The sequence below is a fragment of the Allobosea sp. 47.2.35 genome (genome assembly GCF_024655635.1).
In the GTDB taxonomy this organism is placed as follows: domain Bacteria; phylum Pseudomonadota; class Alphaproteobacteria; order Rhizobiales; family Beijerinckiaceae; genus Allobosea.
The window spans coordinates 55,326-112,847 of the sequence record NZ_JANLGI010000013.1 but is presented as its reverse complement, the minus strand read 5'-3'; the positions used below and the strand labels follow the sequence as shown (position 1 = coordinate 112,847).

Below are 57,522 nucleotides of genomic sequence, written 5' to 3'. Positions count from 1 at the left end.
GGCGAGGCCGTGATTGCCCCCGGATGCGGTGACAACGCCGCGCGCCAGCTCGTCCTTGGACAGGGTCAAAAGGCGGTTCATCGCGCCGCGCGCCTTGAAGGAGCCCGCCGCCTGCAGCAATTCGAGCTTCAGCGTGACGTCGCCGCCGAAATCGCCGCCGCGCGTCCTGGCATAGGGCAGCGTCGGGGTCTTCCGGATGTAAGGCGCGATGCGCTGGCGGGCGGCGCGGATATCGTCAAGCGAGATCATCACAGGGTTCCGCGATAGGGCGCCGCAACGATCAGGCAGCAATTGCCCGGCTTCACGCGACCCGGCTGGCGGCGGCCATAGAGGATGCCGTCGGCGGCGTAGTGCAGCGTCTCGGGCGGCCGCGTCGGGTCCCAGGTGCAATGGATGCGGCCGGCTGGCTCGCCGGCGCTCACCTTGGTGCCATTGGCGTGGAAAGGTTCGAAGATGCCGTCCGCCGTCGCATAGACGTAAGCGGAGATGCCGGGCAATTCGAGAATCTGGCCGTCGCCGCGCCTGGGCTCAGGCTTGTCGCGGACGACGACGCCGAGATGATTCAGCACATTGGCGACGCCGCGCCGGCAGACCGCAAGCGCTTCCAGCGAGACCGTGCCGGCGCCGGCCATCTCGGTGCCGACCGTGACGAGCCCGGCGCGGCAGGCGGCGGCGGTCGCGGTGCGCGGCTCGCCGAGATTGCTGATCACGACCATCATCGGCGCATCGAAGGCCTGCACCGCCGCGACATTGCGCTTGTGCAGGGCGGGATCGTCGGTCGGCTCGACGATGGCGCTCGGGATGATGTCGAGCGAAGAGCCGCCGGAATGCAGGTCGAGGAAGGCGTCGCCCACCGGCAGGATGTGGTCGCTGACGAAGGCCGAGATCTGCTGGGTGATGGTGCCGCGCGGATCGCCAGGGAAGGTGCGGTTGAAGTTGAGCCCGTCGATCGGCGAGGTGCGCTGGCCGGCCATGACGGCATGGACGTTGTTCGCCGGCATCAGGATGAGGCGGCCCTGGACGCGGCCGGGATCGAGATCGCGGATCAGGTCGCAGATCGTGATCGGCCCCTCGTATTCGTCGCCATGGTTGCCGCCCTCCATGATCACGGTCGGGCCGGTGCCGTTCTTGATCACGGCGATCGGCACGCGGGTCGCGCCCCAGGCGTCGTCATGCGGCGAATGCGGGATCATCAGGAAGCCGGTCTGCTTGCCCTCGCGGTCGAGATCGACGGTGAGGAAGGCGCTGGACGGGCGCGGGGTCGGCTTGGGGCGGGTGCTGGTCATGGCGGGCTCGGGCAGTGCGATCGGCATGGAAAGAAGGGCACGGGGAACCCCTCTCCTGTAAGGAGAGGGGTAGGGGGAGGTGTAGGCCCTTGGACCAGTGAGGCACGCCCTCACCGCAGCAGCGGTCAGGTCACGGCTAAAGCGTCCAATGGCCTACCCCTCACCCTGCCCTCTCCCTCCGGGAGAGGGTTCCCCGCGTTTCATGTGAGTAGGATGCCGCCTCACAGCGTCGGCAGCGGGTCCATCGGCATGTCCAGGTACTTGCGGTGCAGGCGCTCGAGCTCGCCGTTCATCGTGTTGAAGAAGATGAAGCCGTCGAGCCAGCGCACGAGATTATGCTGGTCCATCTGCACGCCCATATGGGCCGGGCTGCGACGGATGACGAACTTGCGCTCGAATTCCTTGTTCGGGTTCTGCTTGGCCAGCGCCTGCGCCACGATCGAATTGGTGGCGAGGAGATCGGCCTGACCGGTGATGTAGGCGGCGGCAGCCGTCGCGTCGTCCTCGGTGCGCATCAGACTGGCCTTCGGCGCGGCGGCCGAGATCGCGAGTTCCTGCGTCGTGCCCTTGGCGGCGGCGACGCGGGCCGAGCCGATCGTCTCCGGGCTCGACACGGCTGAGTTCTTCGCGCCGTAGACCGCGAGGAAGGTGTTGGCATAGGGCGCGGTGAACTGGATCTGCTTGGCGCGTTCAGGCGTCAGGCCCATCACCGAGATGACGATGTCGACCTTGTCGGTCATCAGGAAGGGGATGCGGTTGGCGCCGGTGATCTGCTGCATCTCCAGCTTCACGCCGAGGCCCTTGGCGACCATCTCGGCCATCTCGATATCGAAGCCGATCGCCTTGCGGTCCTTGTCCTGCGAACCGAAGGGCGGCGCATCGAGCGGCACGCCGATGCGGACCACGCCCTTGGACAGGATGTCCTGAAGCTTGTCGGCCTTGGCCTCGGCGGCGCCGAAGGCGGCGACGGCCAGGGCGGCTAAACCTGCGAACAGTGAACGCATCGTCTTCTCTCCCCTCGTTGATATCGTTGGCATTCAGCCTCAGTGCAGGACCGCGCTGAGGAAGGTCTGGAGTTCCGGCGTCTTGGGTTCAGCCAGGACGGCTGCGGCCGGGCCCTGCTCGTGAATGCGGCCCTCGTGCATGAAGACGACGCGCGAGCCGAAGCGGCGGGCGAAGCCCATCTCATGGGTCACGAGGATCATGGTCATGCCCTCCTTCGCGACGGATTCGAGCACCTTGAGCACCTCGCCGGTGAGCTCGGGATCGAGTGCCGAGGTGACCTCGTCGAACAGCATCAGCTTCGGCCGCATGGCGAGCGAGCGGGCGATGGCGACGCGCTGCTGCTGGCCGCCGGAGAGCTGCGCGGGATAGGCGTCGAGCTTGTCCTCCAGCCCGACGCGGGCCAGCACCTCGCGGGCGACGTCGCGGGCCGCCTGCGGCGCCTGTTTCTTCACGACGCGCGGGGCGAGCGTGATGTTGTCGCAGACCGAGAGATGCGGGAACAAGTTGAAGCTCTGGAAGACGATGCCGACCTCCTGGCGCAATTTGCGCAAGTTGGTCGCGGGGTCGTTGACCTGCGTACCGTCGACACAGATGACGCCGGCCTGAACCGGCTCCAACCCGTTGATGCAGCGCAACATGGTGCTCTTGCCCGAGCCGGAGCGGCCGATCACGGCGACGACCTCGCCCTTGGCGATATCGAGCGAGACGTCCTTCAGCACCTGGACCGAGCCGTAGCTCTTGTTGATCCCGTGGATTTCAACGAGCGACATCGAGCTTCCGCTCGATCGAGCGGCTCCATTGCGAGAGGGGGAAGCACATCGCGAAATAGATCGCGGCGACGGTGATGTAGACGGCGAAGGGCTTGTAGGTGCCGGCCGCCGTGAGCTGGCCCTCGCGCGTCAGTTCGACGAAGCCGATCACCGCGGCGAGCGAGGTGTTCTTGATGAGCTGAACGAGGAAGCCGACCGTCGGCGGGATCGCCACCCTGACCGATTGCGGCACGATGACGTAACGCAGTTGCTCTCCGAGCGAGAGGCCGAGCGAGGCGCCGGCCTCCCATTGGGTCTTGGCGATAGAGACCAGCGCGCCACGCCAGATCTCGCCGAGGAAGGCGCTGCCATAGACCGAGAAGGCGGTTGCCGCCGCGATCCACGGATTGACCGAGATTCCGACGAGCGGCAGGCCGAAGAAGATCACGAAAAGCCAGACCAGCAGCGGCGTGCCCTGGACGACGTGGATATAGGCCGCCGCGAGCCAGCGCAGCGGCGCGAAGGGCAAGATGCGGGCGATGGCGATGACGATGCCGATCAGCGACGCGCCGATGAAGGCGGTCGCGGTCAGCGCCAGAGTCCAGCGCGCCGCCGCGATCAGGTACATCACATCGATGAGGCCGAATTCGCGGATCATCGCCTGACGAACGCCCAGTAGTAGAGCCCCGCGAACAGGCCGCGGAAGGCGAAGGCGAGCCCGAGATAGAGCACGCCGATGACGGTGTAGACTTCGAAATCGCGGAAGGTGCGCGACTGCACGATCGAGGCCGCGTGGAACAGATCCTCGACCGAGATCTGCGAGACGACGCTGGTCGCCAGCATCAGCAGCACGAACTGGCTGGCGAGCGCCGGGAACATCGCCTTCAGCGCCGGGAACATCACGACATAGCGGAAGACCTGCAGGCCGGAGAGCCCGAGCGAATGGCCGGCCTCGACCTGCGCCTTCGGCACGGCCTCCAGCCCGGCGCGGACGATCTCGGTGGTGTAGGCGCCGAGATTGATGACCAGCGCGATGATCGCGGCGGTGAGCCCGTCGAGCCTGACGCCGAATGTCGGCAGGCCGAAGAAGATCAGGAAGAGCTGCACCAGCAGCGGCGTGTTGCGGATGATTTCGACATAGGTGCCGACGATGCGGCGCAGCCAGGCAGGGCCATAGACGCGGGCGGCGGCGCAGGCGATGCCGATGACGAGGCCGCCGATCATCGCGAGGCCCGAGAGCAGCAGCGTGATCCAGACGCCTTCGAGGATCGATTCCCAGGCGGCGAAGACATCGCGGAACTGCAGGCCGTATTTCATGGCCGGCCGGCGCGCGACAGCGGCGCGACGCTCCCAGAACCTGCGATATGATCCGACGATCGTACCATCAGCCTCCCCTTTGACGGCGAGGCTAGGTTCGTTTCTTATTTGATGTCAAGCTTCATATATGAAACAGTGAGACATGAGCGACCTGTCGGATACCGAGAACGGAGACAAGGGCAGCTACGCGGCGCCGGCGCTGGAGAAGGGGCTCGACATCCTCGAACTCCTCGCTGAGGTCGGCGAGCCGCTCTCGACCCGCGAGATCGCCGAGCGCCTCGCCCGCTCGAAGAGCGAGATTTTCCGCATGGTCTTCGTGCTGCAGCAGCGCGGCTACCTCGCCCGTGAGGCCGGGACGGACCGGCTCGGCCTGTCACGTCGGCTGTTCGACCTGGGCATCCGCACACCGGCCGGGCGCCAGCTCACCTCGATCGTGCTGCCGGTGATGGAGCGCTTCAGCGAGGCGAGCGGACAGGTCGCGCATCTCGTCGTGCTGAGCCGGGCGCAGACCGTGGTGCTGGCGACGACCTCCGGCCATCTCGACGCCAGCGTCATCGTTCGGCCCGGCTATGGCCGGCCCGCGCTCGACGCCAATTCCGGCATGCTCATTCTCGCCTTCCAGAGCGAGACGCGCCGGCGCCAGTTGATGCGGGAGGCGTCGGAGGCCGACAAGCAACGTCTCGAAGCCGCCGAAACAGAGCGCACCTTCGCGGAGATCCGTGCCCTCGGGCACCGCGTCGCCGCCAGCCGCGACATCATGGCCGTGACCGACATCGCCTGCCCTGTCATCGGACCGGGCGGGCATGCGGAAGCGGCGATCCTCGTGCCCTGCCTGCAACGACACGGCATCGCGACGGATGAGGAGGTGATCCTGAAGGCGCTGAAAGCGAGCTGCGCGGAAGCCGGCTCGCAACTGTCGCTATAGGGCTAGATGACGCAAGGGCACGACGATTGGCAATCGAGCCTATAAATGCAACTGAGAATGATTATTATTTGCAATAATATGAATCAAGACCGATGCTGCAGCTGCAAAGCTCTCCACTCGCGCTGCAGCTTGACATGGCCTTCACGGCCAACCGAACATGAGGTTCATTCTTCGGAAAGGTAGCTTATGCGCCTGTTTGCCGCGTCGCTCGCAACCGAAACGAATACGTTCTCTCCAATCCCGACATCCCGGGCCAATTTCGAGGCTTCCGCCTATTTCCCCGCCGGCCAGCATCCCGACCGGGCGACCCATTGCACCGCCCCGCTCTATGTCGCGCGGCAGCGCGCCAAGCGCGACGGGTTCGAATTGATCGAGGGCTCCTGTTTCTGGGCCGAACCGTCGGGCACCTGCGCCCAAGCCGATTATGAGGAGATGCGCGAGGAGATCCTCGTCCAGCTCCGGGCGGCGATGCCGGTCGATGGCGTGCTGCTCGGCCTGCACGGCGCGATGGTCGCGCATGGCTATGACGATTGCGAAGGCGACATCCTCGAACATGTCCGCGCCATCGTCGGCCCCTCCGTGCCGATCGGCGTCGAGCTCGATCCGCATTGCCACCTGACCGAGAAGCGCGTGCGCCTCGCCGACGCGATCATCCTCTACAAGGAATACCCGCATATCGACTTCGTCGAGCGGGCCGAGGAGCTCGTCGACATCATCCTCGGCACGATCCGGGGCAAGCTCAAACCGGTGATGTCGCTCTACGACTGCCGGATGATCGAGCTGGTGCCGACGACGCGCGAGCCGGGCCGCTCCTTCGTCGACCGGATGAGCGCGCTCGAAGGCAAGGACGGCATCCTCTCGGTTTCGCTGGCGCATGGCTTCCAGCAGGGCGACGTGCCGGAGATCGGCACTCGCATCCTCGTCGTCACTGACAACGCCAAGGCGAAGGGCGATGCGCTGGCGGCAAAGCTCGGCGAGGAGTTCCGTTCGCTCAAGGGGCAGTTCGCCCCGCCGGTGACCCCGCTCGACGAGGCGCTCGACCGCGCGCTCGGTGGCGCCGCCAACGGCCCGCGCGTCATCGCGGATTCCACCGACAACGCCGGCGGCGGCGCTGCCTCCGACAACACCAACATCATCCACCGCCTACGCGAGCGCGGCATCTCCGATGCGGCGGTCGGCCCGGTCTGGGACCCGGTCGCGGTCGAGTTCTGCCTGACGGCCGGTGTCGGCGCGACCATTCCGCTGCGCTTCGGCGGCAAGGCGGCCTCGACCTCCGGTACGCCGGTCGATGGCGAGGTGACGGTGCTCGGCGCCATCCGGAACGGCACCCAGAGCTTCGGCACCGCCAAGGTACCGATCGGCAATGCGGTCGGCATCCGCATCGACGGCATCGATGTCGCGCTGTTGTCGCACCGGACGCAGGCGCTGGGGCTGGAGATCTTCACCAGCGTCGGCATCGACCCGACGCAGAAGCGCATCGTCTCGGTCAAGTCGACCAACCATTTCCATGCGGCCTACGGCCCGATCGCCAGCGAGGTGATCTACACCGATGGCGGCGGGCCTTCGCATCTCGACGTGCGCAAATATCCCTATCGCAAGATCAACCGGCCGCTTTGGCCGCATGATCCGCTCCCGCCGGGCCGGCTCGTCGTCTGACGCCCCCGCACCCGGAAGGGAACAGGAGAGAAGAAGCATGACCCGATGAGGGCCAGACGAGGCGAATGCCCGCGGCCCTCCCCATCAACGAGGAGGAGAACGACATGACCACGACACGCAGACGTTTCGTTCAGGGCGGCTTGGCAACCGGTGCGATCATCTCCGCGCCGGCCACCATCCGCGCCCAGACCACGCCTTCCGCAGCCCGCACCATCCGCGCCGTCCTGCACGGCGATCTTCGCGTCTTCGATCCGATCTGGACCACCGCGAACATGACCTCGTACCACTCCGGCATGGTCTACGACATGCTGTTCGGCGTGAACGACAAATACGAGCCGCAGCCGCAGATGGTCTCGAAATGGTCGCTCTCGGACGACCGCAAGACCTATACGTTCGAGCTGCGCGACGGCCTGCGCTTCAGCGACGGCACGCCGGTCACCGCTCGGGACTGCGTCGCCTCGATCCGGCGCTGGGGCGCCCGCGACGGCGGCGGCCAGCACATGATGGCGCGCCTCGCCGACACGCCGGTGAAGGACGACAAGACCTTCCAGATCGTGATGAAGGAGCCCTACGGGCTCGTGGTCGAATGGCTCGCCAAGGCCGCTACCAATGTCTGCTACATCATGCGCGAGAAGGAGGCCGGGACCGACCCGAACCAGCAGATCAGCACGATCATCGGCTCGGGCCCCTTCACCTTCAACGAGAGCGCGGTCGTCCAGGGCCAGCGCTATGTCTATGACCGCAACGCCAATTACGTGCCGCGTTCCGAGCCGGCGGTGATGACCTCCGGCGGCAAGGTCGTGAATGTCGACCGCGTCGTGTTCGAGAACATCGCCGACGAGGCGACCGCGATCGCCGCGATCCGGGCCGGCGAGATCGACATGATCGAATACCCCAACGTCGATCTGCTCGACTCGCTCGCCGGCGAGAAGGCGATCAAGCTGGAAGTGCTGAACAAGCAGGGCCAGCTGGGCTGGGCGCGCGTGAACTGGCTCCATCCGCCGTTCAACAACATCAAGGCCCGCCAGGCCATGCTGCACCTCATCCACCCGACCGAGGTGATGAAGGCGACCTTCGGCGACGAGAAATATTTCCGCGGATGCTCCTCGCTGTTCGGCATGGGCACGCCGATGGAGAACGACGCCAATATCGACTGGTTCAAGGGCGCGCCGAATATCGAGAAGGCGAAGCAGCTCGTGAAGGAGTCCGGCTATGACGGGCGCCCGGTCGTGGTGCTGCAGGCGACCAACATCGCCTATATGAACAACGCGGCCAACCTGATCGCGCAATGGATGCGCCAGGCCGGCTTCAACGTCTCGCTGCAGGCCTCCGACTGGGGCGCCGTCGTCACCCGCCGCGCCGTCAAGGCCGCGCCGGACCAGGGCGGCTGGAACGTGTTCTTCACCTCCGGCTCAGTCAACGCCTTCGGCAACCCGGTCTCGCTCAGCGGCCATGCGGCCAGCGGCGAGAAGGGCTGGTTCGGCTGGCCGACCAATGAGTTGCACGAGCAATTGCGCGACAAATGGGCGGGCGCCCAGACCGATGCCGAGCGCAAGCAGATCGCGCGCGACATCCAGCAGAACGCCTGGGATTTCGTGCCGCATGCCTATTTCGGCCAGTGGTTCCAGCCGGCGGCCCTGCGCAACCTGACCGGACTGATCGGCATGCCCGAGCTGATCCCGTTCTGGAACGTGAAGAAGGGCTGATCTCAGCCCGATCGTGAACCGATCCGCGGAGTCCGCCTTCTGGCGGGCTCCGCTTGCCCACCCGTCTTCAGGTGACCGTGCCGGCGGTGTGAGGGCGAGCACGCGATGCCGTGCGCTGCGGGGATTGGCCCATCTTCCCGCACCGAATGAACAAGCCGACGGAGGACGAACGACGCAATGCTGAGTTATCTCGTACAGCGCCTGGCATCGACCATCCTGGTGATGACGCTGGTGGGCATTTTCGTCTTCCTGCTGCTGCATCTTTCGGCCGGCGACCCCGCCGCCATTATCGCCGGCGACTACGCCACGCCGCAGCAGATCGTCGCGATCCGCCAGCGGCTCGGCCTCGACGATCCCCTGCTGGTCCAGTTCGGGCGCTGGGCGCTGCGCGTGATCCAGGGCGATCTCGGCGTCTCGATCTTCTCCAGCACGCCGGTCTCGACGCTGATCCTGCAGCGCCTGGAGCCGACGCTGTCGCTGGCCATCCTCACCATGATCTTCGCGGTCTCGATCGCGGTCACGCTCGGCGTGCTCGCGGCCTGGAAGGCCGGCCGGCCGGTCGACCGCCTGCTGATGGGCTTTTCCGTGCTCGGCTTCTCGATGCCGACCTTCGTGGTCGGCTACTGCCTGATCTATGTCTTCGCGATCGAACTGCGCTGGCTGCCCGTGCAAGGCTACCGGCCGATCCTGGACGGCATCGGCCCGTGGTTCATGCATCTCGTGCTGCCGACGGTGACGCTCGGCCTCGCCTATGTCGCGCTGATCGCGCGCATGACGCGGGCCTCGATGCAGGAGGTGCTGGAGGAGGACTATATCCGCACCGCCAATGCCAAGGGCGTCTCGGCGCGCACGATGCTGATGAAGCACGCGCTCAAGAATGCCGGCGTGCCGATCATCACCGTGATCGGCATCGGCGTCGCCCTGCTGATCGGCGGCGTCGTGATCACCGAGACCGTGTTCAACATCCCCGGCATCGGCCGCCTCGTGGTCGATGCGATCTCGAAGCGCGACTACCCGATCATCCAGGGCGTGATCCTCGTCTTCTCCGGCGTCTATGTGCTGATCAACCTCGCGGTCGATCTCTCCTATTCGCTCATCGACCCCCGCATCCGGCATTGAGGAGGCGAGACCGATGACCGCAATCGATGCCCCGACCGTTCCCGCTCCCCCCACCGGCAGCCGCCTCGCCCGGATCGGCCGCTTCGTGCGCCGCAACCCAACGATGCTGCTCGGCGCCGCCATCCTGATCTTCTTCCTCATCATCGCGATCATCGCGCCGCTGATCGCCGGCGACCCGATGCTGAAGGCGCCGACCCGGCGGCTGCAGCCGCCCTCGCCAGACCTGCGCTTCGGCACTGACCAGCTCGGTCAGGACGTCTTCGCGCGAACCGTCTACGGCGCCCGCGTCTCGCTCATCGTCGGCTTCAGCGTCGCGACGATCTCGATCCTCATCGGCCTGACCATCGGCCTCTTCGCCGGCTATTATCGTCGCTTCGACGCCATCGTGATGCGCCTGATGGACGGGCTGATGGCGATCCCCGCGATCCTGCTCGCCATCGCCATGGTCTCGCTGAACCAGGGCAGCATCGGTATCGTCATCGCGGCGATCTCGATCCCGGAATTGCCGCGCGTCGTTCGCCTTGTCCGCTCGATCGTGCTCAGCGTCAAGGAACTGCCCTTCGTCGAGGCCGCGCGCGCCTGCGGAGCGCGCACGCCGCGCCTCCTGTTCTGGCACATCATGCCGAGCACGATTGCGCCGCTCATCGTGCAGGCAACCTATATCTGCGCCTCCGCCATCCTTGTCGAAGCCTCGCTTTCCTTCCTTGGCGCGGGCGTGCCGCCGGAGGTGCCGAGCTGGGGCAACATGATCGCATCGAGCCGCCTCTATCTCGCCCGCGCGCCCTGGACGATCTTCTGTCCGGCGATCGCGCTTGCCCTCGTGGTGCTCGCGGTGAACCTGCTCGGCGACGGCCTACGCGACCGGCTCGATCCGCGCCTGTCGCGGCGGCTCTAGCCTCACGACCGCACTGCACGCCGGGCATGCATCGGCACGCCCGGCGAATCCCCGGCACCGCGCTATGCTGCCTTCGCCATCGATGGCGACACGAAGCTGGGAGCCTGCCGGGATGAACCGACGCGACACGATCAGACTGGCGCTGCTGCCGACGCCCTTCGGGCAACTCCCGCGCCTGTCACAGGCTCTCCGCCAGAGCGGCAAAGGCCCCTCGATCTGGATGAAGCGTGACGACTGCACCGGCTTCGCCGGCGGCGGCAACAAGGTGCGCAAGCTCGAATACCTTGTCGCGGAGGCGCTGAAACAGGGCGCCGATACGCTCGTCACCATGGGCGCGATCCAGTCGAACCACGCCCGCCAGACGGCTGCAGCGGCGGCGCGCAACGGGCTCGCCTGCGTGCTGCTGCTGACTGACTCAGTGGCGAATCGCAGCGAAGCCTATCGGAGCAACGGCAACTGGCTGCTCGACCGGATTTTTGGCGCCGAGATCCGCCTGCTCCCGGTCGGCGGCGATGCGACCGCCCTCGCAGACGAAGCTGTGGCCGGGCTCAAGGCGCAGGGAAAACGCCCCTATTTCATCCCGGTCGGCGGGTCCAATGCGCTGGGCAGCCTAGCCTATCGCGACGCCCTTCTGGAACTGGCCGAGCAGGCGAAGGCAGTGAATGTTTGTATCGATCAGATCGTCGTGCCGACAGGCAGCGGCGGCACCCATGCCGGCATCCTGGCCGGCGTCGAAGATGCCGGACTCGGCTGCCGCGTGCAGGGCATCAGCGTCTCGCGCTCGTCCGAGCAGGCGGGTGCCATCGTCTCCGGATTGGTGAATGACATCTACGCGCTGGAAGGCCGGCAGCGGGGCAAGCAGGTTGCCCTGGAGATCGATGATTCGCAGGTCGGCCCAGGCTATGGCCAACCGACGCCCGCGATGATCGAAGCGGTCGAGCTGGTCGCTCGGACAGAAGGCATCCTGCTCGACCCCGTCTATACCGGCAAGGCGATGGCCGGGCTCCTTGCGCTGGTCGGGAGCGGCGCCATCGGCCCCGACGAGACCGTCGTGTTCTGGCACACCGGGGGCGCGCCGGGGCTCTATGCCTATCCGGAAGTTTTTCAGCGATAGTCGCCTCGGCGATTCGCAGTGCGATGCCGTCCCTTCGGGATACCACTCGACGGAGAGCCCGGACGGGCCGTCATTCTCGGGCTTGACCCGATAATCTCGTGCAGGAAGAAGCGCCTCTCCGTCCTGAGATGCTCGGGTCAAGCCCGAGCATGACGGCGCATTACGCCCTCATCCGCGCAGCCCACGAGGCTGTGGAAAGCCTCCCCCCGACCTTATCGAGCAGGCCCCATCGAGGGCTCGATTTACCCTCTGTTAACCATTTCCTCGATACACCGAAGCAACCGAAAATTTACCAAGATAACCGACGTGTTAACTCAACCCCGGCCCATCCGCCTCAAGGGGCGGTCCTATCTTGCGCTGACGCTGACCCCGGAGCTGCCCTTCGAGGACTGGCTCGCGCGGCTCGACGATCTCGCCTCGCGCTCCGCCGGCTTCTTCCTGCGGCGCCCCGTGGTGCTCGACATCACCGGGCTGGACGTCGACCGGGCGCAGCTTCGCACCTTCGTCAGCCAGCTCGGTTCGCGTCAGGTCCGGATCATGGGCATCGAGGGCGCCTCCCCCGCCCTGCTCGGCGCGGACCTGCCGCCGGCCATGGCCGACGGGCGCCCGACCTCCGATTTCGAGCCTCCGGTCGCAGCGACTGAGACGGCCCCGGCCGAGGTGGCGGTCGCCGAGCCGGTCATGCCAGAACTGCCCAAAGCGGTCCCGTCGATCATCGTGACGCAGCCGGTGCGCTCGGGCCAGTCGCTGGTCTTCCTCGAAGGCGATGTCACCGTCGTCGGCTCGGTCGCTTCCGGCGCCGAGATCGTCGCGGGCGGCTCGATCCATGTCTATGGCACCCTGCGTGGCCGGGCGATGGCCGGCACGATGGGCAACGCAGCCGCGCGCATCTTCTGCCGCAAGCTCGAGGCCGAGCTGATCGCGATCGACGGCTACTACAAGACGGCCGAGGACATGGGTCCGGAGTTCCGCGGCAAGCCCGTGCAAATCTGGCTCGATGGCGAAGCGTTCAAGGTCGAAGCGCTCGCCTGAGGCGAAGGCATCAACAATCACAAAGGAGCGGTCAATGGGCAAGGTCATCGTCGTCACATCGGGCAAGGGCGGCGTCGGCAAGACGACATCGTCGGCCGCGCTCGGCGCCGCGCTCGCCCAGGGCGGGGACAAGGTCGTGGTCGTCGATTTCGACGTCGGCCTGCGCAATCTCGATCTGGTGATGGGCGCCGAACGGCGCGTGGTCTACGACCTCGTCAACGTCATCCAGGGCGAGGCCAAGCTCACCCAGGCGCTGATCCGCGACAAGCGCGTCGAAACGCTCTACCTGCTGCCGGCCTCGCAGACCCGCGACAAGGACAATCTGACGGCGGAAGGCGTCGCGGCCGTCATCGGCGCGCTGAAGGCGAATTTCGACTGGGTGATCTGCGACAGCCCGGCCGGCATCGAGCGCGGCGCGACGCTGGCGATGCGCCATGCCGATATCGCGATCGTCGTGACCAATCCGGAAGTCTCTTCCGTCCGCGATTCCGACCGGATCATCGGCCTGCTCGATTCCAAGACGCTCAAGGCCGAGAATGGCGAGCGCATGGAGAAGCATCTGCTGCTCACCCGCTACGACCCTCTCCGCGCCGAGCGCGGCGACATGCTGAAGGTCGACGACGTGCTGGAGATTCTCTCGATCCCGCTGCTCGGCATCATCCCTGAGAGCATGGACGTGCTGCGCGCCTCCAATATCGGCTCGCCGGTCACGCTGGCCGACCAGGGCAGCGCGCCGGCCATCGCCTATTTCGATGCCATCCGCCGCCTCAAGGGAGAACAGCTCCCGGTCACGGTCCCCGGCGAGAAGCGCGGCTTCTTCGGCAAGTTCTTCGGAAGGAAGGCGGCATGAGCATGAACCTGTTCCGCCTCTTCTCCCGCCCTCGCTCGGCCCCCGCAGCGCGGGAACGGCTTCAGGTCCTGCTCGCCCATGAGCGCGCCGCTGCCGGCGGCGATGCCGACCTGCTCGGCAAGCTGCGCGACGAAATCCTGCGCGCGATCTCCAAGCACATGCAGATCGACGACGACAAGGTCAGCGTCCGGATGGAGCGCGGGCCTCAGGTCTCGACGCTCGCCGTCGATATCGAAGTCCCGTTCGACGCCGGCAAGAAGGCGGCGTAACCGCCGAACATTTTGTCGGGCGCGCGGCGGCTATCGGCTCGTCGCGCGCCCGATGATCTCATCGACCTCGTCGCGATCGATGCGGCGTCGCTCGAACAGCCGCCGGGCAATCGCGGCCTGGGCCGCGAGCATCGACGGCCGGTAGAGGATCGCGGTGGCGGCCGTCGCGCAGCGCGCGCGCAAGGCGGCTTCATCCTGAGGCGGCAACAGGGCGATATAGGGCCGCATCTGCCGGAGATCGTCCTCATGAGAGGCGATAGCGCCGGGATACCATTTCAACCCCTCTTCGTTCCAATAGATCATTTCGCCGCAATAGCCGGCGGAGAGGATGGTGATCTCGATCTCAGCCCGCTGACGGTCGAGCGCGTTGTCGGCCTGAAACCCTCGCTTGTAGGGCTCGAAGCAGGTCTCCCCCGAGATGCCATGGGGCGGCCGCAGCCAGGCATGCGTGATGTAGCGCTGATGCTGCCAGCCGACGACGATATGGCCGGCCTCATGGAAGGCGCAGGCGGCGCGCCGGATGTCGGCCGGGATATCGTCGAGAATCGGCATGCCGCCTCACTGTCACCGGCAGCAGCCCTCGGCAACATCTCCCGTCGAGTTCGCCCTCACATCCAGGCCGGTAATGCTGGCACCTGGGCCACGGCTGGAACTCGCGCAGCCGCTCAGGACGGTAGAGAAAAATCTCGAACCAGCCGGCAAAGGCGCTGCCCGGCGCGCCTGCCGACAGCGCCATCGAAACTCGGCCTCGTGGCCATTCAGGCTCTTGCCAGCAGGGCCGCAATGCGTTCCTGCCAGGTCTCCGCTTCCGCGCGCCCTGAAAAATCGCTCATTTCGACCACCGGCCATTTTGGCAGACGCAGGTGCAGAACAGGATACGGGCCGTCCTCGCTGTCTCTCATGATCAGCTTCGGCGGCGTGAGCGCCGAAAGAGGATAGGTCTCGTGGCGCTTCAGAATGGGCCCGCGCATGATCCTCACGGCATGTCCCGTTGCCGGATCCAGCCTGAGTTCGGTGGAGCTTGCGAAGGACAAGAGCACGAAGAAGCTGCCCAGTACGCCCGGGACCATGACGCACAGCGCAGCCAGAAGCAGCGTCGGCGAAAGAGTGTCCCAATCCGCGTGAAGAATGAAAGGGATCGGGATGACGATCCCGACACCCAATCCAAGCACCAAAATGAAAAGCCTCAGCGGCAGCGGCAACCGTCGCTGCCGGTAAATGATCGCGCGCTCATGTTCGATCAGCATCGGCAGGACGGTAGAATGTTTCCCGCTCCCTTTCCATGGTCATGGCGCCGATTTGGCGCGGAACGGCTGAGAGGCTGGCCGCAAGCCGCCCGCCACGCACGATACGATGCGAGCAAGCGACGCTTGACCTTGGAGAACCGCGCATCATCCGAAATCCCGCATTGCCGAAGCGGCGGGGATCGGCTATCCAGCCTGCACGGTTAGCGCCCGTAGCTCAGCTGGATAGAGCGTTGCCCTCCGAAGCTGGGAAGCGCTTATTCTAACGCCCCAAAAACTCATTTATCTCCAGCATCTTAACGACCTTCTATGGCGGTCCGTGGTGTCGATGGCTGCATGCGGCACGACCTCGCCACACCCGTGCGGTGTCGTGGCTGACGGCACACGAGAGCCGGCGCCAGCGGAGATCAGGGCATCGCCCAACTCTTGCGCACCGTTCCTCGGTCTCAACCGCGCCATCTTCCTTCTATTTGCAATCCAAACGACCCGCCGCAGTCTGGAGCTTGCCGAATTCGTTGTGAATGTGTTGGAGGTCCGCGAAGGGATCCTTGGCAGCTTTTTTTCGCTTGCGATCCTCCAGTAACTGATACCACCATGCAGCAAGCTGCGATTTTCGCGCAGGGTCCGTCGTCGATTGAATGTCCTTTGTAAGCTGGTTGGCCTGATTGCCGAACTCGGCCACCTCAGCCTCTTCGATCTTCCGCCGGTGCGCGAGGACCTGATTTAAACTCTTACTCATGTTTGCCTGCAGCTCTTGGACCTCTTGGAGCCCGAGGCTCTGGCACCACGCCGTGTTCTCCTTCATGCCTTCGATGATCTGGCGGTAGCAGGCGATGGCGGACGCTGCGTCCTGGTGGATCAGGCAAGCACGAGCTGTGTCTGACGCGTTGACAGAGCCCGACCGACAGGTTGCCAAGACTAGCCCGACTAGAAACCGTGAGAAGACAGCGCGGGACATGGTCAACCAATGCTACAGAAGCGCGACCCGTCGTCAATCCTCATGGGGGATTGCGCTTGTTCTGCTTGAGCGGGAGTCCGCCGAAGTGACTTTCGTTCATGGCTCAGATGAACTGACAGTCGCCGCGTGCCAATCGTCATTTCTTCAGGCGTGGCCAGCGGCTGACCCTGCCAAGCCGGCCGTGCTTGATCTCATGGCGAAATTGCGGCATTTTTTAATTAACTAGGACCAAAGGCAGCTTGCGTTGTATTCAGCCCTGGAGGTCTATCATGCCTCGGTCTACGCCTGCTTTTCTTGCCTGTTTACTGACAATCATCGCTGCCCTTAACCACTCTACAGGTCAGGTCGCGCAAGCTGAGGACAGGCCACTCTTACAGCAGCGCACCCCACCGGCCAGCGCTCCGATCGTATTGGCGCAGTATCGCAGTAACGGGGCGGCAGAAAGCAATGCCGGTGCGGTCTTTGCAGCCCAATCAATGCTGGCGCGCCTGGGCTACGCGGTCGGTGAGGCCGACGGCGAGATGGGACCCAGGACGCTTGAAGCGATCGTTGCCTTCCAGCGCGCTCGGGGCATGCCTGCCACTGGACGCCTCGATGCTGGGTTGATCAAGGAACTGCAAGCAGCGGTCGCCGCGACCGACAATGCGCCTGGGCGGAACCTCGCAGCTGAAGCGACTTCGGCACCGCTTGCCGACGCCGCTGGCGACCGCCCTAGTTTCGACTGCTCCAGGGCCGGTCGGCCCGACGAGCGAGCCATATGCGCCTCGCCCGAACTGCGCCGCCTGGATCGAGACGTTGCGCAATTCTACTTGCCGATCTCCACCGACCGCGCCAACCGCGATGTGCAACGACGTTTTCTTGCAGAGCGGGTCGAATGCCGCGGCAATGTCGCGTGCCTGAGACAGGTCTACGAGGTCCGGTTGGCGGAACTCCGGCGCGCGTCAGGTTCGCCCCCTGCCGCGTCATCGGCGGTTCCACCGGTGCCTGCATCGGTCGCCACCCTGCTGCCGGAGTTGCGGCTGCACCAGGGGCTTCCTGCAACCGACAAATACGCGCCAAGCACGCGACGCGGTATCGCCTATCTGCTGACGCTGGTGCGTTTCAACGAAAATCGGGCCCTGCTGGACGACTCCCGCATGGCCTTCGGCTTCGCCCAGGCCTTTCTGAGCGGGCCGCGCCGGGCCGAGCTCCTCAGCCGATACAACTGGGCCGGCAACAACGAGTTCGAGCAGGACAGGGCCCATCGAGCTTTCATCGAACACGATGCACCGGTGCTGCTCCAAGCCGCGCCCAGGCTGCCGATGCAGGTCGTGATCGTCGATGACTTTGATATAGGACGCTTTGACCGGGCCCGAGGGGGATTCCCAATTGCCGGTCTGCGCCTGGAACTTGACGGCGCGCCGGCTCAGTTTCCCATTCCCACCTTCGCACCCATGGCGGAAGCTGCGGCCGAGCAGGTCCTGAGGCATCTGGGGAACCGCCGCCGCGTTCAGATCGCGGCCACCGTCACCGTGACGCGTGTCGGCGCGGAGGCGCGTGACCTGTCCTATCGGCTTGAGCGGCTTATCGCCTATTCCGACGAGGCGCTTCGCACTGCTCTGCATCAATTCCCGACCGAGCAGGCGCCGGCCTCCGTCTCGGACGGGCAATCCACCATCGCTCGGATGGACAGCGCCGATATCACGGCGGAGACGATCCTATTGGCCCAACTCAAGGCCGGTCTCGAACCCGGCGCACGCCTCGACTGGGCCTCGGAGGCGCGGGCGAGGCTACAGTTCGAACAGAGGATCTACGCCACCAACGCCGGGGCGAATTGGAAGGCGATTGATCCGTGGGGGCCGTTTCATCCGCGCTCGGCATCGCAATCGACCGTCCGCAAGGAAGCCTACGAGGCCTGGACGCGCGAGCGGGCCAAGTCCTTGCCGAACCGGCTGGTGCTGCGGTCTCGCGGTCATCTCATGGCCGACGGTGCGGTCGCCAATACGGGGGCGACCGCCACGGCCGGAATCCCAGCTGTCCTGCCCGATATCCAGCTCTCCGACTTTCACGGGTTGGATGAGAGGAGCAGCGTCGTCTCCTATACCGGAGCGCAGATCAGGGGCCTGGAAGAACTCGTCGGCCGCTCCGTCGGCGGGACTGCAAACCGACTTATCCTCATCGGGCGGGAGCAGCCCGACGAATTCCGGGCGCTGCTGTTCGAACGGCCGGCCGAGGATTTCCGCATCAAGGTCGATGCTCAGGCGCTGCAAGGCGCTGTCAATCGGGTTCGAGCGGCCCAAGGCGACACGCGGCTGGAGGTCCGGTTCAGCCTGAGCCATGGCGAGCCGAGGCGGCTCATGGCGGACCGTCTGAACCTCGTCGTGCTGCCGGTGAAAGGGCTCTCAGCATCGGTTCATGTGGGTGGCATGGAGGTCGGCAAGGCCTCCTTCGACCAGCAGGCAGTGCCATCATATGGCACGGGCGACCGCACGGTCGAGCGGCCGACTGAAGCTGTGCTGCCGCTCGATGCGGAAACGCTCGATCTGCTGCTCGTCAAGCATCTGCCGGATTCGTTGAGCGATGCCGACTGGACCCGGATGCTCCTTGCCCGCTTCGCGCTGGAGAAGCGGCCGATGCCGGGCCAGACCGTCCGCTGGGGGCGTCATTTCAGAAATATCAGCCTGGAACCGAACACCGAGGATACTTCCCGGCTGCTCGAAGGCTTCAAGGCCTGGACGCGTGCGCGCGCCGACCAGCTCCCGGCGAAGTTCCAGACCCAGTTCGGGCGGACGGGGGAGACGCTGGTTCGCTTCAGCAGCGCTCTATCCGAACCCAGGTCGGAAGAAGGGCTTCGATCGGAGGTGATGGGTTGTCGGAAGGATGCGAATAGGGAGCCAGCCCAGTGCGACCGCCTGGAAGCCGCTGTCATTATGCAGGATCGGCTGACACCAATTCTGGGCACACAGGGATGGCAAAGCTTCGGCCCCAGGGTGCAATGCACATCGAACGATGCCTACTGCGCAAAATCGGTGTCGCTCTCGCACGTCCATCCTGGTGGCTTGACGCTCAACACCCTGTTTGAGATCTCGCAGCAAGTGGTGACACGGCTGCCAGCGTCAGACGGGCGCCCCGCGAACCTCGACTTCATCGTCGAGGTCACGGGCGCGCGCATCGCGGATCGGCTACCGGAGTCGGACCGTGCGGCCGCGGGCTTCTTTCTTCAGAAGCCGCCGGTAAAGCTCCCTGTTCCGGTGCTCAGCCTGACGCTGATCAAGGCCGACATGGTCGATCCGACCACGAAGCAGGTGCGGCTTCCCTTGTCGCTGGAGCCCATCCAGCCGCAGGCTGTCAAACCTGTGCCGCCTAAAGTGTCCCCTGGGCGCTACGACATCATCGGGATTCGACTGGGCCAGAGTTTCGCAGAGGCCGAGAAGCTGATCCGCAACCATATGGAGGTGGGCCGAGTGCTCAAGGGCACAAGAGCACGCTCTGACAATCCGCTAATCACCCCGGCGACATCAGGCAAACTCTTCATCTCGGTAGACGGACGCGAGATCATTGCCTTGATCGACGAGCCGCCCGCCGCTCCGGAGCGGGTTCTCGCCGTGTGGCGTCGAATCTATTCCGAAGCCGGCCAGATTCCCGTGCAAGAAGTCTTGCAGGCACTGCGTCAGAAATACGGGCCGGCCTCTTCCGGGCAGGTCTACGAGAACTTCAACCTCTGGACCGAAAACGGCTCTCGCTGCGGATCGCACGCCTATTCCTACGGGGGGCAGCAGATTGCACTGTCGACGAACTGGCTGAATGATGAGGCAAGCCCGCCTGTCATTCTGCCGGATGGTCAGGTCGTTCCCGATGTTCGGTTTCCGATCGGGATGCTGGACCCGCTCGACCGTCGGAAGGTGCTGGGCACATGCGGCGAGGCGCTCAGCGTCAACGTCGAGTTCAGCGCCTCGCGCGGATTGCGCGCGGGATTTCCCACGAAGAGCTTGGACTGGGTGGAATCCATCCTGAGCGACGTCGAACCCTATGCCGAGGCATTCGCAAAAAGCCGAAAGGCGCTTCAGGATGCCGGACGAAGCGCAGGGACCGGGTCGTCCGGCCGGGCACCGGGCATCAAGTTCTAAATTGTCGGATCATCTGCCGAGCCGTCTCACCCTGTCGGAGGATCGTCATGCATCGCATCGGGCCAACGATCCCTAGACTCGCCCTCGCGGCTTTTGCGCTGTCTATGCCCTTCGAGACCCAGGCCCAGGCTGACCCCTGGGTCGGCCGTTGGGGAGCGCCGCGGTGCGGAGAAGGCGAAACGGAGATTGTCCTGGACCGATCGACGCTCGACCTGTCGACCTTCGAGACCACCTGTCGGGTCCGGAATGTGCGACAGCGCGCGGCTGCCAGATTCGAGATCGAAGCGAATTGTAGCGGCGAGGGCAGACAGAGCCGGATGACGTTCACCGTCGAGGTCTCAGGCTCCGTGTTAACATTTGTTTCAATGCGCGGGTTCGACTTTGACCCGAAGCGCTTTCAGAAGTGCGCAGCTCGAGGATCGGCAACGGGTGCGCCAAGCGCCGCAAGCTCGGGATCACAGCGCGTCGCAGCCCCTGGCCTGCCTCTTACGCGCGGCTACTACGTGGCGGAAGGCACTCCGTGCAGCCAAGCATCGAATGGCACACTTAGCCTTTTGCGGCGCGACGGCATGGGGGCTGGGCGGGAATTGTGTCAGTTCCGGTCGATTGAACGTCTCAGCGAGTCGCGCTACCGGGTCCGTGAAAATTGTTCGGAGGGCGGCGAGCAGACTGTTCTATATGAAATCCTGGGGCAAACCCGCTATCGAATGACCAACGCGACGGGTTTTTCCTACAGTGCTCGGTATTGTGAGCAAAGCCAGTTGCCCTTGCCATGGAAAACCATCGACCTCGACGATCTAATCCGATGAATCCGGAACAGTGAGACGTCCTGCTCGTCAATAATTGCCGAGGCCAACTCGCCTTAGCGCGATGCTCCATCCACGGATAGAACTCGTGAGAGCATTGCCTACCGAAGGCGGATCCAGGCAGAGAGCGGGATCTTCGGAACCCTTTGATGGACCAGGTGACCTGATGCCCGGTCGAGGTCCCTGAACGGCGATCGGCACACTAGAGCCACATCCAGCTCGGAATTCCTTGCCCCGATCCGGAAACCTCCTTGGCGGGGCTGCCTGGGCGTCCTGTAGTCATTGGACGAACAGGACTGATCCGCAATGGCGACGATCCGGAAACTCCGGGGCAGATGGCAGGCACAGGTGCGACGGCGCGGTATGGCGCCTCGCGCCAAGAGCTTCGACCAGAAGGCGGACGCCGAGAAGTGGGCACGCTCCCTGGAGAGCGAACTCGACCGCTGCGGCATGCTACCGGATACGCGCGTAGCTGAATCTACGACGCTCCGGTCGGTCCTGGAGCGCTATATGACTGAGATCTCGCCCAGGAAACGAAGCGCCCATACCGAAATCTCGCGGATCAAGGCGCTCTTGCGTCGCCCGCTCTGTCACCGGACGCTGGCGCTGCTGTCGAACTCGGATCTCGCGACCTATCGCGACGAGCGGCTTCGGTCGGTCTCGCCTTCGACCGTGATCCGCGAGCTCAACACGATCAGCCATGCCATCGACACAGCGATGCGTGATTGGGACGTCTATCTGCACCGCAACCCCTGCAAGCTCGTGCGCCGTCCGAGCCCACCTCGAGGGCGCAACCGCCGCCTGCGCGACGACGAGGAGCAGCGCCTGCTCGATGCTGCCGATAGCGGTAGGAATCTCTACATGCGCGACCTAATCGTGCTCGCGGTCGAGACCGGCATGCGACGCGGTGAACTGCTATCGCTCGACTGGCAGCACATAGACCTGGGGACACAAATCGCGCACCTGCCCCTGACCAAAAACGGAGAGCCCCGCGACGTCCCTCTGTCCTCGCGAGCACGCGGTGTCCTCCAGCGACTCTGGGAGGGCCAAGGAAGCCCATCAGCGGGCCGGGCGCTACCCACCAGCGAGAGCGCGGTCGTTCAAGCCTGGGGCCATCTGTGTGGCCGCGCTGGCATCACTGGCTTGCACTTCCACGACCTGCGCCACGAAGCCGTGTCGCGCCTGTTCGAGAAGGGGTTGAACGTCGTGGAGGTGTCCACGATTTCGGGCCACAAAGAGCTGCGCATGCTCTCGCGCTACGCGCATCTTCGGGCGACGGATCTCGTTAGCCGGCTGGGATGAGCGCAGGCGCGAGCTCCCGGCAAACGACCGAGAGCTCGGGCCCCAGCTTCAACGTATGGTCGCGGTTCCACCAGCCCCGAATGCCTGGGAATAGGTGATGTTGCCGAAGACGAACTGCCCCCGTGTGCCATTGCTCAATCTGACGATCGCTGAGCCGGACATCAGATCGGGCGTGCGTGTGACGACGATCTGACCCGTCTTGCCGTTTGAGCACTTGCCGGTCAGCACGAGCGCCGGGTTGGGGTCTCGCACCTGGTATTCGCCGGCGCAGCGCGCGCCTCCCGGCGTCATGACCCAGAACGTGCCGACGCCATTGTTAAAGGCCGTGACCTGCCCTGCGGCCGGCGTCGAGCCGAACTGGCCTGTGACCGGCAGTGCGAACATCGCAACGGGCGCACCAGGCTGTGCAGAGACGCAGGCGGTCAATCCCGCGGCTGCGAGGACAGTGAATGTTACGGCAGACTTCATGTGGATCCCCAGCTCTAGGCTCGACATCGGCAGGGCCGACGCGCGCGCGAGCTAGAGCAGAATGTCGAGCAAGGAGCTACTCGCTTGCCCCCACCTCAGCATGCGCATCACCCCACCGCATTCAGGTTGCGCGTCGAGCTGACGAGGTTGCCCAGAGGGAAACGAACGTTTCCATCGAACGGTCAAATGTAAACATCTGGCCTCATTCGAGACCGATCACGTCAACAAATACCTATTCAGAACGTCCTTGCAGGCGTCATTATGGACCCTGGAACGGTCGGAATGACACCAGAAGTTTCCATGATGTTTCCCTTAAGTTGACAGTTTAGGTGCGAAATCTGCTTTTTCTCTCGGATGGAAACTTGCTAGCGAGCTGGACACCGAGAGAGACCTGGAGCGAGCGCAATCACGAGTAGACCATCTGCCTACGGCGCTCGAGGAGCGCAGGGAGTGCGTGAAGGTGCGACGAAAGCCCTTGCCGGGTCGAAGCGGATACATATTCGGGCTCGCGCTCGTCTGTGCGGCAGAACTGCCCGACTTGCGACTGCCTCGCAGAGCTTTGTCGGCGCTGGGATGGAGAGCCAACGCCTTGAGGGTGTTCGCTGCCAGCCGAGAGCGGTCAAAGATGATAGGTCTGAGCACGCCGAGATCATCCTGTAAGGGGAGCCCTGGTGCCGCCCGTCCTCCGCTCTCTGTGAGAGCACGCGACCGCCGACGCGCTGGCGCGATGTCGAAGTCCTAGAAAAATTCAAGTAAGCTGATGGGGATGCATTCCGTGCCCACCGATGTCCTGAGTCCAAACCTCCTCTGTTGCGGCTTACCGTAGCACCCTGATCACCCTGTCGCGTTCATTGTTCTGGCCAGGAAAAACGGTCCCCTACAAATAATAACCCGACATCTCTTCGACGCTCTGCTATCATCATTGACGTGAACTAATCCTGCTTGTCAGGATCTCATCGTGGCGAAGATCGACGGCATGCCGAATACAGGACGGCTGCTATGAGGTGCCACACCGAGCGGCTATCGGACCAGCGCTCCCCTGCTGAAGGGCAGGACGCCTCGGTCGCAGGTTGCACCGACAGCTACGCGCTGTGAACGCACAACAAGATGGAAGCTCTGCGTCGCCGCACCTTCCACTCTCGCCGCTGTCGTGTGCTATGCAGCGTCGAGGGAATTCGAGCTCGTCTCGATAACCGCGTGATCCTTTACTGGATCGAGATTCGGAACCGCATGCTGGTCAATGGACGCCACCAGCTGTAGCTCACAACTACCAGGTTCTTTAGCCACTTCGACGGAAGCAATCCTCTCCCCAGCGTCCATGCCCAGCTCATGGAAACGTGAGGGAGAAAGTCATCTCTGGAAGCTCATTGCTGCTTTTGATCCATCGTCGGTGAATCTGCTTGCATCTGCTTAAGGCGATGAAGGAGACGCTTCGCCGTCGTTGTGGACCAGGCATGACCTCGTGCTGTCGTGTGCCCGAGCTGGTTCAGTTCCTTCGCGACGGCTGTCGGGCTGAGCTCTGCGTCGCCGACCTCGTTGCGGATCCGCTCGATCGTGGTCTTCAGCTCAAACGCGCGGCGGTCGGCATTTCTTGAAAGTGTAGCCCTGCCACGCTCCTGAGCCTCAGCGGATGCCTGGTTCTTCGGCTTGATCGCTTTACGCAGGCGGCGCTTGATGACGCTGCCGTGGACGCTTGTTGCGGAGCTCGCGAAAAAGTAGAGGCTCTGTTTTTCGGCTGTTGAGTAGCTCGCCCATGGACGGCCGTCATGCGCGTTGGTGATGCCGATCGGCAGTGCGTCGAGGATCGTCATGCACCGGAACGCTGCCTCACTCTCCAAATTCCGCATGAAGCTGAACGGATCAGCAAGCAAGAGTTCGGCGCCGAGCTTCTGAGCTGCTTGGACGGCCAATACGAACTCCGGATGATCGACGAAGACCGAAGGTCGGTAGGTCGTGATCGCAAGATGAAGCGCCTTGCCGGCCAGATTGTTGGCTCTGCATCGGCGCGCGAGCATGCTCGCTTGAGTCGCAACAGCCGGAATCCGCTCAGCCGCCTTTTGGTCGCGTGGCATTTTGCCCGCGATCGCGAATATGAACGAGACGGCTGCGCGCAGTGGACTAACTTGATCTGACATTTCTAATCATGTGATGACAATTGTCAGTCGCGCTCGCACGCGTGGCGTCGCAGTGTCAAGCGAGATTCGGGCGGCGTCTCGGCACGCCATGCGCCGCTGATTGGTGGCCGCGGGAGAGATGACCTGAAGTTCCGCGCGTCGATCGGGTGTCGTCTCCATTCCGGTCTGTGAGTCGACCGTCCGATTTGCGAGGCAACTTATGCCCCGGCCTTCCGGTTTGAGCCCGGACGTCTCTATAGCCGTTCGAAACAGCGTTCGTGGACTCGTCTCCGGATGACAGCAATTCCCTGCCATCGTGCGTCTATTACTATCTATGTCTATCTTACTTTCATAAGTAAGTAATATACGAACGACGGCAGGGAATAGGCTGTTCCGGGAAGGAGCACCGGTGCTGCCGACGCATTCCACAACTACAAGACATGGGGCAAAAGCAGCGAGATGCCCGAGTTCCGGGACGCGATCACTGCGGCGATGAAGCGGGTCGATCGACCGATCGCTTGGGGTGCGCACTGGCTGGCTCCGCGTCCCCGGAGCTGCTCAGCTTCGCTCTTTGCGATGAAGCTCGCCTGTGAGCTCCTGTGTGCTTCCTGTGTTGTGTCTGCATCGAGACAATCGCGCGAAGATGCTCGACGCTGGGCAACTGCGATGATCGTGTGAGACCGGCATAACGTCGCAGTCGACCGATGGCCTCGCCTTGCCTTAGAACGTCCCACGCGAAGCGGTGGGACGATAGGGTCGGCATGGTCACGGGTGAGTTGCGCAGCAAGATCGATGCGGTCTGGAATGCGTTCTGGGCGGGCGGGATCTCGAACCCGATCGAGGTGATCGAGCAGATCACCTATCTTCTGTTCCTGCGTGGCCTGGACGACGCGCAGCGGCTCGAAGAGAATCGTGCCGCGCGGACGGGCCAGCCGATACGCCGAACGATCTTCCCGGCCGGCAAGGATCCGCGCGGGCTCGAATACGAGGCGATGCGCTGGTCGCAGCTGCAGAACAAGCCGCCGGCCGAGATGTTCACCATCGTCTCCGAGCACGCCTTCCCTTTCCTGCGCGAGATGGCCGAGGACGACACGGCCCACGCCGCACATATGAAAGGCGCGCGCTTCACGATCCCGACGCCGCAGCTCCTGGCGAAGGTGGTCGACCTGCTGGCCGGCATTCCGATGGATGATCGCGACACCAAGGGCGATCTCTACGAATACATGCTCGGCAAGATCGCCAGCGCCGGGCAGAACGGCCAGTTCCGCACGCCGCGCCACATCATCCGGCTGATGGTCGAGATGACGGCGCCGACGCCGAAGGACGTGATCGTCGACCCCGCGTGCGGCACCTGCGGGTTCCTCGTCGCGGCCGGCGAGTATCTGCGGGACAATCATCCGCGCCTCTTCCACGAGACCGAAAGCCGCGACCATTTCAACGAGGAGATGTTCCATGGCTTCGATTTCGACAGCACGATGCTCCGCATCGGCTCGATGAACATGGTGCTGCACGGCGTCGAAGGGCCGGACATCCGCTACAAGGACTCCCTGGCGCAGGAGCATGCCGGCGATGCCGATCGCTATTCGCTGGTGCTCGCCAACCCACCCTTCGCCGGCTCGCTCGACGCCGACCAGGTCGCCAAGGACCTGCAGCAGATCGTCAAGACCAAGAAGACCGAGCTGCTCTTCATGGCGCTGTTTCTGAAGCTACTGAAGCCTGGCGGGCGGGCGGCGGTGATCGTGCCGGACGGCGTGCTCTTCGGCTCCTCGACCGCGCACAAGACGATCCGGAAGATGTTGGTCGAGGACCACCGGCTCGACGGCATCGTCAAGCTGCCCTCCGGCGTCTTCCGGCCTTATGCCGGCGTCTCCACGGCGATCGTGCTCTTCACCAAGACGAATTCCGGCGGCACCGACCAGGTCTGGTTCTACGACTGCCAAGCCGACGGCTATTCGCTCGACGACAAGCGCACCCCGCTGCTGCCGGTCGAGAAGCTCGGTCCGCTGCCTGGACACGTGAATGCCTCCGGCCACTTCGTCAACGAGGCGCTGAGCGGGGAAGAACTGGCGAAGAACAACCTGCCCGACATCGCCGCACGCTGGGAACAGCGGAGCGGCCCCGCGCGCGAGCGCGCCCCCTCGGCGCAGAGCTTCTGCGTGCCGAAGGCCGAGATCGCAGCCGCTGGCTACGACCTCTCGCTCAACCGCTACAAGGAGGTGGTGCACGAAGCTGCAGATCACCGCCCACCGAAGGAGATCATCGCCGAGCTGAAGGCGCTGGAGCAGGAGATCACGGACGGGCTGGTCGAGCTGGAGGAGCTGCTGTGAGCTTTCCACAGGTCGCTCTCGGCGAGTTCATGCTGAACCGGAACAGTTCTACGGACCCTGCCCGTTTTCCCGATGAGCTGTTCACGCTCTATAGCATTCCAGCATTCGACGCTGGTCGCCCAGAACGCCAGTATGGACGTGACATCGGCTCTGCCAAAAAGAACATCGAGCCAGGCGACATTCTGCTATCGAGGCTTGTTCCTCACATCCGGCGAAGCTGGATTGTCGGACACCACGACCGAAGTCGAATTATTGGTTCAGGTGAATGGATCATATTTCGTAGCTTGAAGATCAATGCCGCCTATTTGCGCCATTTCTTGGTCAGTGACCTGTTCCATGGTCAATTCATGCGAACCGTAGCGGGGGTCGGGGGCTCGTTGCTGCGTGCCAATCCGCATCAGGTTGCGGAGATAACCATTCCTTTGCCCCCGCTCGACGAGCAGCGGCGGATCGCGGCGATCCTGGACAAGGCGGATGCGCTGCGCCGCAAGCGCAAACGCACGCTCGACCTCCTTAATGGGCTGACTCAGTCGACCTTTTTGGAGATGTTCGGCGACCCAGTTAGCAATCCCAAGAGACTTCCGGCGACGACCTTGGGAGAATTAGGCGTCGATATGATTTATGGCCCGAGGTTTTATAACGAGGAATACAGTGCGGACGGAACTTCTATCGTGCGTATCACCGATCTGTCCGAAGCTGGTGAGCTCGATTATCAATCCATGCCGAAGCTCAAGGTCTCAGATGAAATGCTTGAAGAGCACCGTTCTCGGCCGGGCGAGCTTCTTTTCGCTCGGACCGGCGCAACAGTCGGAAAGATCGCCCTAATACGCAATGAAGACCCTGTTAGTATACCAGGGGCATACTTTATCAGATTGAAGTTCCCTGAATGCATTGATCCGGTTTTTTCGTGGCATTGCTTGAGATCCCGTTCTATCCAAGAGATAATTTTTGAACGATCCCGTCAGTCTGCTCAGCAAAATTTCAGCGGACCTGGCCTTCGTCGATTGCCCTTTATTTTGCCGACGTCTCAACAGCAAAGCGCATTCGTAGCTCGCGTCGCCAGAATTGCGATGTCGAAACGGCCCGCCTGGACACAAGACATGGAATTGAGCACCCTTTTCTCCTCCCTCCAGCACCGCGCCTTCACCGGCCAGCTCTAGCCCCGCGAGGACACCGCCTGCATGTCCAACTTTGCCTTCCTCGCCGCCGAGTTCCCTGGTGTTCACGAGTCGGCGCAGGCGGCGGAGCGGCATGCGGTGTCCGACCCGCGCGCGGCCTTGTTCTATGCAGGTCGCACCGTCGAGATCGCGGTGAAATGGGCTTACAAGAATGATCCAGGGCTGAAGCTGCCCTATCAGGACAACATCGCCGCGCTGTTGCACGAGCCGAGCTTCAAGGCCGCTGCCGGGACGGCTGTGTTCGAGAAGGTGAAATATCTCAACCGACTGCGCAACCGCGCCGTCCATGAGGAACGCGCCGTCATTCAAGCCTCCGAGGCTGCGGGCGCGGTCCGAGAGCTCTTCCATATCTGCTTCTGGTTCGCCCGCACCTACGCCCGGCAGGGCAAGCCCGCAGACGGGCTCGCCTTCGACCCAGCGTATCTGACCCGTCGCGACGACATCCTCAGGCGCAGTTTCGCGCAGCTCAAGGCGCAGCAGGCCGAGCTCGACGCGAAGAACGGCGAGCTGACGCGGCTGCTCTCCGACAAGGCCCATCTCGACGAGGAGCTGCTGCGGCTGCGCGCCGAGGTCTCGGCCGCCCGCACGGCCGCCGAGGCGAAGCCGGACAGCCACGACTACCGCGAGGCCGAGACCCGAGACCGCTTCATCGACCTGCTGCTGCGCGAGGCCGGCTGGGCGCTGGACCGGCCGGAAGATATCGAGTTCCGGGTCGAGGGCATGCCGAACGCCGAGGGCGTCGGCTTCGTCGATTATGTGCTCTGGGGCGCCGATGGCAGGCCGCTCGGCCTGGTCGAGGCCAAGCGCACCCGCCACGACGCCCGCCGCGGTCAGCAGCAAGCCAAGCTCTATGCCGATGCGCTGGAAGCACGCTTCGGTCAGCGCCCGGTGATCTTCTACTCCAACGGCTACGAGCACTGGATCTGGGACGACACCCGCTCTCCGCCGCGCGAGATCGGCGGCTTCTACAAGCGAGACGAGCTGGAGTGGCTGATCCAGCGCCGCACGAGCCGCAAGCCGATCGGCCCGGTCAGGATCAACAAGACCATCGTCGAGCGGCCCTATCAGCACCGCGCCATTCGCGCGATTGCGCGCTCCTTCGAGCAGCAGGGCGAGCGCAAGGCGCTACTGGTGATGGCGACCGGCTCGGGCAAGACGCGCACCGTAATTGCGCTGGTCGACCTCCTGATGCGCGCCGGCTGGGTGAAGCGCGTGCTCTTCCTGGCCGACCGCATCGCGCTGGTGAACCAGGCGACCAACGCCTTCAAGGCGCATCTGCCGGACTGCGCGCCGGTCAACCTCGTCACCGAGCGCACGGCGGAGGGGCGCGTCTTCCTCTCGACCTACCCGACGATGATGAACCTGATCGACGGGCGCCAGGACGGGAAGGTCAAGTTCGGCCCCGGCCATTTCGACCTCATCGTCATCGATGAGGCACACCGCTCAGTCTACCAGCGCTTCCGCGCGATCTTCGACTATTTCGACAGCCTCCTCGTCGGCCTCACCGCGACGCCGAAGGAGGAGATCGACCGGAACACCTATTCGCTGTTCGACCTCGAGGACGGCGTGCCGACTGATGCCTATTCGCTCGACCAGGCGGTGGCGGACGGTCATCTCGTGCCGCCCAAGGCGATCTCGGTGCCGCTCAGGATCATGCGCTCCGGTCTGCGCTACGACGATCTCTCAGATGAGGAGAAGGACCAGTGGGACTCACTCGAATGGGGTGAGGAGGAGATCCCGGACACGGTCGATGCGGCCGAGGTCAACCAGCGCCTGTTCAACGAGGACACGGTCGACCACGTCATCGCCCATCTGATGACCAACGGCATCAAGGTCGAGGGCGGCGACAGGCTCGGGAAGACCATCGTCTTCGCCAAGAACCAGGCCCATGCCGAGTTCATCGAAAAGCGCTTCAACGCGGCCTATCCTGGCCTCGCCGGGCATTTCGCTCGCGTGATCACCTTCAGGACCACCTATGCCCAATCCCTGATCGATGACTTCTCGAAGAAGAGCGGCGCACCACACATCGCGATCTCGGTCGACATGCTCGACACCGGCATCGACGTGCCGGAGGTGGTGAACCTCGTCTTCTTCAAGGAGGTGCGCTCCAAGACCAAGTTCTGGCAGATGATGGGCCGTGGCACCCGGCTCTGCGCCGGCCTCTTCGGCCCCAGCCAGGACAAGGAGTTCTTCCGCGTCTTCGACTACTGCCAGAACCTCGAGTTCTTCGGCGCCAGCCCGGAGCTGAAGGAACCGGGCGCAGCGAAGTCGCTCTCCGAACGGCTCTTTGCGGCACGGCTGGACCTGGTGCGTGCGCTGGACCACTCCGAGCCACCGGCTGATGGCTTCGGTGCTGGTGAACAGGCGCCCTTCGAGGCCGGCGGCGCCGCTCCGAGCGAGCCGGAGATCCGGACCGATGCGCTGAAGACGCTGAAGCAGATGGTCGGCGGCCTGAACCCCGACAACTTCATCGTCCGCCAGAATAGGCGCGTTGTCGAGAAGTGGAGCGCAGACCAGGCCTGGAACCATCTCGGCGACGACGAGCGGGCGGAGCTCCTGGATGTCATCGCGCCACTGCCATCTTCGCAGAGCCTCGGCACCGAGGAGGCCAAGCGCTTCGATTTGCTGATGTTCCAGATCGAACTCGCCCTGCTGCGTGGCTCGCAGCGTTTCACCGCGCTCAAGAAGCAGCTGATCGAGATCGCGGCCGCGCTCGAAGCCCAGACCGGGATTCCGGCCATCGCGCAGCAGGCGGTGCTGATCGAGGAGATCCAGGGCGATCTATGGTGGGAGGGCGTCACCGTCCCGCTGCTGGAGCTCGTCCGCCTGCGACTGCGCGGCCTCGTCCAGCATATCGAGAAGGGGCGGAAGGCTGTCGTCTACTCCGACTTCGTGGACGAGATCGGCGAAGGTGTCGAGCACGAGCTGCCGCAGGTCGGCGAGGTCGACTTCGCCCGCTTCAAGTCGAAGGCGCGCCATTTCCTCAAGCAGCACGAGGACCACATCGTGCTGCACAAGCTCCGGCATGCCAGGGTGCTCACGGCAACCGACCTCGCGGAGCTGGAGAAGATGCTGGTCGATGCCGGCATCGGCGACGCGGCGACGATCGAGCGGGCCAGGGAGGTCGGGCACGGCTTCGGTCGCTTCGTGCGCTCGCTGGTCGGCCTCGATCGCCAGGCCGTCAATGAAGCCTTCTCCGAGTTCGTATCACCCGGCACGGCGACGGCTGCACAGATCGAGTTCGTCGGCCTCGTCATCGAGCACCTGACGCATCAGGGCTCGATGGATCCCGGCCTGCTCTACGAGCCGCCCTTTACGGACATCGCGCCGACGGGGCCGGAACAGGTCTTCGACGAGCCACGGATCGGCAAGTTATTCTCGCGGATCCAGGAACTGAACGAGAGCGCGGTGGCATAATGGCCGGCGTTCTCCGCCAAACTCCTACCGTCTGGGCTTTGGCCTTTATCAGTGACGAAAGCGAACAGAAGCTGCGGACGTTCTTCGCTCAGACTTGCGGCATAAAGCCAAGACTTATCGTCAGGGATATGCACGCAACAGTCTATCACGCGCGAAGACCGATGCCGTCCCTCGTGTGTGGTGTAGAGCCTATCACTTTCTCGGTTCCTGGCAGCGAGCTGCGCATGATGGCTATGGCGCCCGGAGGCGAGAATCCGCGGTCAGACATCAATCCACTGGCCCGTTCGATCGGGCTTAGGATCCGTCGCTTGAATGGCGCTGCTGAACCACTATTGAACTTGAGAAGACGAATGCTGGAGCATGAGACCCAAGCGGTGCTGGGCCGACGCTCACCAAGCACCGACAGGGCGAGTGCATTTGGTGCCAGACACTATCAGCCTCACATCACGGCGCTTCGTCCAGGCGCGGTTGCGGATCCCGATCTCTCGTAGTTAGGCAAACTCGTTCGGCAGCACATCGGTTCGATTCAGTTCGATCGCCTCGTTGTTCGTTTTACACCCTCCCAGTCATAGCCTGGATGCAGCATGATTAGCCTCGCGGACGCACCGGTTGCAGCTCTTCTGGAACTTCATGCCGACGTGTTGACGGAGTTGAAGCGACGCGAGGTTGTCCGAAGTGCGAACAACCCAACTGGAGACTATGGCGAGTTACTTTTCTCCAGGGCATTTGATTGGACGCTGAACGCCAACTCGTCGGCAGACGCGGATGCGCTTGGTGCGGATGGAACGCGCTATCAGATCAAGTGCCGACGCCTTGCGTCACCGAAGGGGTCACGCCAACTCGGTTTCATCCGTCGGCTCCCAGAGCGACCCTTCGACAAACTTGCGGCAGTCCTGCTTGACGCGCGTTTCAGAGTCATACGAGCAGCGATTGTCCCGTTCGAAGTGGTCGAACCGCGCGCGGCCTATGTGGATAGCGTGAAAGCCTGGCGCTTCATTCTTCGAGATTCTGTTTGGGACCTGCCGGGCGTGCTCGACGTCACCGGCGAGCTGCGCGCAGCGGAGATAATGATCTGAGCCGGTCCGGGGTTACATCCGACCCAGCCACAGCCCCGCCACGCCCGGCACGATTCGAACGTGTGACCTTTGCCTACGAGAACTGCGCGCGATCCGAAATCCCGCATTGCCGAAGCAGTTGGGATCGGCTATCCAGCCTGCACGGTTAGCGCCCGTAGCTCAGCTGGATAGAGCGTTGCCCTCCGAAGGCAAAGGTCACACGTTCGAATCGTGTCGGGCGCGCCAATAAAATCACCGATTTAGCTACGATAAACTCGCCCTTGCGATCTTGCGAGTTAAGCAGGCCGCCGGATTTCGTGCGGATTGCCGCCCTTCTTTGCTTCAGGAACAGACAGCCCCCGGCAGGTCTGAGAGCTGAAAGCCAATCCTCGGCCTCCAAGGGTCTGGCACGATGGCAGCGGCGCGCCAGAAACTGACGTTGCATCGTTGCCTGAAAGCAAGCTCGCAAGCGGCCCCGAGCTGAATGGCCGTTTTGTCCCCTCTCGAATCGACGAAGCTAACGGGCCGGGCGCATTCCCTGCCCAGGACATTTGATAAATCCCAACGCCCCCTGCGCTTTCTGCCGGTTTCGCGGCCACGCTTGGATTTCGTTTGATCAGGCTTGAATTCGACGGGCGAGACCAGCACGAACAGTCGAGCGAGACGGACACCGATGGTGGCGATGATGAGCGAACACAGCCAGCTCTGGCGGGCGCCCTTACAAGGTGGCGGCCGCTGGCAATATGAGGGCAACGTTCGAATTGACCATGGAGCGTGGATAGGCCGGGGCGCCGGAGGTCTCAAGCGAAGCGGCGTGACGGTCACCGGCGCCATCGCGTCGGGGCGCGGAAACTCCAAAATCGTTGTTCAGATCGGCAGCCAGGATTTCATCGATATCGCGCGGGCCATGTGCGCGGAGAACCGAGAGGCCGCCATACTGGCCTTCTCGAAGGCCATCCTGGAGCACATCGCCCCGGAAGCCCCTTCGCCTGAGCCCGGGCCTCCCGCGGCTTGATGTGATCCCAGTAGGCTTCCTCTCCGCAGATTGTCAGCGGCTGATCTGGATCGGCGATGTGCTCCCAACCGTGGCCTGATCAAGCGCGCCGGCTCGAAACGCCTCCAGGATCGCCGGGCGCAGAGGAAGTTGGCGTAGGTGACGTTGCTCGACAGCTTCGCCTGCACGCCCAAGGCGCCGATCAGCGCCTGCAAAACCTGGCTCTGATCGGCGACGACCAGCTTCGCCCCAGCCGGGATGTGTTGGGAAGCGCTCCATGTGCCGCCGCGCCTCGTGCTCGGCGCGCTCCTGGCCTTCGCGGCGCTGCGCCCGCTCGCTCTGCCCGAACTTGGCGATCAGGTGGCGACAGCAAGCGGGCTGAAGGTCGGTCAGATCCGGGCCGGCATTCAAGTGCCGACACGGTCTCGATCCGTTGCCATGCCTCCTGGGCCCCAGCAGCGCCCTCCAGAAAGCTGGAATGGCACGATTCCTGATTGGGTAAGGCCAGATCAATTAACGGGAACCTCCGAAAGGCATGCAGCCCAATCTGCGGATTCTCATCGTGGACGCGAACCAGGTTCGGGCCGCGATCATCGAGGAGGGCTTGCGCGAAGCGGGCTACGACCAGCTCATCCGCATGACGGCGACGACCGGTCTCGTCGCGGCGATCGAAACCCATGATCCCGATGTCGTGGTGATCGACCTCGAAGACCCCAGCCGTGACGCGCTGGCCGACATGTTCCTGGTCAGCCGGCACGTCCGCCGGCCGATCACCATGTTCGTCGACCAGTCGGATTCGGCTTCGATCGAGGCTGCCGTCGAGGCCGGGGTCTCCGCCTACATCGTCGACGGGCTGAAGAAGGAGCGGATGCAGCCGATCCTGCAGACCTGCATCAGCCGCTTCAACGCCTTCCGCAAGCTGCGCGAGGAGCTCGACGAAGCCCGCTCGCAGCTGGAGGACCGCAAGACGATCGATCGCGCCAAGAGCATCGTCATGCGGCTGAAGGGCCTCTCGGAAGACGAGGCCTATGCCCTGATGCGCCGCACCGCGATGAACGAAAAGCGCAAGCTCGTCGAGATCGCCCGCTCCCTCATCACCGCCGCGGAGATGTTGAAATGACGACGCTGCACCTGCGGGTCGGCTTCATGCCGCTGGTCGATTGCGCGCTGGTCGTCCTGGCGAAGGACGAAGGCTTCGCCGAGGCGGAAGGGCTGAATCTCGAGCTCGTCCGCGAAGTCTCGTGGTCCAACCTGCGCGACAAGCTGAACGTGCGCCTGTTCGATGCCGCCCATATGCTGGGTCCTGCCGCCATCGCCGCGACGCTCGGCATCGGTGGCGTGAAAGCCCCGATGACGGCGCCGCTGGCGCTCAATCGTGACGGGGCGGCGATCACCCTTTCGCTGCGGCGCTTCGAGGAACTCGCGCGGCTGGCCGATGGCGACCTGGCCGATCCGGGCGTCTCGGCTCGGACGCTCGCTGCGATGGTTGCGCGCCGCAAGGCCGCCGGCCTGCCACCGCTGACCTTCGCCGCGGTCTTCGGCTTCTCGACTCATATCTACCTGCTCGGTGAATGGCTGGAAAAAGCCGGCCTCAAGCTCGGCGAGGACATCCGGTTCGAGGTCGTGCCGCCTCCGCAGACCGTCGAGGCGCTTGCCAGCGGGCGGATCGACGGCTTCTGCGCGGGCGCCCCCTGGAATGCGGCGGCCGTCGCGGCCGGCGTCGGCGCGATGGTCCATGCCAGTATCGACCTGCGCCGCGACTGCCATGACAAGGTCCTGGCCTGGCGTGCCGACGATGTCGAGAAGCGCCCGGCCGCCGTTTCGAAGCTCGGTTCCGCGATCCTGAAGGCCAGTGCCTGGGCCTGCTGTCCGGAGAATTTTTCGCGCATGGCGCATCATCTCTCCGCGCCGGACCGGCTTGCCCTGCCGGCAGGGCTCATCGAGCGCATCCTGCATGGCGAATTGATCCAGGGTGCCGACCGGGCGGCACGCAAGGTGGAACGCTTCATCCGCTTTGATCGAGAAGCCTTGCGCCCCGACCCCGACGACGCCGACTGGGTCCTTTCTGGCATGGAGCGGGCCGGGCAGGTCGCGGTGACGCAGCAGACGCGCAATATCGCGCGGGGCGTATTCCTGCCTGCCTCTTTCGAAGGCATTCCCTCCGCAAATCAAGAGTAGCCTATTCGTTAGGCAGCAGCGATCCGATTGTGCACCGCAGCAAGGCACGCAGGCCAGCGATCCTGCGTCACCCATTCCCGAATCTATTGCAATTCCAGTCTACGGCCCCGCGAAGCGGTTGGCACGATCCTTGTAGAGAATGACCCGACGCGGCCAACGCTGCCCGCGCCACCCCCGATCCGGATGATACAGCAACGTCGCTGTCGAATGCGCCTGCCAAGGCGTCTTTCGCGCGGCGTTTTTCGCATTCGGGGGCTGGATCAGGCAGGCGGCTTTTCAGCAACCGAGAGGCGATCGATGACGCAGAGCTTCAAGACCCGGAACAAGGCGGCCGTACTTCCGGCGGTCGATGCCGGCCGGCGGCATTTCCTCCAGCTGTCTGGTACAGCCGCCCTGTTCGCGGCGGCCAAGGCCGCCCTGCCCTCCGGCGCCTTCGCACAAGGGACCGGGCCCGAGGTCAAGGGCACGCGCCTCGGCTATATCGCGCTGACCGACGCTTCGCCGCTGATCATCGCCAAGGAGAAGGGGCTTTTCGCCAAGCACGGCCTGCCGGACATGGACATCGCCAAGCAGGCGAGCTGGGGCGCGACGCGCGACAACATGGCGCTCGGCTTCAAGAACAACGGCATCGATGGCGGCCACATCCTGCGCCCGAAGACGCATCTCTATGCGACCGGCAAGGTGATGCAGAACGGCCAGCCGCTGCCGATGTACACGCTGCTCAACCTCAACGAGGACGGGCAGGCGATCTCGGTCTCCAACGAGTACAAGGACCTGAATGTCCAGAAGGATGCGTCGCCGCTGAAGCAGGCCTTCGAGCGCAAGAAGGCAGCCGGCAAGGAATTGACCGCCGCCATGACCTTCCCGGGCGGCACCCACGACCTCTGGATCCGCTACTGGCTCGCCGCCGGCGGCATCGACCCCGACACCGACATCAAGGTCATCGTCGTGCCGCCGCCGCAGATGGTGGCGAACATGAAGGTCGGCACCATGGACTGCTTCTGCGTCGGCGAGCCGTGGAACGAGCAACTCGTCAACCAGAACATCGGCTACACCGCACTGACCACGGGCGAGCTCTGGGCCCGCCATCCCGAGAAGATCCTCGGCATGCGCGCCGATTTCGTCGACGCGAACCCGAAGGCGACGCAGGCCATGCTGATGGCCGTGATGGAAGCCCAGCAATGGGCGGACAAGATGGAGAACCGCCAGGAACTCGCCGAGATCGTCGGCAAGCGCCAGTGGTTCAACGTCCCCACGAACGACATCAACAAGCGCCTCCTCGGCGACATCAATTACGGCAATGGCCGGGAGGCAAAGGGCACCAATCTCTACATGAAGTTCTGGGGCGAAGGCGGCGCGAGCTCCTATCCCTGGAAGAGCCTGGATACCTGGTTCGTCACCGAGAACATCCGCTGGGGCAAATTCGACCCGACGATCGACATCAAGGCGCTGGTCGACAAGACGAACCGTGCCGATCTCTGGCGCGAGGCAGCCAAGACCTTGGGCGTCGCTGGCGCGCCGACGGCCGATAGCCGCGGCGTGGAGACCTTCTTCGACGGCACGAGGTTCGATCCTGCGGCGCCTCTGGACTATCTCAAGGCGCTGAAGATCAAGCGGGTGGCCTGACGCCATGGCCGAGCCCCTGATCATCGTCGGCAACGGGATGGCGGCGACGCGGCTGGCTGATGAACTCAGCCAGCGCGCGCTCGGGCGCTATTCCGTCGCAGTGATCGGGGACGAGCCGCGATTGGCCTACAACAGGGTGCTGCTCTCGCCCCTTCTGGCGGGCGAGATCGGCGAGCCCGAGATCGAGCTCAAGCCGGCCGCCTGGTGGCGCGCGCGCGGCATCTCGACCTTCTACGGCCGCTCCGTCGACAGCATCGACCGCGCGGCGCGAACGGTAACGCTGCGCGGCGGCCCGACACTGCCCTATGGCAAGCTCGTGCTCGCGACCGGCTCGACGCCGCTCCGACCGCCCTTCCCCGGCGGCGATCTCGCCGGCGTCGTCACCTTCCGCGATACCGCCGATGTCGGCGCGATGCAGGCCTATGCCCGGCGCGGAGCGCGCATCGTCGTCATCGGCGGCGGGCTGCTCGGACTGGAGGCAGCTTACGGGCTCGCGAGAGCCGGCGGATCGGTGACGCTGCTGCATCTCGTCGATCGCCTGATGGAACGGCAGCTTGACCATGAAGGCGCCGGCCTGCTCGCCGCAGCCATGGCCGCTCGGGGCATTGATGTCCGCCTTTGCGCGGAGACGAAAGGCTTTCGCGGCGTAGGGCACGTCGAGGCCGTCGAACTCGCCGACGGAACGGAAATCCCTGCCGATCTCGTGGTGATCGCCATCGGCGTGCGCCCGAATACCGGGCTCGCGTGGACTGTGGGCCTGAGCGTCGGGCGCGGCATTCTGGTCGATGACGGCCTCGCCACCGACGATCCCGCCATCTTCGCCATCGGCGAATGCGCGGAGCATCGCGGCCTTGCCTACGGGCTGGTCGAACCCGCCTATGAGCAGGCGCGGGTCCTGGCCACGCGGCTCGCCGGCCAGGATGCGGCCTATAGGGGCTCGCTGCTCGCGACCAACCTGAAGGTCTCCGGCGTCGGCGTCTTCTCGGCGGGCGAGTTCGAGGCCGGCGACGGCGCGGAGATGGTCGTGCTGCGCGATCCCTCGGCGGGCATCTACCGCAAATTCGTGCTGCGCGAGGGCCGTCTCGCCGGCTGCGTCCTCGTCGGCGATACGCAGGGAGCGCTGTTCTATCTCGGGCTGATCCGCTCGGGCCGGGACATCGGCGCGATCCGCGCGGACCTGCCCTTCGGCGAGAGTTATTGCGTCAGGGAAGCCGCCTGATGCGCCACGACGCTCCCCTCGCTCCGGCCGCGACGCGTACGACCTGCCCCTATTGCGGCGTCGGCTGCGGCGTTCTCGCGACACCGGACGGGCTGGGCGGCGCCGCCATCGCCGGCGATACCGAGCATCCGGCGAATCGCGGGCGGCTTTGCTCCAAGGGCTCCGCGCTGGGCGAGACGCTCGGACTCGGCAACCGGGTGCTACATCCGCTGAAGCGCAATCGAGACGGCGGGTACGACAGGATCGGCTGGGGCGATGCGCTCGACGCCGTCGCCGCTGGTCTGCGGATCATCATAGCCACGCACGGCCCGGAGGCGATCGCCTTCTACCTCTCGGGCCAGCTTCTGACCGAGGACTACTACGTCGCCAACAAGCTGGCGAAGGGCTTCATCGGCACGCCCCATGTCGATACCAATTCGCGGCTGTGCATGTCGTCGACGGTCGCGGCCCAGCGCCGGGTCTTCGGCTCGGACACGGTGCCCGGCGCCTATGAGGATTTCGACAGCGCCGACCTGATCGTTCTCGTCGGCTCGAACACCGCCTGGTGCCATCCGATCCTGTTCCGGCGGATGCAGGACAACCGGCGCGAGCGCGGCGCGCGCGTCGTCGTGCTTGATCCGCGCATTACAGCGACCGCTGAAGACGTTGACATGATGCTGGCGTTGAAGCCGGGCTCCGACTCAGCGCTCTTCGCGGGGCTGCTCGTGCATCTCGCCGCGCGCGGCCTCATCGACCGCAGCTATGTCGCGCGCCATGTCGCGGGCTTCGACGAGACGCTCGCCAATGCGCGCGAGATCGCGCCCGACATTGCCTTGGTCTCCGCCGTCACCGGCCTTGCAGCCGAGCAGATCGCGGCTTTCTACGAGCTCTGGGCCAGCACGCCCCATGTCGTCACGGCCTGGAGCCAGGGTGCCAACCAGTCGGCGCAGGGCACCGACAAGGTCGCAGCGATCCTGCACTGTCACCTGGCAACCGGCCGGATCGGGCGGCCCGGCTGCGGCCCCTTCTCGCTGACCGGCCAGCCCAACGCCATGGGCGGACGCGAGGTCGGCGGGCTCGCCAATATGCTCGCCGCCCATATGGGCTACGCACCCGACGAGATCGATCGCGTCCGGCGCTTTTGGCAGGCACCGAACATTGTGCGACGCGAGGGCCTGAAGGCCGTCCGGATGTTTGAGGCCGTCGCCCAAGGCGACATCCGCGCGATGTGGGTGATGGCGACGAATCCGGCCGTCTCCCTGCCGAATGCGGACATGGTGCGCGCTGCGTTCGCCAGTCTCGATCTCTTCATCGTCTCCGAGAACGTGCTCTCCAACGACACGCTCGCAGCGAAGCCACACTACATCCTGCCGGCGGCGGCCTGGGGCGAGAAGGACGGCACCGTCACCAATTCCGAGCGCCGCATCTCGCGCCAGCGCGCGTTCCTACCGCTGCCCGGCGAGGTGAAGCCGGATTGGTGGATCGTCTGCGAGGTCGCGAAGCGCCTCGGCTTCGGTGCAGCTTTCACTTTCGCCGGCCCGGGCGCGATCTATGCCGAGCACGCCGCGCTCTCCACCTTCGAGAACGAGGGTACGCGCGATCTCGACATCGGTGCTCATGCCGGCCTCGGCAAGGCCGCCTATGATGCGTTGCCGCCGGTGCAGTGGCCGGCTCCGGCTCATCGGCCTGAGGGCACCGCACGGCTTTTTGGTGACGGCAGTTTCTTCGGCCCCGGTGGCCGCGCCCAGATGCGCCCGCTCGCCGCTCCGAAGCTTGCAGCGACCGTGAGCGAGGCCTTTCCGCTGCTGCTCAACACCGGCCGCGTGCGCGACCACTGGCATACGATGACGCGGACCGGCCTCAGCCCGCGGCTCAGCGCGCATATCGCCGAGCCCTCGGTCCATGCGCATCCGGCCGACATCGCCCATTTCGGGTTGATCGAAGGCGGCTTCGCGCGCCTCGTCAGCTGCCATGGCAGCGCAGTGCTCAAGGTCGTGGCCGATGCGGGTGTCGGCGAAGGCTTGCTCTTCGCGCCGATCCACTGGTCGGGAGAGACCGCCTCGGACGCCCGGATCGGCGCCCTGACGCAGCCGCTCTGCGACCCCTTCTCCGGCCAGCCCGAGATGAAGGCGACGCCGGTTTCCATCGCACCGGTCGCCTATCGCTTCGAGGGCTTCGTCCTGTCGCGCGATGCCTTCGCGCTGCCCGAGCAGAGCTGGTGGGCGCGGCTCGCCGTTCAGGGCGGCGAGGGCCGGCTGTTCGCCACGGACGCTTCCATCGACGCCTTGGCGACCCTGATGCGCGAGCGTTTCGGCGCGGAAGGGCTGACCGAGCTGATCGACCGCGACGGCGGCAGCTATCGCTGTGCCGTGCTCCGGGACGGCCGGCTCCAGGCCGCCCTCTTCCTTGCACCGGCAGGGCGCGCGCCGCTTTGGGACACGGTCAAGGCGATATTCGCCGATCCGGCGGTCATCGTGGAGAGCCGGCTCGCCCTGCTCTCGGGGCGCGTTCCCGGCGGAGCCGACCCAGGCCCGACTGTCTGCGCCTGCTTCGGTGTCGGCCTCAACGCGATCCGCGCCGCCTTCGAGGCCGGCGCCGCGACGGCCGAGGAGATCGGCCAGAAACTCAAGGCGGGAACCAATTGCGGCTCCTGCCTCCCCGAAATCCGCCGCATCGGCGCGCAGACGCGCGCGAACGAGGCGGCATGACGAACGCGACGGACAATCTCGGCCAGAGGAGCGAGCGGAACATGGGTCAGCCTGTCTTGAAAGGCGCGACGGCCGGTGCGGCCGTCGTGACGCTTCCCGCCAAGCCGCCGGAGGTCGTCGTCTTGCCCGCCGCTACGCTGAAGCCCTTCGCGCCGAGGCTCGTCCCCTGGGGGAAGAGCGCGCTCGTCAACCTGCTGCCGCCGCTGATCACGGTCGCGCTGATCCTGCTGTTCTGGCAGCTCGCGGCTGCCGGCCCGCAATCCTCGCTGCCGCCACCCACGAAGATCTGGGAAGAAGCGAAGGACCTGATCGTCGAGCCGTTCTACTGGGCCGGCTCGCAGGATATCGGGCTGGGCTGGCGCATCCTCGTCTCGCTCCAGCGGGTCGCGATCGGCTTCAGCCTCGCCGCCGTCGTCGGCGTGCTGCTCGGCGCACTCGTCGGCCAATCAGTCTGGGCGATGCGCGGCCTCGATCCCGTCTTTCAGGTGCTGCGCACCGTGCCGCCGCTCGCCTGGCTGCCGCTCTCGCTCGCCGCCTTCCGCGACAGCCAGCCCTCGGCGATCTTCGTGATCTTCATCACAGCGATCTGGCCGGTGATCATCAACACCGCCGTCGGCATCCGCAACATCCCGCAGGATTACCGCAACGTCGCGCAGGTGCTGCGGCTGAACCAGATCGAGTTCTTCTACAAGATCATGGTGCCCTCGGCCGCGCCCTACATCTTCACGGGCTTGAGGATCGGCGTCGGCCTGTCCTGGCTCGCCATCGTCGCGGCGGAAATGCTGACCGGCGGCGTCGGCATCGGCTTCTTCATCTGGGATGCGTGGAACTCGTCCCGCCTGTCCGACATCATCGTGGCGCTGGTCTATATCGGCGTGGTCGGCTTCCTGCTCGACCGCCTCGTCGCTCTCGTCGGCCATGTCGTCACCCGCGGCACCGCGACCAACTGAGGAGCGAGGCAATGAGCTATCTCAAGATCGACCATGTCGACAAACGCTTCCAGCGCGGCGCTGCTGCGACGGAAGTGCTCAAGGATGTCAGCCTCGTCATCGACAAGGGCGAGTTCGTCTCGATCATCGGCCATTCCGGCTGCGGCAAGTCCACCCTGCTCAACATCGTCGCGGGGCTGACACCGGTCAGTGCGGGCGCGATCCTGCTCGAGGGCAAGGAGGTCAATGCGCCCGGCCCCGACCGCGCCGTCGTCTTCCAGAACCACTCGCTGCTGCCCTGGCTCACCGTCTACGACAATGTCGCGCTCGCCGTGAACAAGGTCTTCGGTCGCCGGAAAAGCAAGGCCGAGCGGCATGACTGGATCATGCACAATCTCGACCTCGTCCAGATGGGCCATGCCAGGGACAAGCGTCCCGGCGAAATCTCCGGCGGCATGAAGCAGCGCGTCGGCATCGCCCGGGGCCTCGCGATGGAGCCGAAGATCCTGCTGCTCGACGAGCCGTTCGGCGCGCTCGACGCTTTGACCCGCGCACATCTGCAGGACTCGGTGATGCAGATCCATGCCACGCTCGGCAACACCATGATCATGATCACCCATGACGTGGACGAGGCCGTCCTGCTCTCGGACCGGATCGTGATGCTGACCAACGGCCCCTCCGCCCGTATCGGCGAGGTGCTGGATGTGCGCCTGGCCCGCCCGCGCAAGCGGCTCGAACTGGTCTCGGACCGCACCTACATCGCCGCGCGCGAGGCCGTACTGAAGTTCCTCTACGAGCGCCATCGCTTCGTCGAGGCGGCGTGACGGCGCCGGCCATGAGCGACGATTTCACCCCCGACCAGAAGCGCTATCTCGAAGGCTTCGTCAGCGGCATGCAGTCGGCCCGCACGGCGCGGGGCCTGGGCCCGCTCGGCGGCGCGTCCGGCAGCGCTCCGGCGAAGCCTAGCGGTCCCGACCGGGAGCATGCCGAGGCGCAGGCGCGGACGGTCGCGGACGGCGGCAAGCTCGTCGATCAGGAGAAGTGGAAGGCAGCCGAACACCCCTTCGACGCCTATGCCCGTTTCAAGGAGCAGGCCGCCTCCGGCATCTATCCGAAGCCCGAGGACAATTTCCGCTGGCGCTATCACGGCCTGTTCTACGTGGCCCCCGCGCAGAACAGCTATATGTGCCGCCTGCGCATCCCGAACGGCATCCTCAAGGCTTGGCAATTCGCCGGGGTCGCCGATCTCGCGGAGGCTCTGGGCGGCGGTTATAGCCATGTCACGACACGCGCCAATCTCCAGGTGCGGGAAATTTCTGCAGAAAACGGTGCAGCTTTTCTCGAAGGCCTCGCCGATCTCGGGCTCACGGCCAAGGGCTCCGGCGCCGACAATATCCGCAACGTCACGGGCTCGGCGACGGCCGGGATCGATCCGCTGGAACTGCTGGACACACGCCCGCATGCCCGCGCCTGGCACCACCACATCCTGAACGACCGCTCGCTTTATGGGCTGCCGCGCAAGTTCAATGTCGCCTTCGACGGTGCCGGCTCGATCGCGACGCTGGAAGATACCAACGATATCGGCTTCCAGGCGATCGATGTCATGGAAGGAGCCTTGTTCGAGGGGCAGCCGGTCGCGCCCGGCATCTGGTATCGCCTCGCGCTCGGCGGCATCACCGGCCACAAGGACCTCGCCCGCGATACCGGTGTGATCGTCGCTCACTCGGACGCGATCGCGGTCGCGGATGCGATCGTGCGCGTCTTCGTCGCCAACGGGAACCGCACCGACCGCAACAAGTCCCGGCTCAAATATGTGCTCGATGCCTGGGGCTTCGATAAATTCCTGACCGCCGTAGAGGAGAAGCTCGGCCGCCGCCTGATCCGGCTCGACGGTGCCTTCGTCAAGCCGCGCCCCGTCTATGACCGGCTCGCCCATATCGGCATCCACGCGCAGGTGCAGGCGGGCCTCAACTGGATCGGCGTGGCGTTGCCCGTCGGCAAACTGACAGTGCAGCAGATGCGCGTCATCGCCTCCATCGCCAATCAGTGCGGCGACGGCGATATCCGCCTCACCGTCTGGCAGAACCTGCTGATCTCCGGCGTGCCGGATGCGAAGGTCGATGACGTGCTGGCCAATCTTCAGGCCGTCGGCCTCTCCGCTGAAACCTCGGTTCTGCGAGCCGGGCTGATCGCCTGCACCGGCGCGACGGGCTGCAAATTCGCCGGAGCCCATACCAAGGAGGATGCGCTCGCCATCGCCGCTTATTGCGAGCCGCGCATCACGCTCGATACGGCCGTGAACATCCACCTCACCGGCTGCCATAACTCCTGCGCCCAGCACTATATCGGCGATCTCGGGCTGATCGGCGCCAAGGTCCCGGTCAATGACGAGGGCGACACCGTGCCCGGCTACCATGTCTTCGTCGGCGGCGGCTTCGGCGTCGAAGGCGGCATGGGCCGGGAATTCCGGACCAATGTGAAGGCGGAGGATACACCCGCGCTGGTCGAGGCGATCCTGCGCAGCTGGCAGACGCACCGCGCCGCGCCGGACGAAAGCTTCGTCGCCTTCGCCCGCCGCCATGAGATCGCGGCGCTGCAGATCCTGGTCGAGCAGATCGGAGACGCGGCATGACCGTGCAGAGCCCCAATCCGATCGTTCAGGTGCTGCCCGAGACCGCGCCCTTCAGCCAGGAGCAGCGCTCCTGGCTGAACGGCTTCTTCGCCGGGCTGCTCTCGCTCGACAATGCCGGAGTGACGGCGCTGTCACCGGCCGAGAACGCCGCCGTCATGGCGGAGGCGGAAGACGGCGCGCCCTGGCACGACCCATCGCTGGAGATGGCCGAGCGCATGACGCTGGCCGAGGGCAAGCCGCTGCCGCGCAAGCTCTACGCTGCCATGGCGCAGCAGGATTGCGGGCAATGCGGCTATGTCTGCGAGACCTATTCCGCCGCCATTGCCTCGGGGGCCGAGGGCCGGCTCAATCTCTGTGCGCCCGGCGGCAAGGAGACGCTGCGCCAGATCAAGGCACTGGTGGAGGAAACCGGCGCCTCCGCCCCATCTGCACCGACCGAAGCCGCGCCCGTGGCGGAACTGGGCCCCAAGGGCCGCTGCCGCGAGAACCCGGCGCTCGCGACCTTCCTCTCGCGCCGCAAGCTTAATGGTGAGGGGTCAGAGAAGGAGACCTGGCATGTCGAGTTCGATATCTCCGAATCCGGGCTCGACTACATCGTCGGCGACGCGTTCGGCATCGTCGCGCAGAACGATGTCCGCCTCGTCGATGCGGTGATCGCTCTGCTGGGCGCCCGTCCGGATGCCGAGATCGGCGGCAAGTCCCTGCGCGACAAGCTCATGGCGGATTGCGCGCTCGGCCCCGCCCCGGACGCGCTGTTCCAGCTCATTTCCTACGTCACCGGCGGTGAGGCCCGCGCCAAGGCCAGGCGCCTTGCCGCCGGCGAGGACCCGGATGGCGACCTCGACCGGCTCGACGTGCTCGGCGCCCTGCACAAGTTCTCGCAGGCGCGGCTCTCGGCCGAGGCCTTTGTCGAGGCGCTCGATCCGCTCCAGCCGCGGCTCTACTCGATCTCGTCCTCGCATCTCGCCACGCCCGGCCGGATCACGCTGACGGTCGATGCGGTGCGCTACAAGGTCGGCTCACGCCCGCGCTGGGGCGTCGCCTCGACCTTCCTTGCCGAGCGCGTCGCGCCCGGCGACAAGGTGCCGGTCTATGTTCAGCGCGCCCATGGCTTCGGCCTCCCGGCCGATCCGACAACGCCGGTCATCATGTGCGGACCGGGCACGGGCATCGCGCCTTTCCGCGCCTTCCTGCACGATCGGCAGGCAACGAAGGCGCCGGGCCGCAACTGGCTGTTTTTCGGCCATCAGCGCCGGGCCTGCGACTTCTTCTACGAGAACGAGCTGCAGGCGATGAAGGATCGGGGCTTCCTGACCAACCTGACGCTGGCCTGGTCCCGCGACGGCGAGAAGGTCTATGTCCAGGACCGCATGCGCGAGCGCGGCGGCGAATTATGGTCGTGGCTCGATAACGGCGCGCATTTCTATGTCTGCGGCGACGCCAAGCGCATGGCAAAGGATGTCGAGCGCGCGCTGATCGACGTGGTCGCGGAACATGGTGGGCATTCAGCGGAAGACGCGATCGCCTATATCGCTGCTTTGCGGAAGGCAGGCCGCTATCAGGCGGATGTCTATTAGAAGTGGCCGGCGGCCAGTTGCGTGGGCGGTGGGTTGGGCCAATCCCACCTTCCTTTCGAACTCGACCCGGCCGACGCAGCCGATGGTCGAGTGTCTGCGAGCGCCGTCATCGAACGCGCCGGCACCGGCATCGTCGGGAGCGGGGCGCCGTTAGGATTCGATGACGCATCCGAGGCGCGTGAGTGTGGCGTCGATCCAGCTGCGATCATCCTTGCCCTGCTCGATCGCCTGCATCTTCTTCTCCTCCATCGCATGCTTCTTGTGCGCGGCGGCATAGATCGCCTCGGCCTGGTCGAAGGGCACGCAGAGAATGCCGTCATCGTCGCCGATGACGAGATCGCCGGGTTCGATCACCATGCCCTCGATCGCGATCGGGACGTTGATCTCGCCGGGGCCGTCCTTGTAGGGGCCGCGATGGCTGATGCCGGCGGCATAGATCGGCAGGTCGTTCTCGCGGATCCAGGCGGAGTCGCGCACCGCTCCATTGAGCACGATGCCCGCGATACCGCGTGTGCGGGCATGGGCGATCATCAATTCGCCGATCAGCGCATTGGTAAGGTCACCGCCGCCATCGACGACGACGACGTCGCCGGGGGCCGCGAGGTCGAGCGCCTTGTGGATCATCAGGTTGTCGCCAGGCCGCGTCTTCACCGTGAGCGCGGGACCCGCCATGACGCCGCCGCGATGCAACGGGCGGAGAGAGGCACCGCCGGCGGTCATGCGCGACATGGAATCGCTGACATTGGCGACCGGGACCGTGCGGAAGCGCTCGACGAGATCGGGGGCGACCTGGCGGCGGCGCTTGAGGATGCGAAATCCGATCATGATACGTCCTTGGGTGTCGTGGCTGGCCGGCGCGGCGATCCGGATGGCGCAGCGGTTGGGAGGAGGTTGTTCTGCGAGGGCGGGTCGTGCCGGCGCGCTCAGGTCGCGCCGGCCTCCTCCTCGTCGACGCGGGCCTTGCCGCGGCGGATGGCGGGCAGGGCCATGCTGACGAGCAGCAGCAGCGAGAGGGAGAGGAAGGTCAGGCTGATCGGGCTCTTCACGAAGATCGAGAGATCGCCTTCCGACAGGAGCAGCGCCCGGCGGATGTTCTCTTCCATCATCGGGCCGAGCACATAGCCCAGCACCAGCGGGGCGGGCGGGCATTTCAGCTTGGCCAGCACATAGCCGAGCACGCCGATCGCCGCGCAGAGATAGACGTCGATCGCGCTGTTGTTGAGGCTGTAGTTGCCGAGCGCGCAGAACATCACGATCGCCGGGAACAGCCAGCGATAGGGGATGCTGAGCATCCGGACCCACAGGCCGACCAATGGCAGGTTCAGCGCGACGAGCAGGGCATTGCCGATGAACATGCTGGCGATGACGCCCCAGAACAGTTCGGGGTTGCGCGCCATCACGGTCGGGCCGGGCTGGACGCCGTTCATGATCAGCGCGCCGAGGATCAGCGCCATGGTTGCGCTGCCGGGAATGCCGAGCGTCAGCGTCGGGATGAAGGCGGTCTGCGCTGCCGCATTGTTGGCGGCTTCCGGCGCGGCGACGCCCTCGATCGCGCCCTGTCCGAAGCGGGACGGGTCCTTCGCCAGCTTCTTCTCCAGCATGTAGGAGGAGAAGGACGAGATCGACGGTCCGGTGCCGGGCAGGATGCCGAAGAAGGCGCCGATGGCGGTGCCGCGCAAGGTCGGCAGGAACGAGGCCTTCAGGTCGCTCCAGCGCGGCATCAGGCCGCCGACGTTTTTCGTGAAGACCTCGCGCGCTTCCTTCTGCTCCAGGTTGATGACGACCTCGGAGATCGCGAACATGCCGACCGCCAGCACGGTGAAGCCGATGCCGTCGGCGAGCTCGGGCAGGCCGAAGGTGTAGCGTTCGACGCCGGAATTCACGTCGGTGCCGACGAGGCCGATCAGCAGGCCGACAACGACCATGGCGAGCGCCTTGACCATGTCGCCCTGGCTCAGCACCGAAGCCGCGATGAGGCCGAGCACCATCAGGGCGAAATAGTCTTCGGCACCGAAGCGAAGCGCCCAGGAGGCGAGCGGCACGCCGAGCGCGACGATCAAGAGCGTGCCGATGCAGCCGGCGACGAAGGAGGAGAGGGCGGCGATCGCCAGCGCGGCGCCGGCCCGGCCGCGGCGCGCCATCTGGTAGCCGTCGAGGCAGGTCACGGCCGACGAGGTTTCGCCGGGCAGGTTGACCAGGATCGCCGTGGTCGAGCCGCCATATTGCGCACCGTAATAGATACCGGAGAGCATGATGACGGCGGAGACCGGCGGCAGGCCGAAGGTCACCGGCAGCAGCATCGAGATCGTCACCAGCGGGCCGACGCCCGGCAGCACGCCGATCAGGGTGCCGAGCAACACGCCGAGGAAGCAGTAGGCCAGGTTCTGTAGCGACAGGGCGACGCCGAAGCCGAGCACGAAGTGATCGATGATCTCCATGGCTCAGAAGTTCCAGGCGAAGAGGGCGTAGGGTAGCTTCAGGCCCCAGATGAAGACGGCGGCGGCGAAGGCCGACATCATCATCGTCAAGACAAGCACCTCCAGCGCCTTGAACTCATGGCCGGCGCGAGCCGAGACGAAGAACAGGCCGGCGAGCGCCGGCACGAGGCCCAGGCGCTCGAGCAGGAAGCCGAAGAGCAGGAGCGAGGCGCTCAGCAGGAAGAGCGGCAGCCAGGCCCAGCCGCCTTCGACCGGCATGCAGGTGCGCAGCCCCTTGAGGAAGGTGACGATGCCGAAGCCGATCAGGACGAGGCTGAGAATGCGCGGGAAATAGCCCGGGCCCATATCGATCGTGGTGCCGAACTTGTAGCCAAGCGCAATCGCGAAGCCGAGCGCGCCGAGCCCCATGAACAGCAGGCCAGCGAGGGCGTCCTGGTTCTTGAAGATGCTGGTTTTCATGACCGATATCCGACGTGGTGCCGGGCGGCGCGGCTTGGCGCCGCCGGGACACAGGCTTTCCGGGATCGATGTGCAAGGCCGGGATACCGCCGCTTTCAGGCGCGGCATCCCGGTGCTTCAGTCATCGGCTCAGTCGGCGACCTTCACGTCGGCCGCCTTGATCACTGCGGTCCATTTCGGCACGTCGGACTTGATCAGCGCGGCGAACTCCTCGCTGCTGCCGCCGAGAGCCTCCGCGCCTGCCGAGCGCAGCTTGGCCTGGGTGTCGGGCTGCTTCAGTACCTTGTTGAGCTCGGTATTGATCCGGGCGACGATCGGCGCGGGCACGCCGGTGGGCGCCGCCAGGCCCCACCAGGTCACGGCCTCGGAGTTCTTCAGGCCTTTCTCCTCAAAGGTCGGGACATCCGGCAGGTCGGCGTCGCGCTTGGTGGCGAAGACCGCGATCGGGCGCAGCACGCCTTCCTTGATCTGCACCATCGCGGAGGGCACGGACGATATGTAGATTTCCACGCGCCCGCCGAGCAGGTCCGGCAGGGCCTGGGCCGCGCCCTTGTAGGGGATGTGACGGAATTTGACGCCAGCGATCTGCTGGATGAGCTCGCCGGCCAGATGCGAGCTGGTCCCGACGCCCGGCGAGGCGAAGGTCAGCTTGCCGTCCCTGGCTTTGGCGGCGGTGAGCAGGTCCTCGACCGTCTTGATCGGCGAATCCTTGGCGACGACGAGGACCTGCGGCGCGGAGGCCACGAGGCCAATCGGCGCAAAGTCCTTGATCGGGTCGTAATTGGCCTTGCCGAGGATCGGGTTGATGACGAGGTTGGCGTTCTGGGCGAGGACGATGGTGTAGCCGTCCGGGGCCGCCTTGCCTGCGAGGCTCAGGCCGACGCTGCCGCCGCTGCCCGGCTTGTTGTCGGCCACCAGCGTCCAGCCGGTGCTCTCGCCGAGCTTCTGGGCGATGACGCGCGCGACGACGTCCGTGCCGCCGCCCGGCGGAAACGGAATGACGAGGCGGATCGGCTTTTCCGGATATTGCTGGGCAGATGCCGTCGTCGCGAGCGCCGACAGGGCCAGTGCGGCGAGCGCCTTGTAGACAATCCTCATGGTCGTTCCTCCCGTTTGCTTATGGTTGTCCGGTTTATGGCCCGGATCTTAGGCTGCGAGTTCGGCGAGCCTCGCGAGGCTGGCCGCATCCGGCTCCTCACCGTCGAGCACGGCGATGACGTGCCGGGCGGCGATCTCGGCCATCGTCTTGGCCGATCCCGCGGTCACGCCGGCGATATGGGGGGTGGCGATCAGATTGGGCAGCGTCCAGAGCGGGCTGTCCGGCGCCGGCGGCTCGACCGCGAAACTGTCGAGCCCCGCGCCGGCGATCCTGCCTTCCAGCAAGGCGGCGCAAAGAGCCGGCTCGTTGATCAGGGCGCCGCGCGCCGTGTTCACGACGAGAGAGGTCGGCTTCATCAGGCCGAAGCGGCGCGCATCCAGGAGATCGCGCGTGGCGTTGGTCAGCGGGCAATGCAGGCTGACGATGTCGGCTTCCGCGACGAGGCTGTCGAGATCGCGCTCACGATCCGCGCCGAATTGCGCGATCGCCTCGCGGGCATGGGGATCGTGCAGGAGAACGGTCATGCCGAGCCCCCGCGCCATCCGGGCGACATGCTGGCCGATCGAGCCGAAGCCGACGAGTCCGATCACGGTGCCGGCGATGTCGCGCCCGATGAAGCTCGGCTTCGGCCAGGTACCGGCCTTCACGGCGGTGTCGAGGCGCGGGATGTCCTTCAGCAGGGTCAGGGCCAGCGCGATGGTGTGCTCTGCGACGGCGCGCGAATTCGAGCCCATGGCGCGTATGACCGGGACGCTGCGCGATGCTGCCGCCTGCAGATCGATATTGTCGACACCGACGCCGTGCTTGGCGATGACCTTGAGACGCGGCGAGGCCGCGATGATCGTCGCGTCGACACGCCCCTGGCGAACGATCAGCGCATCGACCTGCAGGTCGGCAGCACGCGCGGCCACCTGCTCGCTCGGGGCATAGGCCGGCGAGAAGAAGACGTCGACGTCATGCGCGTTGAGAAGCTCGATGGCGCTTTCGGCCAAACGGTCATGCGTGACGAGCACGCGCCTGCCGCGGGTGCGGGCACTGGTATCGGTCATCTCTGCGTTTCCTCATGGCAGCTTCACATCCCGCTTCGCAGCGGTCGGGCGCCTTTCGGGAACACTATTGACCGGTCCGGCATCGCTCGTATGCTGAAATAATGACATATATCAATGATCTTTTGTCATGAAGCATCCGATCGACGGCATCGAGGCCTTCATCCAGATCGCGGAGCTCGGCAGCTTCAACAAGGCGGCCGAGAAGCTGCACGTCACGCAGACCGGCCTGACGCGGCGCATCCAGCGGCTGGAAGCCCATGTCGGGCTCAAGCTGATCGATCGGACGACCCGTACCGTCGCCCTGACAAGCATCGGCCGCGAGTTCCTGCCGGAAGCCCAGCGCATGGTCGATGCCGTCGATCGCTCGTTCGAGCGCCTGAAGACGATGTCGCGCTTCTCGACCGGCGACATCACGATCGCCTCGGTTCCCTCGCTGATGTATGGGCGCCTGCCGCGCATCCTGCGCAGCTACGCGACGCTGCACCCGAACAACCGCGTCGAGATCCTGGACCGGACCAGCACGCTCGTCATCGAGGCCGTGCGCCGGCGCCAGGCGGAGTTCGGACTGCATGTCCAGCCGCCGAACCAACAGGACCTGCACAACGAAATCCTCGTGCGTGATCCCTTCGTCGTCTACTGCCGCAACGACCATCCGCTGGCGGGGCGCGAGACCATCGCCTGGGCCGATCTCGCAGGCCACGACCTGATCACCCTCGGCGGCAGCAGCGGCAACCGCCTGCTCATGGAAGCGCAGCTCTCCCGCTCCGGAATCGAGGTGAAGACCAAGTTCGTGGTCGAGTACTTTTCAAGCGCGATCGGGCTGGCTTCGGAAGGGCTTGGCATCGCCATCCTTGTGCAGTCGCTCGTCGAGAACCTGCGTCCCGACCTCGCCCAGATTCCGCTGGTCGATCCGATCGTCGACCGGCCGGTCTCGCTGATCCGGCGACGCGGCGAGACGCTGACCCCGGCTGCCCAGGCGCTCTACAACCTGATCGTGCGCGATCTCGGGCCGCTTTGATGGGACGCCCGCCTGATGGCGGGCGTCCCGATGATCCGACAAGGGCCTACATCGCAGGAAGGACGGCAATGTCTCGCGCCCCTGCCCCGAGGCCCGTGACCTTGCCGACCGCGGTCGCCTTGCCGGTCGCGAGATCGACCTTGTGCAGCGCGCCGTCAGCAAGCAGCCAGCCGGTATTGGCACCGTCGGCCGCCGTCTCGATGTCGAAGGCGATCGCCTTTGCCATGATCCCAAGCTTGCCGACCGCGCCGAGGACGCCGTCATTGGGCGGCGCCTGCTTGATCAGGCCGCCGATCTTGCCGTCGATGTCGTAGAGCGCGGTTTCCTTCGTGCCCTTGACGGAGTTGGTGTAGGCGCCGGCCACGATCATCGGCGCTTCGCCCTTGTGCATGTCGGTCTCGGCGAATTTCAGCTTGCCGTCGACGGTGGTCTTCCCGTCATCGACATTGACGCGAAGGTTGGTGCCGTCTGAGCCGATCACGCGGAGCCGGTCGGCGGCCGGGTTGAAATCGACCGTGGCCATGGCGCTGGCGGACAGCACGGTATCCATCTTGGACTTCATCGTCGCCTTGCCGGCCTTGTCGATGGTGTAGATCGTGCCATCGGCAGCGAGCGCGTAAAGCATGCCGTCGGCGGGCCTGACATCGATGCCGGCGATCTTGCCGGCGATGCCGCTGACCTTCATCGACTGACCGGCCTTCATGGTCGCGGTGTCGATCATGGTCAGCGTGTCGTCGCCGGTCAGGGCCGCGAGCGTGGCGGCCTGTGCGGCGATCCCGCTGCCGAGAAAGGTGGAAACGACGAGGGCGAAACGGATCGTCTTGGTCATCTTGTCCTCCGGTTCTGTCAGGCGCCGCGACATCGGTATCTCGAGACAGCGCTGATGCCGGATAGAGCCGGGGCAAAGCATTGGATGCGCTCGAAAAAATAAAACTGCCGGGCTGCATCCATCGCGGCGCAGACAGCGTATCCTTTCGTCGTGCAGCCCAACCGGGACCGCCGAGCAAGGGATTCCGCATGGCCGTCAATGCCGCGCAATCGCACGGAACAGGCATCGAGCAGGCGCTGGCAGCCTGCGCCGGCGGCGATAAAAACGCGCTCCGGCGCATCTACGACCAGGAATGCCCGCGTATGATCGGTGTGGCGCAGCGCATGCTGAAGCGCCGTGCCCTGGCGGAGGAAGCGGTGCAGGACAGTTTCATCCTGATCTGGCGGCATGCGGGACGCTTCGATCCGCAACGCGGCTCGGGCCTGACCTGGATCTACGCCATCCTGCGCAATCGCACGCTCTCGATCCTGCGGGACGAAAAGCGCATGGAGACCGACGAAAGCCCGATCGCAGAAGAAGCCGCCAGCGAGGAGGACGATCCCGAGACGGTGATGGCGAAACTCTCCGATGCCAAAGCCCTGCGTGGCTGCCTGGAAACCCTGCCGGCACCCCGGCGCGGCATGGTGCTGCTCGCCTTCGTGCAGGGGCTGAGCCATGGCGAAATCGCCGGCAAGCTCGGCATGCCGCTCGGGACGGTGAAATCCTGGATCCGCCGATCGCTGCTCGCACTCAAGGAGTGCCTCGGATGATCCAGGACCATGATCCCGAGATCCGCGCCGGAGAATACGTGCTGGGCCTGCTCGGCGCCGCTGAGACAGTGGCCTTCGAGAGCCAGATGGCGGGCGACCCGAAGCTGGGGGCCGCTGTGGCCCGCTGGCGAGAGCGGCTGGCGCCGATCGATGCCACCGCCCAGCGGTTCGAACCGTCGGCAGGGCTGTGGCTGCGCATCGAGAATGAACTCGGCGTCATCTCGGCGCCGCTCCAGACGGCGTCTTCATCGCCTGCAACCGGCACCCGGATTGCGCAATGGTGGGACAATCTCTGGCTTTGGCGCGGTGCCGCCTTTGCCGGTGTCGCCACTGCTGTTCTGCTCGCGATCGGGCTCGTCGCTGCCCTCGACCGCGCTCGCCGTCAGCCCGTGATGGTCGCTGTTCTGTTGACGGAGACCAATGTCGCGGCGGCAGTCGTGAACACGTTCGCCGACGGGCGCGTCGAATTGCTGCCGCTTCAGGATATCGCGGTGCCGCAGGGACGTGCGCTGGAAATCTGGACGCTGTGGGACCGTGCGACAGGGCCGCGCTCGGTCGGGTTGATCGATCGTGCGCGCGCCGTGCCGCTGCGGCTGGACAACCTGCCGCTCGGCACCGACCAGCTCTTCGAGATCACGGTGGAGCCGGCTGCGGGTTCTCCCACCGGACGCCCGACCGGTCCGATCATCGCCAAAGGCCTGACAGCGCGGCGCCTGTAGGCGATCCACCGTCACACGAGCGGAAAGGACGTCGCGCGGCTCAGCGGCCGCGCCAGGCGATCAGATTGACGTCGATCGTCGCGGCACGGAAACCGGCTTCGCAGTAGCAGAGATAGAACTCCCATAAGCGCCGGAACGCTTCGTCGAAGCCCAGCGGCGCGATAGCGTGCCAGCGCTCCTGGAAGCGGCGGCGCCATTCCCTGAGCGTCAACGCGTAGCTGTCGCCAAAGGCGAGTTGCTCCGTCAGGCAGAAGCCGGCAGCTTCCGCCTGGCTCCTCAGCACCGGAACCGATGGCAGGCAGCCGCCGGGAAAGATGTAGCGCTGGATGAAATCGGTGCCCTGCTGGTAATCCTCGAACATGGCATCGTCGATCGTGATCGCCTGCAGCACGATGCGGCCACCCGGCCTCAGCGAGCGGCTGAGAATATCGAAATAGGACGGCCAATAGGCGCGACCGACCGCCTCGATCATCTCGATCGAAACGATGCGATCGAACTGGCCTGCAATGTCCCGATAGTCCCGGAGCTGGACATCGACACGCTCGCTCAAGCCGGCATCGGCGATGCGTTGCTGTGCCGCCTCGCGTTGCGCCGGCGACAAGGTGATCGCCGTTACGCGGCAGCCCTCGCGGGCGAGCCGCTCCGCCAGTGCCCCCCAGCCGCAGCCGATCTCCAGCACATGCTCGCCGCCCGAAAGATCGAGCATGGCGACGATCCGGTCGAGCCGGCGCTGCTGCGCAGCCTCCAGTGTTTCGCTCGGCGCCTCGTAGAGCGCCGAGGAGTACATCATGCTCGCGTCGAGCCATTGTCCGTAGAACGCGTTGCCGAGATCGTAATGGGCCGTGATGTTCCGGCGGCTGCCCCAGCGGCTATTGGCGTTGAGAACATGCCGCAGGCGGTTGAGCAGGCGTGCCGGCCAGGCACCTGAAACGAGCTTGCGCAGCGTCGCGTCGTTGCGCGCGCCGAGCTCGATCAAGGCCGTGAGGTCCGGCGTATGAAGGTCGCCATCGCGATAGGCTTCGGCGAGGCCGATATCGCCGTCGAGCAGAAGCCGGCGCATCGACCGCCAGCTGTTCAGGATCATCGTCGCCTGAGGCCCCGGCAAGCCAGGGGCGCTGCAGAGCCGTTCGCCGTCCGGCGTGAGGACCGTCAGGTGACCGACAGCGATCCGGGAAAGCACGCGGCGCAGAAACCACCGCGAGATGCTGATACCACTCGGCGTCGCAAAAACCTGTTCCGACATGCGAAGGCGATGTTCGGTTTCGGGTCGGCTCATGGCTGCAGCTGTCCTTTCGCATGATGCGTGACGATGCGGCCCCGGCTGAAGGGTGGCTCGGGCGCAGCCGAGTGCGGTTGCCAGGGGATGCGCTTCGCCAGCAGCCGCAACGCGTGCCAATGGATGGCGGCGGTTACCTTCAGCGTGAGGAGCGGGTGCGTCGCCAGCAGCCGGAGCAGGGCCGTATCGCTGAGCACCGTTCGCCTGCCGCTCAACACGGCCGTGATCAGGCGCCCTTCGGCATCGCTGCCATCGATGGCAATGGAGACCCGCTCCTCCGGCGGGGCGACCGTGAAGGCGTAGCTCATGCCAAGCTTCATGAACGGCGAGACATGGAAGACCTTGCCGGCCTCCTGTCTCAACGCGCCTTCAGAAGCGCTGGCAGGTGCAACGTAGCTGTGAACCTCGCCAAAGGTGTTGTGCACTTCGTAGACGGTCGCGCAGAGGCTGCCGTCGCGGCGATAGCAGAAATAGGTGCTGAGCGGGTTGAACGCATAGCCGAGGATGCGCGGCATGGTCAGCAGCCGGATCGGGCCACCGTCATGCGCGATTCCGGCCTTTTCCAAGGCGGCCTCGATCTGCGGGCGAAGCGATCGACCGCTTCGATCCCCGTAGTCCGCGTCACGGAACGCATAGAGATTGAACCGGTTGCGCGAGAACAGCGCGAGCTTCGCGGCCAGCCTATCGATCTCGTCGAGATCGAGCAGCATCCAGAACACGCGATAGGCCAGCGCATGCGGGCGGGGCCGGAACCGATGATGCCTGACACGGCCGACATAGAGAGCCGATTGCAAGGTCATGCGGCCAGCTCCTGCCGGGAGGCGAGCGGAATGCGACCGGATTCATCGCGAACCTGCCAGGGTCGACGGACACCGCCGAGAGCCTCGGCCACGGCGAGCCCCGCCTGCAAGCCGTCCTCGTGGAACCCCGACCCGAAATAGGCGCCGCAGAACCAGCTCCGACGCACGCCCTGCAGCGACCAGAGTCGTTCCTGCGCATCGAGCGCCGCCGCATCGAACAGCGGATGCTCGTAGATTTCCTCGTGAAGGATAGTCTCGTCGCGCAGCGTATCCGGCGGGTTGAGCGTAACGAAGAAGGGCTGCGCATCCGGAAGGCCCTGAAGCCGGTTCATCCAGTAGGTGACCG

At 65.1% G+C, this 57,522-nt stretch carries 49 protein-coding genes and 1 tRNA gene (2 of these 50 running past the window's edge); 30 read left to right on the top strand and 20 right to left on the bottom strand.

What is annotated here, in order from left to right; genetic code table 11:
• From NUV79_RS16740 to NUV79_RS16715, 6 genes are all read right to left on the bottom strand, one after another.
• Positions 1 to 249: the start of a threonine ammonia-lyase gene (locus tag NUV79_RS16740; protein ID WP_257734228.1), read on the bottom strand. 696 nt of this gene lie to the left of the window's left edge; the window shows 249 of its 945 coding nt (coding positions 1-249); the start codon lies at positions 247 to 249; its stop codon lies off the left edge, out of view.
• Positions 249 to 1,286, bottom strand: coding sequence for a succinylglutamate desuccinylase/aspartoacylase family protein (locus NUV79_RS16735; RefSeq protein ID WP_257734227.1), 1,038 nt, complete (start codon positions 1,284 to 1,286; stop codon positions 249 to 251). Before NUV79_RS16735 ends, NUV79_RS16740 begins: the two co-directional genes overlap by 1 nt.
• Before the next feature lie 221 nt (positions 1,287 to 1,507).
• Positions 1,508 to 2,290: a transporter substrate-binding domain-containing protein gene (locus NUV79_RS16730; RefSeq protein WP_257734226.1), complete on the bottom strand. Its 783-nt coding sequence runs from the start codon at positions 2,288 to 2,290 to the stop codon at positions 1,508 to 1,510.
• A 39-nt stretch (positions 2,291 to 2,329) separates the two neighbouring features.
• A complete protein-coding gene (locus NUV79_RS16725; RefSeq protein WP_257734225.1) occupies positions 2,330 to 3,061 on the bottom strand; it encodes an amino acid ABC transporter ATP-binding protein in 732 nt (243 codons plus the stop codon).
• Positions 3,048 to 3,698 (bottom strand): amino acid ABC transporter permease, encoded by a 651-nt coding sequence (locus tag NUV79_RS16720; RefSeq protein WP_257734224.1) that lies wholly within the window; start codon positions 3,696 to 3,698, stop codon positions 3,048 to 3,050. Before NUV79_RS16720 ends, NUV79_RS16725 begins: the two co-directional genes overlap by 14 nt.
• A complete protein-coding gene (locus NUV79_RS16715; protein ID WP_257734223.1) occupies positions 3,695 to 4,357 on the bottom strand; it encodes an amino acid ABC transporter permease in 663 nt (220 codons plus the stop codon). Before NUV79_RS16715 ends, NUV79_RS16720 begins: the two co-directional genes overlap by 4 nt.
• 142 nt (positions 4,358 to 4,499) lie before the next feature.
• On the opposite strand from NUV79_RS16715, the gene NUV79_RS16710 reads away from it, so the two are divergent.
• The 9 genes from NUV79_RS16710 (at position 4,500) to minE (ending at position 13,923) form a co-directional block, all read left to right on the top strand.
• Positions 4,500 to 5,282, top strand: coding sequence for an IclR family transcriptional regulator (locus tag NUV79_RS16710; RefSeq protein ID WP_257734222.1), 783 nt, complete (start codon positions 4,500 to 4,502; stop codon positions 5,280 to 5,282).
• A 186-nt stretch (positions 5,283 to 5,468) separates the two neighbouring features.
• Positions 5,469 to 6,938 carry a M81 family metallopeptidase gene (locus tag NUV79_RS16705; protein ID WP_257734221.1) on the top strand — a complete coding sequence of 490 codons (1,470 nt, stop codon included), beginning with the start codon at positions 5,469 to 5,471 and terminating at the stop codon, positions 6,936 to 6,938.
• Between the two features lie 104 nt (positions 6,939 to 7,042).
• Positions 7,043 to 8,644 (top strand): ABC transporter substrate-binding protein, encoded by a 1,602-nt coding sequence (locus tag NUV79_RS16700; RefSeq protein ID WP_257734220.1) that lies wholly within the window; start codon positions 7,043 to 7,045, stop codon positions 8,642 to 8,644.
• 177 nt (positions 8,645 to 8,821) lie between these two features.
• Positions 8,822 to 9,763, top strand: coding sequence for an ABC transporter permease (locus NUV79_RS16695; RefSeq protein ID WP_257734219.1), 942 nt, complete (start codon positions 8,822 to 8,824; stop codon positions 9,761 to 9,763).
• A 13-nt stretch (positions 9,764 to 9,776) separates the two neighbouring features.
• Positions 9,777 to 10,658, top strand: a complete 882-nt coding sequence (locus NUV79_RS16690; RefSeq protein WP_257734218.1) for an ABC transporter permease — start codon at positions 9,777 to 9,779, stop codon at positions 10,656 to 10,658.
• Between the two features lie 112 nt (positions 10,659 to 10,770).
• Positions 10,771 to 11,772, top strand: coding sequence for a D-cysteine desulfhydrase family protein (locus NUV79_RS16685; protein ID WP_257734217.1), 1,002 nt, complete (start codon positions 10,771 to 10,773; stop codon positions 11,770 to 11,772).
• A gap of 297 nt (positions 11,773 to 12,069) precedes the next feature.
• Entirely contained in the window at positions 12,070 to 12,804 is a 735-nt protein-coding gene (gene minC / locus NUV79_RS16680; protein WP_257734294.1) for a septum site-determining protein MinC, read from the top strand.
• 34 nt (positions 12,805 to 12,838) lie between these two features.
• Positions 12,839 to 13,654 (top strand): septum site-determining protein MinD, encoded by an 816-nt coding sequence (gene minD / locus NUV79_RS16675; RefSeq protein WP_257734216.1) that lies wholly within the window; start codon positions 12,839 to 12,841, stop codon positions 13,652 to 13,654.
• Positions 13,655 to 13,656: 2 nt separating this feature from the next.
• Positions 13,657 to 13,923, top strand: a complete 267-nt coding sequence (gene minE, locus NUV79_RS16670) for a cell division topological specificity factor MinE (RefSeq protein WP_257734293.1) — start codon at positions 13,657 to 13,659, stop codon at positions 13,921 to 13,923.
• A gap of 30 nt (positions 13,924 to 13,953) precedes the next feature.
• Here the strand turns inward: minE and NUV79_RS16665 are convergent, their stop codons facing one another.
• From NUV79_RS16665 to NUV79_RS16655, 3 genes are all read right to left on the bottom strand, one after another.
• On the bottom strand, positions 13,954 to 14,475 hold the full coding sequence (locus tag NUV79_RS16665) for a hypothetical protein (RefSeq protein WP_257734215.1): 522 nt from the start codon (positions 14,473 to 14,475) through the stop codon (positions 13,954 to 13,956).
• 206 nt (positions 14,476 to 14,681) lie between these two features.
• Positions 14,682 to 15,170 carry a hypothetical protein gene (locus tag NUV79_RS16660; RefSeq protein ID WP_257734214.1) on the bottom strand — a complete coding sequence of 163 codons (489 nt, stop codon included), beginning with the start codon at positions 15,168 to 15,170 and terminating at the stop codon, positions 14,682 to 14,684.
• A gap of 463 nt (positions 15,171 to 15,633) precedes the next feature.
• On the bottom strand, positions 15,634 to 15,972 hold the full coding sequence (locus NUV79_RS16655; RefSeq protein ID WP_257734213.1) for a hypothetical protein: 339 nt from the start codon (positions 15,970 to 15,972) through the stop codon (positions 15,634 to 15,636).
• A gap of 422 nt (positions 15,973 to 16,394) precedes the next feature.
• Here NUV79_RS16655 and NUV79_RS16650 point away from each other — a divergent pair, with 422 nt between their 5' ends.
• From NUV79_RS16650 to NUV79_RS16640, 3 genes are all read left to right on the top strand, one after another.
• On the top strand, positions 16,395 to 20,231 hold the full coding sequence (locus NUV79_RS16650) for a peptidoglycan-binding protein (protein ID WP_257734212.1): 3,837 nt from the start codon (positions 16,395 to 16,397) through the stop codon (positions 20,229 to 20,231).
• Between the two features lie 47 nt (positions 20,232 to 20,278).
• Entirely contained in the window at positions 20,279 to 21,040 is a 762-nt protein-coding gene (locus NUV79_RS16645) for a hypothetical protein (protein ID WP_257734211.1), read from the top strand.
• Positions 21,041 to 21,343: 303 nt separating this feature from the next.
• The gene (locus tag NUV79_RS16640) at positions 21,344 to 22,339 is read left to right on the top strand and encodes a site-specific integrase (RefSeq protein WP_257734210.1); all 996 of its coding nucleotides are present in this window, start codon (positions 21,344 to 21,346) and stop codon (positions 22,337 to 22,339) included.
• 48 nt (positions 22,340 to 22,387) lie between these two features.
• Here NUV79_RS16640 and NUV79_RS16635 read toward each other — a convergent pair whose 3' ends face one another.
• A complete protein-coding gene (locus NUV79_RS16635) occupies positions 22,388 to 22,807 on the bottom strand; it encodes a hypothetical protein (protein ID WP_257734209.1) in 420 nt (139 codons plus the stop codon).
• Positions 22,808 to 24,171: 1,364 nt separating this feature from the next.
• A complete protein-coding gene (locus NUV79_RS16630) occupies positions 24,172 to 24,942 on the bottom strand; it encodes a recombinase family protein (RefSeq protein WP_257734208.1) in 771 nt (256 codons plus the stop codon).
• A 740-nt stretch (positions 24,943 to 25,682) separates the two neighbouring features.
• On the opposite strand from NUV79_RS16630, the gene NUV79_RS16625 reads away from it, so the two are divergent.
• The 15 genes from NUV79_RS16625 to NUV79_RS16555 all read left to right on the top strand — a co-directional run bounded on the left by NUV79_RS16625 (position 25,683) and on the right by NUV79_RS16555 (position 46,740).
• Complete coding sequence (locus NUV79_RS16625; protein WP_257734207.1) at positions 25,683 to 27,248, top strand: type I restriction-modification system subunit M; 1,566 nt, start codon at positions 25,683 to 25,685, stop codon at positions 27,246 to 27,248.
• The gene (locus tag NUV79_RS16620; protein WP_257734206.1) at positions 27,245 to 28,408 is read left to right on the top strand and encodes a restriction endonuclease subunit S; all 1,164 of its coding nucleotides are present in this window, start codon (positions 27,245 to 27,247) and stop codon (positions 28,406 to 28,408) included. Before NUV79_RS16625 ends, NUV79_RS16620 begins: the two co-directional genes overlap by 4 nt.
• A gap of 21 nt (positions 28,409 to 28,429) precedes the next feature.
• On the top strand, positions 28,430 to 31,843 hold the full coding sequence (locus tag NUV79_RS16615) for a DEAD/DEAH box helicase family protein (RefSeq protein WP_257734205.1): 3,414 nt from the start codon (positions 28,430 to 28,432) through the stop codon (positions 31,841 to 31,843).
• 584 nt (positions 31,844 to 32,427) lie between these two features.
• Positions 32,428 to 32,919 (top strand): hypothetical protein, encoded by a 492-nt coding sequence (locus NUV79_RS16610; RefSeq protein WP_257734203.1) that lies wholly within the window; start codon positions 32,428 to 32,430, stop codon positions 32,917 to 32,919.
• Positions 32,920 to 33,067: 148 nt separating this feature from the next.
• Positions 33,068 to 33,144, top strand: a tRNA-Arg gene (locus NUV79_RS16605).
• A gap of 436 nt (positions 33,145 to 33,580) precedes the next feature.
• Complete coding sequence (locus NUV79_RS16600) at positions 33,581 to 33,913, top strand: hypothetical protein (RefSeq protein ID WP_257734202.1); 333 nt, start codon at positions 33,581 to 33,583, stop codon at positions 33,911 to 33,913.
• Between the two features lie 514 nt (positions 33,914 to 34,427).
• Positions 34,428 to 35,012, top strand: a complete 585-nt coding sequence (locus NUV79_RS16595) for an ANTAR domain-containing response regulator (RefSeq protein WP_257734201.1) — start codon at positions 34,428 to 34,430, stop codon at positions 35,010 to 35,012.
• Positions 35,009 to 36,070: a CmpA/NrtA family ABC transporter substrate-binding protein gene (locus NUV79_RS16590; RefSeq protein WP_257734200.1), complete on the top strand. Its 1,062-nt coding sequence runs from the start codon at positions 35,009 to 35,011 to the stop codon at positions 36,068 to 36,070. The genes NUV79_RS16595 and NUV79_RS16590 overlap by 4 nt, the downstream gene beginning before the upstream one ends.
• 297 nt (positions 36,071 to 36,367) lie before the next feature.
• Positions 36,368 to 37,696, top strand: coding sequence for a CmpA/NrtA family ABC transporter substrate-binding protein (locus tag NUV79_RS16585; protein WP_257734199.1), 1,329 nt, complete (start codon positions 36,368 to 36,370; stop codon positions 37,694 to 37,696).
• Between the two features lie 4 nt (positions 37,697 to 37,700).
• Positions 37,701 to 38,915, top strand: coding sequence for an NAD(P)/FAD-dependent oxidoreductase (locus NUV79_RS16580; RefSeq protein ID WP_257734198.1), 1,215 nt, complete (start codon positions 37,701 to 37,703; stop codon positions 38,913 to 38,915).
• Complete coding sequence (locus NUV79_RS16575; RefSeq protein ID WP_257734197.1) at positions 38,915 to 41,602, top strand: nitrate reductase; 2,688 nt, start codon at positions 38,915 to 38,917, stop codon at positions 41,600 to 41,602. Before NUV79_RS16580 ends, NUV79_RS16575 begins: the two co-directional genes overlap by 1 nt.
• Positions 41,603 to 41,643: 41 nt before the next feature.
• A complete protein-coding gene (ntrB, locus tag NUV79_RS16570) occupies positions 41,644 to 42,552 on the top strand; it encodes a nitrate ABC transporter permease (RefSeq protein ID WP_374679287.1) in 909 nt (302 codons plus the stop codon).
• Positions 42,553 to 42,563: 11 nt separating this feature from the next.
• Positions 42,564 to 43,355: an ABC transporter ATP-binding protein gene (locus NUV79_RS16565; RefSeq protein ID WP_257734195.1), complete on the top strand. Its 792-nt coding sequence runs from the start codon at positions 42,564 to 42,566 to the stop codon at positions 43,353 to 43,355.
• Positions 43,356 to 43,366: 11 nt separating this feature from the next.
• The gene (locus tag NUV79_RS16560; RefSeq protein WP_257734194.1) at positions 43,367 to 45,163 is read left to right on the top strand and encodes a NirA family protein; all 1,797 of its coding nucleotides are present in this window, start codon (positions 43,367 to 43,369) and stop codon (positions 45,161 to 45,163) included.
• Positions 45,160 to 46,740, top strand: a complete 1,581-nt coding sequence (locus tag NUV79_RS16555) for a sulfite reductase subunit alpha (protein ID WP_257734193.1) — start codon at positions 45,160 to 45,162, stop codon at positions 46,738 to 46,740. The genes NUV79_RS16560 and NUV79_RS16555 overlap by 4 nt, the downstream gene beginning before the upstream one ends.
• A gap of 150 nt (positions 46,741 to 46,890) precedes the next feature.
• On the opposite strand, the gene NUV79_RS16550 is transcribed toward NUV79_RS16555, so the two are convergent.
• The 5 genes from NUV79_RS16550 to NUV79_RS16530 form a co-directional block, all read right to left on the bottom strand.
• The gene (locus NUV79_RS16550; RefSeq protein ID WP_257734292.1) at positions 46,891 to 47,568 is read right to left on the bottom strand and encodes an RraA family protein; all 678 of its coding nucleotides are present in this window, start codon (positions 47,566 to 47,568) and stop codon (positions 46,891 to 46,893) included.
• 95 nt (positions 47,569 to 47,663) lie between these two features.
• Complete coding sequence (locus NUV79_RS16545; RefSeq protein WP_257734192.1) at positions 47,664 to 49,178, bottom strand: tripartite tricarboxylate transporter permease; 1,515 nt, start codon at positions 49,176 to 49,178, stop codon at positions 47,664 to 47,666.
• A 3-nt stretch (positions 49,179 to 49,181) separates the two neighbouring features.
• Positions 49,182 to 49,637 (bottom strand): tripartite tricarboxylate transporter TctB family protein, encoded by a 456-nt coding sequence (locus NUV79_RS16540; protein ID WP_257734191.1) that lies wholly within the window; start codon positions 49,635 to 49,637, stop codon positions 49,182 to 49,184.
• Between the two features lie 129 nt (positions 49,638 to 49,766).
• Positions 49,767 to 50,735, bottom strand: a complete 969-nt coding sequence (locus NUV79_RS16535; protein WP_257734190.1) for a Bug family tripartite tricarboxylate transporter substrate binding protein — start codon at positions 50,733 to 50,735, stop codon at positions 49,767 to 49,769.
• A 48-nt stretch (positions 50,736 to 50,783) separates the two neighbouring features.
• Positions 50,784 to 51,785, bottom strand: a complete 1,002-nt coding sequence (locus tag NUV79_RS16530; protein WP_257734189.1) for a hydroxyacid dehydrogenase — start codon at positions 51,783 to 51,785, stop codon at positions 50,784 to 50,786.
• Between the two features lie 127 nt (positions 51,786 to 51,912).
• On the opposite strand from NUV79_RS16530, the gene NUV79_RS16525 reads away from it, so the two are divergent.
• Positions 51,913 to 52,803 carry a LysR family transcriptional regulator gene (locus NUV79_RS16525; RefSeq protein WP_257734188.1) on the top strand — a complete coding sequence of 297 codons (891 nt, stop codon included), beginning with the start codon at positions 51,913 to 51,915 and terminating at the stop codon, positions 52,801 to 52,803.
• Between the two features lie 46 nt (positions 52,804 to 52,849).
• Here NUV79_RS16525 and NUV79_RS16520 read toward each other — a convergent pair whose 3' ends face one another.
• The gene (locus NUV79_RS16520; protein WP_257734187.1) at positions 52,850 to 53,632 is read right to left on the bottom strand and encodes a DUF4394 domain-containing protein; all 783 of its coding nucleotides are present in this window, start codon (positions 53,630 to 53,632) and stop codon (positions 52,850 to 52,852) included.
• Between the two features lie 80 nt (positions 53,633 to 53,712).
• Here NUV79_RS16520 and NUV79_RS16515 point away from each other — a divergent pair, with 80 nt between their 5' ends.
• Positions 53,713 to 54,381: a sigma-70 family RNA polymerase sigma factor gene (locus tag NUV79_RS16515; protein ID WP_257734186.1), complete on the top strand. Its 669-nt coding sequence runs from the start codon at positions 53,713 to 53,715 to the stop codon at positions 54,379 to 54,381.
• 38 nt (positions 54,382 to 54,419) lie between these two features.
• Positions 54,420 to 55,100: an anti-sigma factor gene (locus NUV79_RS16510; RefSeq protein ID WP_257734185.1), complete on the top strand. Its 681-nt coding sequence runs from the start codon at positions 54,420 to 54,422 to the stop codon at positions 55,098 to 55,100.
• 40 nt (positions 55,101 to 55,140) lie between these two features.
• Here NUV79_RS16510 and NUV79_RS16505 read toward each other — a convergent pair whose 3' ends face one another.
• The 3 genes from NUV79_RS16505 to NUV79_RS16495 form a co-directional block, all read right to left on the bottom strand.
• On the bottom strand, positions 55,141 to 56,184 hold the full coding sequence (locus NUV79_RS16505) for an SAM-dependent methyltransferase (protein WP_257734184.1): 1,044 nt from the start codon (positions 56,182 to 56,184) through the stop codon (positions 55,141 to 55,143).
• 188 nt (positions 56,185 to 56,372) lie between these two features.
• Positions 56,373 to 57,176, bottom strand: a complete 804-nt coding sequence (locus tag NUV79_RS16500) for a DUF1365 domain-containing protein (RefSeq protein WP_257734183.1) — start codon at positions 57,174 to 57,176, stop codon at positions 56,373 to 56,375.
• On the bottom strand, positions 57,173 to 57,522 hold the end of the coding sequence (locus NUV79_RS16495; RefSeq protein ID WP_257734182.1) for an NAD(P)/FAD-dependent oxidoreductase. It continues 1,009 nt past the right edge of the window; only the last 350 of its 1,359 coding nucleotides appear in the window; its start codon lies off the right edge, out of view — the gene reads right to left on this strand; its stop codon occupies positions 57,173 to 57,175. The genes NUV79_RS16500 and NUV79_RS16495 overlap by 4 nt, the downstream gene beginning before the upstream one ends.

Bases quoted from the DNA above. Each gene is read 5' to 3' on its own strand.
- NUV79_RS16735 (WP_257734227.1), bottom strand. From the start codon at position 1,286: ATGACCAGCACCCGCCCCAAGCCGACCCCGCGCCCGTCCAGCGCCTTC.
- NUV79_RS16730 (WP_257734226.1), bottom strand. From the start codon at position 2,290: ATGCGTTCACTGTTCGCAGGTTTAGCCGCCCTGGCCGTCGCCGCCTTC.
- NUV79_RS16725 (WP_257734225.1), bottom strand. From the start codon at position 3,061: ATGTCGCTCGTTGAAATCCACGGGATCAACAAGAGCTACGGCTCGGTC.
- NUV79_RS16720 (WP_257734224.1), bottom strand. From the start codon at position 3,698: ATGATCCGCGAATTCGGCCTCATCGATGTGATGTACCTGATCGCGGCG.
- NUV79_RS16715 (WP_257734223.1), bottom strand. From the start codon at position 4,357: ATGAAATACGGCCTGCAGTTCCGCGATGTCTTCGCCGCCTGGGAATCG.
- NUV79_RS16710 (WP_257734222.1), top strand. From the start codon at position 4,500: ATGAGCGACCTGTCGGATACCGAGAACGGAGACAAGGGCAGCTACGCG.
- NUV79_RS16705 (WP_257734221.1), top strand. From the start codon at position 5,469: ATGCGCCTGTTTGCCGCGTCGCTCGCAACCGAAACGAATACGTTCTCT.
- NUV79_RS16700 (WP_257734220.1), top strand. From the start codon at position 7,043: ATGACCACGACACGCAGACGTTTCGTTCAGGGCGGCTTGGCAACCGGT.
- NUV79_RS16695 (WP_257734219.1), top strand. From the start codon at position 8,822: ATGCTGAGTTATCTCGTACAGCGCCTGGCATCGACCATCCTGGTGATG.
- NUV79_RS16690 (WP_257734218.1), top strand. From the start codon at position 9,777: ATGACCGCAATCGATGCCCCGACCGTTCCCGCTCCCCCCACCGGCAGC.
- NUV79_RS16685 (WP_257734217.1), top strand. From the start codon at position 10,771: ATGAACCGACGCGACACGATCAGACTGGCGCTGCTGCCGACGCCCTTC.
- minD (WP_257734216.1), top strand. From the start codon at position 12,839: ATGGGCAAGGTCATCGTCGTCACATCGGGCAAGGGCGGCGTCGGCAAG.
- minE (WP_257734293.1), top strand. From the start codon at position 13,657: ATGAACCTGTTCCGCCTCTTCTCCCGCCCTCGCTCGGCCCCCGCAGCG.
- NUV79_RS16665 (WP_257734215.1), bottom strand. From the start codon at position 14,475: ATGCCGATTCTCGACGATATCCCGGCCGACATCCGGCGCGCCGCCTGC.
- NUV79_RS16660 (WP_257734214.1), bottom strand. From the start codon at position 15,170: ATGCTGATCGAACATGAGCGCGCGATCATTTACCGGCAGCGACGGTTG.
- NUV79_RS16655 (WP_257734213.1), bottom strand. From the start codon at position 15,972: ATGAAGGAGAACACGGCGTGGTGCCAGAGCCTCGGGCTCCAAGAGGTC.
- NUV79_RS16650 (WP_257734212.1), top strand. From the start codon at position 16,395: ATGCCTCGGTCTACGCCTGCTTTTCTTGCCTGTTTACTGACAATCATC.
- NUV79_RS16645 (WP_257734211.1), top strand. From the start codon at position 20,279: ATGCATCGCATCGGGCCAACGATCCCTAGACTCGCCCTCGCGGCTTTT.
- NUV79_RS16640 (WP_257734210.1), top strand. From the start codon at position 21,344: ATGGCGACGATCCGGAAACTCCGGGGCAGATGGCAGGCACAGGTGCGA.
- NUV79_RS16635 (WP_257734209.1), bottom strand. From the start codon at position 22,807: ATGAAGTCTGCCGTAACATTCACTGTCCTCGCAGCCGCGGGATTGACC.
- NUV79_RS16630 (WP_257734208.1), bottom strand. From the start codon at position 24,942: ATGTCAGATCAAGTTAGTCCACTGCGCGCAGCCGTCTCGTTCATATTC.
- NUV79_RS16625 (WP_257734207.1), top strand. From the start codon at position 25,683: ATGGTCACGGGTGAGTTGCGCAGCAAGATCGATGCGGTCTGGAATGCG.
- NUV79_RS16615 (WP_257734205.1), top strand. From the start codon at position 28,430: ATGTCCAACTTTGCCTTCCTCGCCGCCGAGTTCCCTGGTGTTCACGAG.
- NUV79_RS16610 (WP_257734203.1), top strand. From the start codon at position 32,428: ATGATTAGCCTCGCGGACGCACCGGTTGCAGCTCTTCTGGAACTTCAT.
- NUV79_RS16600 (WP_257734202.1), top strand. From the start codon at position 33,581: ATGATGAGCGAACACAGCCAGCTCTGGCGGGCGCCCTTACAAGGTGGC.
- NUV79_RS16595 (WP_257734201.1), top strand. From the start codon at position 34,428: ATGCAGCCCAATCTGCGGATTCTCATCGTGGACGCGAACCAGGTTCGG.
- NUV79_RS16590 (WP_257734200.1), top strand. From the start codon at position 35,009: ATGACGACGCTGCACCTGCGGGTCGGCTTCATGCCGCTGGTCGATTGC.
- NUV79_RS16585 (WP_257734199.1), top strand. From the start codon at position 36,368: ATGACGCAGAGCTTCAAGACCCGGAACAAGGCGGCCGTACTTCCGGCG.
- NUV79_RS16580 (WP_257734198.1), top strand. From the start codon at position 37,701: ATGGCCGAGCCCCTGATCATCGTCGGCAACGGGATGGCGGCGACGCGG.
- NUV79_RS16575 (WP_257734197.1), top strand. From the start codon at position 38,915: ATGCGCCACGACGCTCCCCTCGCTCCGGCCGCGACGCGTACGACCTGC.
- ntrB (WP_374679287.1), top strand. From the start codon at position 41,644: ATGGGTCAGCCTGTCTTGAAAGGCGCGACGGCCGGTGCGGCCGTCGTG.
- NUV79_RS16565 (WP_257734195.1), top strand. From the start codon at position 42,564: ATGAGCTATCTCAAGATCGACCATGTCGACAAACGCTTCCAGCGCGGC.
- NUV79_RS16560 (WP_257734194.1), top strand. From the start codon at position 43,367: ATGAGCGACGATTTCACCCCCGACCAGAAGCGCTATCTCGAAGGCTTC.
- NUV79_RS16555 (WP_257734193.1), top strand. From the start codon at position 45,160: ATGACCGTGCAGAGCCCCAATCCGATCGTTCAGGTGCTGCCCGAGACC.
- NUV79_RS16545 (WP_257734192.1), bottom strand. From the start codon at position 49,178: ATGGAGATCATCGATCACTTCGTGCTCGGCTTCGGCGTCGCCCTGTCG.
- NUV79_RS16540 (WP_257734191.1), bottom strand. From the start codon at position 49,637: ATGAAAACCAGCATCTTCAAGAACCAGGACGCCCTCGCTGGCCTGCTG.
- NUV79_RS16535 (WP_257734190.1), bottom strand. From the start codon at position 50,735: ATGAGGATTGTCTACAAGGCGCTCGCCGCACTGGCCCTGTCGGCGCTC.
- NUV79_RS16530 (WP_257734189.1), bottom strand. From the start codon at position 51,785: ATGACCGATACCAGTGCCCGCACCCGCGGCAGGCGCGTGCTCGTCACG.
- NUV79_RS16525 (WP_257734188.1), top strand. From the start codon at position 51,913: ATGAAGCATCCGATCGACGGCATCGAGGCCTTCATCCAGATCGCGGAG.
- NUV79_RS16520 (WP_257734187.1), bottom strand. From the start codon at position 53,632: ATGACCAAGACGATCCGTTTCGCCCTCGTCGTTTCCACCTTTCTCGGC.
- NUV79_RS16505 (WP_257734184.1), bottom strand. From the start codon at position 56,184: ATGATCCTGAACAGCTGGCGGTCGATGCGCCGGCTTCTGCTCGACGGC.
- NUV79_RS16500 (WP_257734183.1), bottom strand. From the start codon at position 57,176: ATGACCTTGCAATCGGCTCTCTATGTCGGCCGTGTCAGGCATCATCGG.